The 55862-nt window shown below is 59.2% G+C and carries 57 protein-coding genes and 1 pseudogene (1 of these 58 running past the window's edge); 21 read left to right on the plus strand and 37 right to left on the minus strand.

Annotated elements, in window-relative coordinates:
• Nucleotides 1-339: 339 nt before the first annotated feature.
• The gene (locus NMG80_RS29195) at nucleotides 340-1089 is read right to left on the minus strand and encodes a methyltransferase domain-containing protein (RefSeq protein WP_254021313.1); all 750 of its coding nucleotides are present in this window, start codon (nucleotides 1087-1089) and stop codon (nucleotides 340-342) included.
• A 954-nt stretch (nucleotides 1090-2043) separates the two neighbouring features.
• Here NMG80_RS29195 and NMG80_RS29200 point away from each other — a divergent pair.
• The 5 genes and pseudogenes from NMG80_RS29200 to NMG80_RS29220 all read left to right on the plus strand — a co-directional run bounded on the left by NMG80_RS29200 (nucleotide 2044) and on the right by NMG80_RS29220 (nucleotide 8453).
• Nucleotides 2044-3564 carry a GMC oxidoreductase gene (locus NMG80_RS29200; protein WP_301943404.1) on the plus strand — a complete coding sequence of 507 codons (1521 nt, stop codon included), beginning with the start codon at nucleotides 2044-2046 and terminating at the stop codon, nucleotides 3562-3564.
• Nucleotides 3565-3725: 161 nt separating this feature from the next.
• Nucleotides 3726-4718 carry a glycosyltransferase gene (locus NMG80_RS29205; RefSeq protein ID WP_254021315.1) on the plus strand — a complete coding sequence of 331 codons (993 nt, stop codon included), beginning with the start codon at nucleotides 3726-3728 and terminating at the stop codon, nucleotides 4716-4718.
• A 236-nt stretch (nucleotides 4719-4954) separates the two neighbouring features.
• A pseudogene (locus tag NMG80_RS29210) lies at nucleotides 4955-6041 on the plus strand (IS630 family transposase).
• A 169-nt stretch (nucleotides 6042-6210) separates the two neighbouring features.
• Nucleotides 6211-7491 (plus strand): O-antigen ligase family protein, encoded by a 1281-nt coding sequence (locus tag NMG80_RS29215; RefSeq protein ID WP_254021316.1) that lies wholly within the window; start codon nucleotides 6211-6213, stop codon nucleotides 7489-7491.
• The gene (locus NMG80_RS29220; RefSeq protein ID WP_254021317.1) at nucleotides 7488-8453 is read left to right on the plus strand and encodes a glycosyltransferase family 2 protein; all 966 of its coding nucleotides are present in this window, start codon (nucleotides 7488-7490) and stop codon (nucleotides 8451-8453) included. The genes NMG80_RS29215 and NMG80_RS29220 overlap by 4 nt, the downstream gene beginning before the upstream one ends.
• 687 nt (nucleotides 8454-9140) lie before the next feature.
• Here the strand turns inward: NMG80_RS29220 and NMG80_RS29225 are convergent.
• The 3 genes from NMG80_RS29225 to NMG80_RS29235 all read right to left on the minus strand — a co-directional run bounded on the left by NMG80_RS29225 (nucleotide 9141) and on the right by NMG80_RS29235 (nucleotide 13031).
• Nucleotides 9141-10271 (minus strand): glycosyltransferase family 4 protein, encoded by a 1131-nt coding sequence (locus NMG80_RS29225; protein WP_254021318.1) that lies wholly within the window; start codon nucleotides 10269-10271, stop codon nucleotides 9141-9143.
• Between the two features lie 80 nt (nucleotides 10272-10351).
• On the minus strand, nucleotides 10352-12220 hold the full coding sequence (locus tag NMG80_RS29230; protein ID WP_254021319.1) for a Wzz/FepE/Etk N-terminal domain-containing protein: 1869 nt from the start codon (nucleotides 12218-12220) through the stop codon (nucleotides 10352-10354).
• A 568-nt stretch (nucleotides 12221-12788) separates the two neighbouring features.
• Complete coding sequence (locus NMG80_RS29235) at nucleotides 12789-13031, minus strand: exopolysaccharide production repressor protein (RefSeq protein ID WP_254021320.1); 243 nt, start codon at nucleotides 13029-13031, stop codon at nucleotides 12789-12791.
• Nucleotides 13032-13254: 223 nt separating this feature from the next.
• Between NMG80_RS29235 and NMG80_RS29240 the strand changes: the two genes are divergently transcribed.
• On the plus strand, nucleotides 13255-14553 hold the full coding sequence (locus NMG80_RS29240; RefSeq protein WP_436798715.1) for a polysaccharide biosynthesis/export family protein: 1299 nt from the start codon (nucleotides 13255-13257) through the stop codon (nucleotides 14551-14553).
• A 180-nt stretch (nucleotides 14554-14733) separates the two neighbouring features.
• Here NMG80_RS29240 and NMG80_RS29245 read toward each other — a convergent pair whose 3' ends face one another.
• The 3 genes from NMG80_RS29245 to NMG80_RS29255 all read right to left on the minus strand — a co-directional run bounded on the left by NMG80_RS29245 (nucleotide 14734) and on the right by NMG80_RS29255 (nucleotide 16665).
• Nucleotides 14734-15072: a hypothetical protein gene (locus NMG80_RS29245; protein WP_254021322.1), complete on the minus strand. Its 339-nt coding sequence runs from the start codon at nucleotides 15070-15072 to the stop codon at nucleotides 14734-14736.
• Between the two features lie 127 nt (nucleotides 15073-15199).
• Entirely contained in the window at nucleotides 15200-15685 is a 486-nt protein-coding gene (locus NMG80_RS29250; protein ID WP_254021323.1) for a glycosyltransferase family 2 protein, read from the minus strand.
• 611 nt (nucleotides 15686-16296) lie between these two features.
• Nucleotides 16297-16665 carry a hypothetical protein gene (locus NMG80_RS29255; protein ID WP_254021449.1) on the minus strand — a complete coding sequence of 123 codons (369 nt, stop codon included), beginning with the start codon at nucleotides 16663-16665 and terminating at the stop codon, nucleotides 16297-16299.
• On the opposite strand from NMG80_RS29255, the gene NMG80_RS29260 reads away from it, so the two are divergent.
• Entirely contained in the window at nucleotides 16561-17190 is a 630-nt protein-coding gene (locus NMG80_RS29260; RefSeq protein ID WP_254021435.1) for a protein-L-isoaspartate(D-aspartate) O-methyltransferase, read from the plus strand. The genes NMG80_RS29255 and NMG80_RS29260 overlap by 105 nt on opposite strands.
• A 7-nt stretch (nucleotides 17191-17197) precedes the next feature.
• Here NMG80_RS29260 and NMG80_RS29265 read toward each other — a convergent pair whose 3' ends face one another.
• Complete coding sequence (locus tag NMG80_RS29265; protein ID WP_254021324.1) at nucleotides 17198-17824, minus strand: CDP-alcohol phosphatidyltransferase family protein; 627 nt, start codon at nucleotides 17822-17824, stop codon at nucleotides 17198-17200.
• Nucleotides 17825-18157: 333 nt separating this feature from the next.
• Here NMG80_RS29265 and NMG80_RS29270 point away from each other — a divergent pair, with 333 nt between their 5' ends.
• Complete coding sequence (locus NMG80_RS29270; protein ID WP_254021325.1) at nucleotides 18158-18631, plus strand: phosphatidylglycerophosphatase A family protein; 474 nt, start codon at nucleotides 18158-18160, stop codon at nucleotides 18629-18631.
• A 197-nt stretch (nucleotides 18632-18828) separates the two neighbouring features.
• Here the strand turns inward: NMG80_RS29270 and NMG80_RS29275 are convergent, their stop codons facing one another.
• The 7 genes from NMG80_RS29275 to NMG80_RS29305 form a co-directional block, all read right to left on the minus strand.
• Nucleotides 18829-19521, minus strand: a complete 693-nt coding sequence (locus NMG80_RS29275; RefSeq protein WP_254021326.1) for a class II aldolase/adducin family protein — start codon at nucleotides 19519-19521, stop codon at nucleotides 18829-18831.
• Entirely contained in the window at nucleotides 19518-20993 is a 1476-nt protein-coding gene (locus NMG80_RS29280; protein WP_254021327.1) for an FGGY family carbohydrate kinase, read from the minus strand. Before NMG80_RS29280 ends, NMG80_RS29275 begins: the two co-directional genes overlap by 4 nt.
• 4 nt (nucleotides 20994-20997) lie before the next feature.
• Nucleotides 20998-21846, minus strand: coding sequence for a sugar phosphate isomerase/epimerase family protein (locus NMG80_RS29285; protein WP_254021328.1), 849 nt, complete (start codon nucleotides 21844-21846; stop codon nucleotides 20998-21000).
• Nucleotides 21847-21851: 5 nt separating this feature from the next.
• Entirely contained in the window at nucleotides 21852-22847 is a 996-nt protein-coding gene (locus NMG80_RS29290) for an ABC transporter permease (protein ID WP_254021329.1), read from the minus strand.
• Nucleotides 22844-23845: an ABC transporter permease gene (locus tag NMG80_RS29295; RefSeq protein ID WP_254021330.1), complete on the minus strand. Its 1002-nt coding sequence runs from the start codon at nucleotides 23843-23845 to the stop codon at nucleotides 22844-22846. Before NMG80_RS29295 ends, NMG80_RS29290 begins: the two co-directional genes overlap by 4 nt.
• A complete protein-coding gene (locus tag NMG80_RS29300; RefSeq protein WP_254021331.1) occupies nucleotides 23838-25352 on the minus strand; it encodes a sugar ABC transporter ATP-binding protein in 1515 nt (504 codons plus the stop codon). Before NMG80_RS29300 ends, NMG80_RS29295 begins: the two co-directional genes overlap by 8 nt.
• An 89-nt stretch (nucleotides 25353-25441) precedes the next feature.
• On the minus strand, nucleotides 25442-26431 hold the full coding sequence (locus NMG80_RS29305; protein ID WP_254021332.1) for an autoinducer 2 ABC transporter substrate-binding protein: 990 nt from the start codon (nucleotides 26429-26431) through the stop codon (nucleotides 25442-25444).
• A gap of 210 nt (nucleotides 26432-26641) precedes the next feature.
• Here NMG80_RS29305 and NMG80_RS29310 point away from each other — a divergent pair, with 210 nt between their 5' ends.
• On the plus strand, nucleotides 26642-27700 hold the full coding sequence (locus NMG80_RS29310) for a LacI family DNA-binding transcriptional regulator (protein WP_254021333.1): 1059 nt from the start codon (nucleotides 26642-26644) through the stop codon (nucleotides 27698-27700).
• 140 nt (nucleotides 27701-27840) lie between these two features.
• On the opposite strand, the gene NMG80_RS29315 is transcribed toward NMG80_RS29310, so the two are convergent.
• On the minus strand, nucleotides 27841-28485 hold the full coding sequence (locus NMG80_RS29315) for a hypothetical protein (protein WP_254021334.1): 645 nt from the start codon (nucleotides 28483-28485) through the stop codon (nucleotides 27841-27843).
• A 363-nt stretch (nucleotides 28486-28848) separates the two neighbouring features.
• On the opposite strand from NMG80_RS29315, the gene NMG80_RS29320 reads away from it, so the two are divergent.
• Nucleotides 28849-29016: a Thivi_2564 family membrane protein gene (locus tag NMG80_RS29320; protein ID WP_254021335.1), complete on the plus strand. Its 168-nt coding sequence runs from the start codon at nucleotides 28849-28851 to the stop codon at nucleotides 29014-29016.
• 182 nt (nucleotides 29017-29198) lie between these two features.
• Nucleotides 29199-30674 (plus strand): FAD-dependent oxidoreductase, encoded by a 1476-nt coding sequence (locus tag NMG80_RS29325; RefSeq protein ID WP_254021336.1) that lies wholly within the window; start codon nucleotides 29199-29201, stop codon nucleotides 30672-30674.
• Between the two features lie 26 nt (nucleotides 30675-30700).
• On the opposite strand, the gene NMG80_RS29330 is transcribed toward NMG80_RS29325, so the two are convergent.
• From NMG80_RS29330 to NMG80_RS29350, 5 genes are all read right to left on the minus strand, one after another.
• On the minus strand, nucleotides 30701-31165 hold the full coding sequence (locus tag NMG80_RS29330) for a YbhB/YbcL family Raf kinase inhibitor-like protein (protein ID WP_254021337.1): 465 nt from the start codon (nucleotides 31163-31165) through the stop codon (nucleotides 30701-30703).
• Nucleotides 31166-31221: 56 nt separating this feature from the next.
• Entirely contained in the window at nucleotides 31222-31659 is a 438-nt protein-coding gene (locus tag NMG80_RS29335; protein WP_254021338.1) for a DUF2267 domain-containing protein, read from the minus strand.
• 176 nt (nucleotides 31660-31835) lie between these two features.
• The gene (locus NMG80_RS29340) at nucleotides 31836-33242 is read right to left on the minus strand and encodes a Do family serine endopeptidase (RefSeq protein ID WP_254021339.1); all 1407 of its coding nucleotides are present in this window, start codon (nucleotides 33240-33242) and stop codon (nucleotides 31836-31838) included.
• A gap of 62 nt (nucleotides 33243-33304) precedes the next feature.
• Entirely contained in the window at nucleotides 33305-33511 is a 207-nt protein-coding gene (locus NMG80_RS29345) for a sugar phosphorylase (protein WP_254021340.1), read from the minus strand.
• 368 nt (nucleotides 33512-33879) lie between these two features.
• Nucleotides 33880-34311 (minus strand): hypothetical protein, encoded by a 432-nt coding sequence (locus NMG80_RS29350; RefSeq protein ID WP_254021341.1) that lies wholly within the window; start codon nucleotides 34309-34311, stop codon nucleotides 33880-33882.
• Nucleotides 34312-34481: 170 nt separating this feature from the next.
• Here NMG80_RS29350 and NMG80_RS29355 point away from each other — a divergent pair, with 170 nt between their 5' ends.
• From NMG80_RS29355 to NMG80_RS29370, 4 genes are all read left to right on the plus strand, one after another.
• Nucleotides 34482-34664: a hypothetical protein gene (locus NMG80_RS29355; RefSeq protein WP_091590065.1), complete on the plus strand. Its 183-nt coding sequence runs from the start codon at nucleotides 34482-34484 to the stop codon at nucleotides 34662-34664.
• An 8-nt stretch (nucleotides 34665-34672) separates the two neighbouring features.
• Complete coding sequence (locus NMG80_RS29360) at nucleotides 34673-34894, plus strand: hypothetical protein (protein WP_254021342.1); 222 nt, start codon at nucleotides 34673-34675, stop codon at nucleotides 34892-34894.
• A 380-nt stretch (nucleotides 34895-35274) separates the two neighbouring features.
• A complete protein-coding gene (locus NMG80_RS29365) occupies nucleotides 35275-35439 on the plus strand; it encodes a DUF3309 family protein (protein WP_023799553.1) in 165 nt (54 codons plus the stop codon).
• A gap of 162 nt (nucleotides 35440-35601) precedes the next feature.
• Nucleotides 35602-37020, plus strand: coding sequence for a PAS domain-containing HWE histidine kinase family protein (locus NMG80_RS29370; protein ID WP_254021343.1), 1419 nt, complete (start codon nucleotides 35602-35604; stop codon nucleotides 37018-37020).
• A gap of 85 nt (nucleotides 37021-37105) precedes the next feature.
• On the opposite strand, the gene NMG80_RS29375 is transcribed toward NMG80_RS29370, so the two are convergent.
• Nucleotides 37106-37447 carry a hypothetical protein gene (locus NMG80_RS29375; RefSeq protein WP_436798716.1) on the minus strand — a complete coding sequence of 114 codons (342 nt, stop codon included), beginning with the start codon at nucleotides 37445-37447 and terminating at the stop codon, nucleotides 37106-37108.
• A gap of 249 nt (nucleotides 37448-37696) precedes the next feature.
• Between NMG80_RS29375 and NMG80_RS29380 the strand changes: the two genes are divergently transcribed.
• Complete coding sequence (locus NMG80_RS29380; RefSeq protein ID WP_254021345.1) at nucleotides 37697-37933, plus strand: hypothetical protein; 237 nt, start codon at nucleotides 37697-37699, stop codon at nucleotides 37931-37933.
• A 174-nt stretch (nucleotides 37934-38107) separates the two neighbouring features.
• Nucleotides 38108-38524 (plus strand): HD domain-containing protein, encoded by a 417-nt coding sequence (locus tag NMG80_RS29385; protein WP_254021346.1) that lies wholly within the window; start codon nucleotides 38108-38110, stop codon nucleotides 38522-38524.
• Between the two features lie 51 nt (nucleotides 38525-38575).
• On the opposite strand, the gene NMG80_RS29390 is transcribed toward NMG80_RS29385, so the two are convergent.
• Nucleotides 38576-38986 carry a DUF427 domain-containing protein gene (locus tag NMG80_RS29390; RefSeq protein WP_254021347.1) on the minus strand — a complete coding sequence of 137 codons (411 nt, stop codon included), beginning with the start codon at nucleotides 38984-38986 and terminating at the stop codon, nucleotides 38576-38578.
• Nucleotides 38987-39207: 221 nt separating this feature from the next.
• On the opposite strand from NMG80_RS29390, the gene NMG80_RS29395 reads away from it, so the two are divergent.
• Together NMG80_RS29395 and NMG80_RS29400 are read left to right on the plus strand one after the other, a co-directional pair.
• The gene (locus tag NMG80_RS29395; protein ID WP_254021348.1) at nucleotides 39208-39645 is read left to right on the plus strand and encodes a CBS domain-containing protein; all 438 of its coding nucleotides are present in this window, start codon (nucleotides 39208-39210) and stop codon (nucleotides 39643-39645) included.
• Between the two features lie 322 nt (nucleotides 39646-39967).
• The gene (locus NMG80_RS29400) at nucleotides 39968-41098 is read left to right on the plus strand and encodes a site-2 protease family protein (RefSeq protein ID WP_254021349.1); all 1131 of its coding nucleotides are present in this window, start codon (nucleotides 39968-39970) and stop codon (nucleotides 41096-41098) included.
• 87 nt (nucleotides 41099-41185) lie between these two features.
• Here NMG80_RS29400 and NMG80_RS29405 read toward each other — a convergent pair whose 3' ends face one another.
• The 10 genes from NMG80_RS29405 to NMG80_RS29450 form a co-directional block, all read right to left on the minus strand.
• The gene (locus NMG80_RS29405; RefSeq protein WP_254021350.1) at nucleotides 41186-41842 is read right to left on the minus strand and encodes a TerC family protein; all 657 of its coding nucleotides are present in this window, start codon (nucleotides 41840-41842) and stop codon (nucleotides 41186-41188) included.
• Between the two features lie 990 nt (nucleotides 41843-42832).
• A complete protein-coding gene (gene rfbD, locus NMG80_RS29410; protein ID WP_254021351.1) occupies nucleotides 42833-43732 on the minus strand; it encodes a dTDP-4-dehydrorhamnose reductase in 900 nt (299 codons plus the stop codon).
• Nucleotides 43729-44799, minus strand: coding sequence for a dTDP-glucose 4,6-dehydratase (rfbB, locus tag NMG80_RS29415; protein WP_254021352.1), 1071 nt, complete (start codon nucleotides 44797-44799; stop codon nucleotides 43729-43731). Before rfbB ends, rfbD begins: the two co-directional genes overlap by 4 nt.
• Before the next feature lie 10 nt (nucleotides 44800-44809).
• Nucleotides 44810-45364, minus strand: a complete 555-nt coding sequence (gene rfbC, locus NMG80_RS29420; protein ID WP_254021353.1) for a dTDP-4-dehydrorhamnose 3,5-epimerase — start codon at nucleotides 45362-45364, stop codon at nucleotides 44810-44812.
• Nucleotides 45365-46246 (minus strand): glucose-1-phosphate thymidylyltransferase RfbA, encoded by an 882-nt coding sequence (gene rfbA / locus NMG80_RS29425; protein WP_254021354.1) that lies wholly within the window; start codon nucleotides 46244-46246, stop codon nucleotides 45365-45367.
• Nucleotides 46247-46558: 312 nt separating this feature from the next.
• Nucleotides 46559-47590, minus strand: a complete 1032-nt coding sequence (locus NMG80_RS29430) for a glycosyltransferase family 2 protein (protein ID WP_254021355.1) — start codon at nucleotides 47588-47590, stop codon at nucleotides 46559-46561.
• Between the two features lie 417 nt (nucleotides 47591-48007).
• Entirely contained in the window at nucleotides 48008-49210 is a 1203-nt protein-coding gene (locus tag NMG80_RS29435; protein ID WP_254021356.1) for a glycosyltransferase, read from the minus strand.
• A gap of 392 nt (nucleotides 49211-49602) precedes the next feature.
• Nucleotides 49603-50397, minus strand: a complete 795-nt coding sequence (gene phnE, locus NMG80_RS29440) for a phosphonate ABC transporter, permease protein PhnE (protein WP_301943401.1) — start codon at nucleotides 50395-50397, stop codon at nucleotides 49603-49605.
• Nucleotides 50390-51139, minus strand: coding sequence for a phosphonate ABC transporter ATP-binding protein (locus NMG80_RS29445; protein ID WP_254021357.1), 750 nt, complete (start codon nucleotides 51137-51139; stop codon nucleotides 50390-50392). Before NMG80_RS29445 ends, phnE begins: the two co-directional genes overlap by 8 nt.
• Before the next feature lie 73 nt (nucleotides 51140-51212).
• Nucleotides 51213-52070, minus strand: a complete 858-nt coding sequence (locus tag NMG80_RS29450) for a PhnD/SsuA/transferrin family substrate-binding protein (protein ID WP_254021358.1) — start codon at nucleotides 52068-52070, stop codon at nucleotides 51213-51215.
• Nucleotides 52071-52194: 124 nt separating this feature from the next.
• On the opposite strand from NMG80_RS29450, the gene NMG80_RS29455 reads away from it, so the two are divergent.
• Entirely contained in the window at nucleotides 52195-53388 is a 1194-nt protein-coding gene (locus tag NMG80_RS29455; protein WP_254021359.1) for an alpha-D-ribose 1-methylphosphonate 5-triphosphate diphosphatase, read from the plus strand.
• Nucleotides 53385-54170: a phosphonate metabolism transcriptional regulator PhnF gene (phnF, locus tag NMG80_RS29460; RefSeq protein WP_254021360.1), complete on the plus strand. Its 786-nt coding sequence runs from the start codon at nucleotides 53385-53387 to the stop codon at nucleotides 54168-54170. Before NMG80_RS29455 ends, phnF begins: the two co-directional genes overlap by 4 nt.
• 104 nt (nucleotides 54171-54274) lie before the next feature.
• Here the strand turns inward: phnF and NMG80_RS29465 are convergent, their stop codons facing one another.
• The 4 genes from NMG80_RS29465 to NMG80_RS29480 all read right to left on the minus strand — a co-directional run.
• Complete coding sequence (locus tag NMG80_RS29465) at nucleotides 54275-54688, minus strand: type II toxin-antitoxin system VapC family toxin (protein ID WP_254021361.1); 414 nt, start codon at nucleotides 54686-54688, stop codon at nucleotides 54275-54277.
• Complete coding sequence (locus tag NMG80_RS29470; RefSeq protein ID WP_254021362.1) at nucleotides 54685-54939, minus strand: FitA-like ribbon-helix-helix domain-containing protein; 255 nt, start codon at nucleotides 54937-54939, stop codon at nucleotides 54685-54687. The genes NMG80_RS29465 and NMG80_RS29470 overlap by 4 nt, the downstream gene beginning before the upstream one ends.
• 191 nt (nucleotides 54940-55130) lie before the next feature.
• Nucleotides 55131-55586 (minus strand): NUDIX hydrolase, encoded by a 456-nt coding sequence (locus NMG80_RS29475; RefSeq protein WP_254021363.1) that lies wholly within the window; start codon nucleotides 55584-55586, stop codon nucleotides 55131-55133.
• Nucleotides 55587-55680: 94 nt separating this feature from the next.
• Nucleotides 55681-55862, minus strand: the 3' end of a protein-coding gene (locus tag NMG80_RS29480) for a glycosyltransferase family 4 protein (protein ID WP_254021437.1). It continues 985 nt past the right edge of the window; the window shows 182 of its 1167 coding nt (coding positions 986-1167); the start codon falls outside the window, past its right edge; it ends in the stop codon at nucleotides 55681-55683.

Raw genomic sequence — 55862 nt, forward strand, 5'->3', positions numbered from 1 at the left:
AACGGCTTCAGCTACGCGCTTACAAAAGATCGGCGTCGGGGGACACTTCTCCACGAGCGTGCGCATCATGTCGTCAGTCATCGGTGGTTGGTGTCAGCAACCCGACCCTTACCGGAGAACATCGATGACCACCGCTCCGCCGCCCCGCTCACTACGGCGCTGTTGAGGGCGCTCGCGAGCGGCTTCGCTACCGCCGAACTACACCACCTGTGGGGAGTACGTCATGACAAGCTGATGATTGCCTGTGGGTGCAAGTCCCATCCGGCCAAAGCCGTAGCGGGCAAGCCAGGACCGAGTCTTGCGGGTCGCATATTGCGCACAAGTGATTGCCTAAGGAAGTCACTTCACCACCACCGCCTGCAGGTTTGACGGCAACATCGAGTCGATTCGACTTCGCTCATCCAGGAATTGACGCGTTTCGTACTGTCTCACCACAAAGACGTCCAAGAACCTGATGGTATGAAACAATAGCTCAATAAAAGGCCGGGCGAGCGGGAAAATATCACATTGCAAGTGAATGCGCTGGATCAGAATTCCGATCGTTTCAAAGGGCTGGCTCGCGCCGCGGAGCATATCGAACCGCGTCCAATCCTTAAACAGCAGCTTGAAGCCATAGGGGGTGAAATGGAAAAAGTTGTCCGGGCATTCATGGAATGAAAACACCGCGCTCGCGGAAATGATAAGACGACCGCCAGGCTTTAGAATGCGCCTCATATCCGCGATGATGCGTCCGGGATCGGGTATGTGTTCGAGAAGGCCCGTGCAGACGATGAGGGGATAGCTCTCCGAAGGGATCTTGCTCAAATCCCGGTAGTACAAATCGACATGCATGTCCGCCGGTTTATCGAGTCGCTTCGTGACCGTGAACGCGTTGGGGAAATAGGGCTTGTAGTCGACGTCTTCCGAGTGGATCACCAACGTCCGCTCTGGGGTCGCAAATTCGCGGCATAGTCGGTCGAGATTCTTGGTCGATAACTTCGTCTTGGTGAACGTGAAGCGGTAGAGACGTCTGCGGACCCGTTTCCACAAAGTCGGCGGCTGCACAGCAGGTTTCTGCACCCCGGCTGTATGCTGTACGTCGGACACCATCAGCCCTCCGTTACCGCATACACTATAAAATTTGCACGAAAAAGTGCCAATGTGAGCGGCTCGGAAAGGGCCGGCCCAGGTGCGGGCGCACACACGGCGCTCGTCAGGACGCGGCCTGGCGGCCGGTCCGTGCCGGCGCAGGCCCGCCCCTGCGCTAGCCGCACAGGCACATGCGGAGAACAAGGCGTTGCATTCCGGCTCGGATGAAAACAACATCGCACAGGAACTGGTTCGGACTGGGCAATCCGGAAATTTTCCACCGCCAGCGAGCGGCTGTCGCCTGCCAATCGCATCGAACTACATTGAGTGCCTATGTGACCCTGCCGCTGTTGGCGGCTTCTGCAACGGGCGTCAGTTTCTTTCTTGATCTGTCCGCCCGGGGCGCCTGGCGCATACTGTTGGGCCTCGTTCTCCGGTGGACATCGACCTTGATCAGGACGATCTCGTGGCTCCAGTCGACGCCTCAGTGGTGCATGCCGCATGGAGACGAACCCCAAATCCTGTTGTACCCCTTCTCCTTCTTGTGGGTCATGGCACACGCCGCTCCACAAGGAGGGGTTATCCCAACGGCAGTCGGTCAGATTTTGAATTTAAAGATTTCAGAGACATGTCGCTGTTACCGCGGGCACAGCGGAGTGACTATTTTGTGGTAGCCTTACGTGCCCAATCCTTCTGTCCCTAGAGCGTTTGAGCGAGATCGGACTGGAATCGGGCTCGTTCGAAGAGGCAGTCAAGGCAACGAGATGCACGTAGGCGAGCAGCTGACTCGTATGCCAAATTTTTGATGAGCACCTGACATATTTGGGGCGATCATGCTAGCATCCAAAGGAGGCGTGCCTGGGATTCAAACAGCGTTACAACCGACCATATGGTGCCGGTTCCCGTAATTCGAGTCACGCTTTGCAACTTGGCCGCGGAGAGCTGCCTCGCCATATGAATTCCCTTCTGGATGTTATGACAACCGAGTTGACGTGCCAAGTCTGCGTCATTGGTTCCGGACCCGCTGGAGCGCTCGTTGCCCTCCCCCTCGCCGAGCGAGGGATGGATGTGCTCCTGGTGGAGGCGGGAAACCTCGATCCGACACCACTTTCATCCGCGCCCCTAGCGCAACTCGACGTAGATGGCGCCGTGGATCTGTCTTACGCCCAAGCGTTGCAACTCGGTGGATCTTCAAACCTTTGGGCGGGTCGCGTCGCGAGAATGGAAGAGGCAGATTTCGTAGAAAGGCCGGACATTGGCGCACCAGCTTGGCCATTTCAGCTTTCCGAACTTTCTCCCTACTACGAGCGTGCGTTGGACATCTTGTGTATGCCCAGGACCGAACACGACAACGAATTGCCACCCATGCCTGGCAGTTGGAAGACATTCGCGGCGAGCGATCAGGTCGACATAAAATATCTGATGTGGTCGCGACCGGCCTTCAAAGTCGCCGAGTTCGTGACAAGGTCCGATGGAAATCTAGCCAATCTACGGGTTCTGACTGACGCTCCCGTGTTCGACGTCACACCCAATGGAGATCGGCGGACCATCGAAAGCATCACTGTCGGTCGCCGGCAAAACCACAAAACAATCAAAGCCCAGGTGTTTGTTCTCGCCGCCGGTGGGATCGAAACCACTCGGCTCTTGCTAGACTATGCGCGCCGTCACTGGAGGGATGAAGAAGGGGCAATCGGTCGATATTTCTCGACACATCCCAAGGCGGACTTGGCCGTCCTATGGCTTAAACAACCGGTCAGTGCGGAGCATCCGTTGTTTCGCGAAACTATGAGCAATGGGGTGCAGGTACGAGCGGGTGTCGGACTCTCCACAGCGACGCAAATCTCCATCGGCACATTGAATCATTGCGCCCGTCTCTACCCCCTCGCCGAATACAAGGCCGAAAAGGTCTTCGAGACGATGAAGAGCGCCGCATTCCGGGGCGCGCCGATCGTGAATCGAAGCGCCAGGTTACGACGTCTTCTGCTCGCCGCGGGCAAGGCAGCGTTTGACCGCCTAGGGCAGGCTGCACGATTGCAGGGCAGAGCACATGCCTTCGTGGTCCGTTTGAACTTGGATCAGCATTCGAACGCCGAGAACAGGCTGATTCTTTCCAAGGACTGCGATCACGAAGGGCGCCAGCTCCTCGACCTGAGATGGCGATATGATCAAGCGGATCGTAGGTCGGTTGTGACCTTTCTCGATATGTTGGATCGCTTCCTCCGTACGCACGATGTTGGTCACCTCGATCACTCTTACCTTCGCAATTCGGATTCCTGGCCCCTCACCGCTGTTCACTCGCATTTCCTTGGCACTACGAGGATGAGTACCGATCCCCGCCACGGAGTCGTCGACCAGAACTGCCGTGTTCACCGGTTGCACAATTTGTTTGTCGCCGGACCCTCCGTCTTTCCGCGATACGGCAATGCCAATCCGTTCCTGACGATCGCCGCTCTTTCGCTTCGATTGAGCGATCATTTGACCTCTGTGTTGGACTGAGAGTGAGATCCGTGCGGATAATGTACCTAACCGCAACGCCTATGCCGGGACCGCAGGCGCATACCGTCAATATCGCCAAGATGTGCAGCGCGTTCTCCGCTTCAGGTGCGGATGTGACCCTCATTGTCTCAGGCCGACCCCGTCGACGCATGCGAGACGAATTGGCAGAGCACTACGGGCTGGAGCACGGCTTCAGAGTGTGGACCATAGGGCTTCGGCAGCCCAACTGCAGTTGGGTTATTTTGTTTGGGATTATGTTGGCGCGGCTTCTTCGCATTGGCCTCGTCTATACAAGAGAGCCGCGCTTCGCGTTGTGGCTTGCACGTGCCGGATTCCCCACCGCGCTGGAATTGCATCACGACCATCTCTCGTTTGCGCCGAGGTCCAAGGCCGCGTTTGCGGCCCTGACGCAGAATCCACGCCTAAGAGGTTTGGTCACCATTTCTCAAGCAATCGCCGACGCGATCCTCAAGGATTTTCCCTCTCTCGAATCCAAGATCATTGTGGCTGCTGACGGCGCCGACGCGGAGATCTCTCCTTCCGAACCGATCGAGGCGCCGTCGCGTTCAAAGCTCTCGGTCGGATATGTCGGACACCTCTACCCCGGCAAAGGCATGGAGATTATCGCCGATTTGGCACCCCTATGTCCGTGGGCACATTTCGACATTGTGGGTGGGCGCCTGGAAGATGTTCAGCATTGGAAGGAGCGGACGGCGACACTCCCCAATCTGATTTTGCATGGACCCGTGCCTCACGCTGCTGTTCCTGCCAAGCTTGCTCACTTTGATGTCGTCCTGGCTCCATACAAGCGGTCCGTGATTGGGTCTAACGGTCGCTTGGATTTAGCGTCATGGATGTCTCCGCTGAAAATATTCGAGTACATGGCCTCGGAGAAAGCTATCATTGCTTCGGATCTACCTGTCTTGCGCGAAGTCCTGACCGACGGCGTTACCGCACTGCTCTGCGATCCTGATGATGTCCGATCCTGGGCAGCAGCGCTTGAGCGCCTTGCTCACGATCCCGCAGAACGACGACGCCTGGGGCGTTCCGCGCGCGAACTCCTGCTATCGGGCTATACGTGGAAAAAGCGTGCGGATAGGATCCTAGTCTCCCTGGGCATGGTAGCAACGCAAATGCCACCGAAAGGAAATTAGTTTTCCTGGGAAGTGGCATCTTTCCAATGGAATGTTCTAAGGGTAATATTGTCTCACCGGAGCGTTTAGTAATCCTGTAAAGAATTGTTCAAATAATATGCGATAGCCCTGCGGAGAGGGCGGTGTATAGGTCTCGTCGTATCCCGCAGGAAGAAGCATGATGCCAGGCTTCCCATCTAGTGTTGTGTCTCTGACAGTGGATTCTCAATTGTGGTGAAGTGTGCGAGTCTTGCCGCATGGGCAAGATCGAACGCATTGAGGTTCCCGACATCGACCGGGCGAGACTTGAGGGATTGGTTCGTGATCGCAACACGCCACAGAAGGTGGTGTGGCGCGCACGGATCGTGCTGTTGATAGGTGAGGGCCTTCGCGCGCTGCCGGTTGCTGAGACGGTGGGGCAAGAGCGTGCTGACCGTGCGGCGCTGGCGCCGGCGCTATCGTGACAAGGGCGTTGAGGGCCTGTTGAAGGTTGAAGGACGCCACGCGCCCGCCGCGTAGGAGGCCGCTGTCGGCCGAGACGGTGAAGAATGTGGTAGACATGACGCTCAACACCAAGCCGGCTGGTGCCATGCATTGGAGCGTGCGCACAATGGCAAAGGCGTCGGGCATCTCGCGGCGGCGGTGCAGCGGATCTGGAAGGCGCACGGCCTCAAGCCGCGTCTGACGCGCCGTTTTCAAACTCTCCCGCGATCCTAAATTCGCCGACAAGGTTGCCGACGTGGTTGGCCTCTACCTCAATCCGCCCGACAAGGCGTTGGTGCTGTGCGTCGACGAGAAGAGCCAGATCCAGGCGCTCGATCGCACGCACCCACGCTTGCCGATGAAGAAGGGACGCGCCGGAACCATGACGCACGACTACAAGCGCAATGGCACAACGACCCTGTTCGCCGCCTTGGAGGTCAAGACCGGCAAGGTGATCGGCGAGTGCCTGCCGCGGCATCGAGCGAAGGAGTTTCTGCGCTTCCTTAGGATCATTGAGCGCAACACATCCAAGCATTTCGATCTTCATCTGATCATGGACAATTACGCCACCCACAAGACCGAGGCCGTGCAGACCTGGTTGAAAAGCATCCGCGCGTTCATTTCCACTTTACGTCCACATCCGCCTCGTGGCTCAACCAGGTCGAGCGCTTCTTCGCCGAAATCACCGATAAGAGCATCCGCCGCGGCGTCTTCAGAAGCGTCTCCGAACTGCAGCAGGCCATCATGAACTACCTCGAAGCACTCAATGCCGAGCCCAAACCGTTCGTATAAACAGCCCCCGCCGGCAAAATCCTCGAAAAAGTCGCTCGTGCAAAACAAGCGTTAGAATCACAACACTAGGACAGCATCGCGGGTTCCGCTTACTTGTGAGACAGCGGGCGGAACGATGAGGCCGTCGGCTCGAGCACGGCGAAGTCTTTCACCGCCCGCTGGCATTGATACATCCAACAAGTTCTGTTTCCGGGAAAAAGAATATGCTAAAAGGATATCGCGCCGCGAGGGGGCTGTGATGCGTTATCTCCTCACATTCGCGATACTGAGCCTCTTCCTGCCAATCAGGCTCGAGACGGGTCTTGTATTGCTGCGTCCGTTCGAGCTGATCGCATTGCTGATGCTCTTTTTTGGCCTTGCGACGGGGCGTTGGCGAAATTTGGCTTTTTCAGCCGGTTTTCTACTGCTCCTGCCCTTCTTGGGCTGGCACATGGTCTCGGCCTTCAGCGTGGACGCAGAGAATGGCCTGCGCGAGCTGTTGCAGATGTCCGCTGTGGGCGCCTTTGCGTTCGCCTTGGCACAGGAGGCCAGCCGGGTCGACACGCACAAGGCCGTCAACATCTTGCTTTTCGGCATGGTGCTGATCCTCGCCTATACGATCATCTGGCATGTCGCCCATGGCTACTCGGTCGGATGGAAGCATCTGGCCGATCCGAGGCTCGCGTTCACCTTCCTTCCAATTGCGCTCGCGGGGCTCCTCCTCTTCGTCAACCGGGGCAAGCGGCGCACCCTTTGGTTTGTATGGGCGGGGATACTTCCCCTGCTCGTGCTATCTGGGGAACGCAAGGCGTTTTTGATCTATCTCTTTCTGACCGCTGCGCTTCTGATGCGCGGACGGCTCGCTGCGATGATACCAGCGATCGCCGCCGGCTTCGTGGCACTTTTCGTGCTGTCGACCACGATAGGCAACGCCTATGTCGAAAAGCAATTGCAAACCATCCTCAATCCGCTGAGCATGGGGCAACACGAATATTTGGCCGCGACGGGGAAATATGCCCCTGGTGACACGCCGAGCAATGTCCAGCGCGCGTTTGCCTTCACTCTGTCCAAACAGCTTATCTCCGAACGTCCATCAGTGGGCGTGGGCACGAACAAATTCAAGAATATTATCGATACGGAGTTCAGTGGACTTCCTGACGAGTTGCGGCTGGGGATACATGGCGAGTTTCAACGTATCCTCACCGAGAACGGCATCATTGGGCTCAGCCTCTATGTTCTCATATGGATTGCTGCATGGTTTCGCTTAAGCCGTACTCTAAGCTGGGCGCTTTCTCACGGATTGATCGGAGCGGCCCAGGCACGGCTTCTGCCCCTCGTGCTCCTTTTTCCTTGTGCCTTTTACGTTGGAACAGAAGCCTCGGGCACACGAGCTTTCGTCACGCTGAGTCTTGTCTCGCTCCTGCCTGAATTGACGCGGCACGGGCTTTGCCTACCATTGCAGAGGATGCGGAGGAGCCACCCCAGGGGCATGAGACGTCCTCGATTTCTAGCGAGCCCATTGCCAGGAAACACGAGATGAGTGTTTCGGTTATCATGACATGCCACAATGAAGAACGCTTCATCGTGCAGGCAGTGGAAAGTGTGATTAATCAGACCGCGTCGAGCCACATCAAAGAGATCATCATTGTCAATGATGGCTCGAAGGACGGCTCGTCGGAAGTGATTGCGTCGCTGGCCGATCGGGAGCCGCGTGTACATGTCCTGACGACGGCGGGTGTCGGGCCTTCATCGGCGAGGAATCTTGCCATCAGACATGCTACCGGTGATTTTATTGCATTTCTCGACGGCGATGACTTCTGGGCTGAGGACAAGCTTGAGCGCCAATTGGCCGTCTTTGGCAATGGCTGCAAGGCAGGTCTTGTCTATGGTGATTTTGTCGATTTTTCCGCTCCGGATCTGTCCGACGCTCTACACGTCGCCGTGCGCCGCTATGGCGCGGACCAATGCGATACGCTGCCGACATATTTTCTGCTTGATGGGCCGATTATTCCTTCCAGTATGGTTATGCGGCGGGAGATGGTCGAAGATATCGGGGTATTCAACGAGGCATTCAGGGCTGGAGAGGATACAGAGTTTTGTCTGCGCGCAGCCGAGCGTTGGACATTTCAACATGTGGCCGGAGCACTCGTCTATAAACGGCGCCATGGCTCGAACATAACCCGCAGACTCGACGCGCTTCTGCCGGTAGGCGAAGGCCTCACGCGAGAATGGGCTATGCGACGGCGGGAACTTGCGCACCTCGCGCGGCGGCGCAACGCGCGTTTGTACGCAAAGGCGGGCAATGATTGCGTGGCTCAAAGCGAAATGAAACGCGGAGCGCGCTTGCTCATTCGCGCGATGTGGCACGATCCATTGTCATGGCGGGTGTACGTTTACTTTTTTCTTTGCGCCCTGCCGAGGGGCATGGATCCGCAGGTGCGCCGTGCAGCCAAGCTATTGTTCTACCGCGCCTTGCGCAAAGACTTTGCTGACGGCTCTTAATGATACTGGCGGAATGGCGAGAGTTCGAGCATCTCATGCGGCAGCCCGGGAATCCTTCCGTAGCGATTATTCTGTACCGCGACGGCAGGACCATAACGGAGGCGAAATCAGAGCTCTCCGATGCGCAAACGACCGATTATCCGGTTGTGCATGGTCAGCCCGCACTGATCGATTTCTTTTGCAGTCTCGTGCGTCCCGATGTTCTGACGGCAAGTGGCATCTCACCCATAAAGAGGCGGGGCCGTTCGACAATTGCATTCGACATCTACCATCCGCACACACGCATTTCATCGCGGAGGCGGTCCTCGAGCATGTGATTAACCCGGAACAGGTCGTTTCAGAGATAAGACACCGTTCATGCAACAAGTGCATGAGGGGGCTTATGATTTCACGCGTTTCACTGAGCTAGGACATCGTTGGCTGTTCCGGAGATTCGAGACGATCAGTCGCGGAGCGCTCGTGGACCTGGCTTGTCACTCTACTGGGCGGCGAAATATTTTTCGTACGTGGCCTTACCAGGAGCCGGTGGCTTGGTGACGTCTTTGGTTTTCCCTTCGCGCTCTCCGGTTGATGACGATACCGGGCGGACTTCCGTGGTTGCTTCAACAATCCTTTCATCGTTTGTCGATATTCATTGGTTCCCGACTCCGGAAAAGCTGAGCAGCTACTTTGGCCTCGGGCTCAGCCCTATTTCAGCTCCGGAAACGTCGCGCCTGCACAGGTTGCCCAGTCGAAGGTGCGTGCCCGTGATTTGGCAAGAGCACCGTCGCGCTCACGCAGTTCTGCATTGGCCACATAGGTTGCTATCGCGCGGGCCATCGCGTTCACGTCCTCCGGGGGCACCAGCACACCAGTGGAGCCCATGACCTCGGGTATGCCGCCGACGGCCGTCGCTATCGAAGGACATCCTTGCGCACCGGCCTCAACCAACACTAGCCCGAAGCCCTCGATCTTTCCCTGTAGCTCTCGTGCGAACAATGTGTGGCACGCCGCACGGCGGTATAAGCGCTTTAAGTCGTCGTCGGACAGCCTACCGGTAGCGATCACTGGAACACGAGCTCGTGCCGCTTCATCCAATATCTTTGAGGCATAGGCCTGATCTTCGGCCCGTCCAGCCATCACAAAGATCGGATTGTCTAATCCGTATTCATCGCGAGCGCTCGCGATAGCCCGGACGATTTCCAACTGGCCCTTCCGAGGCTCGATACGTCCGACTGCGCAAATGACGCTTGCAGCTTGTGGTACAGCTGCAAGTTGCGGGTGTTCAAAATTCCCATGGATTGGCTGAAACCACATGGGATCCACGCCGAGATACGTGACGACACCCTTCCGGGGCATTCCAAAACTTTCGGAAAAGATCCGCAGCGTCGCATGTGAGTTGGCGAAAACGACCTCTGCTCCTTCGTAGGCGCGGCGTACAAACCGAAAAAGGATGGAATCGGTCCTGAATTTGCTGACTTCGCTGCCATGAATCATCGCTCGATACCCTCTGCGATGGAACGGTCGTAGCACAAATGTCACAAGTACACTGCGTATGTCGGCGGCCAAAAACAACCTGTCCTTAGGAACGTTGCGCAGAATAGAAAGCGCCCGCAGCGCCCCGAATGGAGAAATTTGATGATGCCGCAGAATGCGATGGGTATCCGGCTCCTGGGGAACGGCAGGAAGGTCAGGATAGGCAGGCGCTATGACGGTCGCAGCGTGGCCGCCAGCACGAACGATGTCGACCAACCGTCCGGCGTATGTTCCGATGCCACCAGGAAATGGATGATATTCGTACGTCATCAGGATGATGCCGTGCGGAGGCTGAGATATCATGGGTCAAGAACTCCCAACGCCGCCCGCCTCGCCTTTAGCCGATATGAGGGGATACTGTAGGCGGCCTGCCTGTTCCACAACTAGGCCTGGTAATACTGACCATAACGTTCATTGTAAAATTCGGCACTGCCAAACTTTTGATACCGCTTGATTCTTTTGATATCGACCTTGTTGAGCAGAACGCCGATGCATTTATCCGCCAGGATCGGGTTGTTGTCGAGGATTTCGCGCACGAATGTACGAGCGGTCACACCCCATTCAACAACCAGAAGAAGTCCGTCGAGGTGCTGGACAAAGGACCTCACGTCAGCGACTGGAGCCAACGGGGGCAAATCGACGACTACATAATTGAACATAGGGCCCACCTTGAGCAGAAAGTCGCCCATTTTCTCGATAGGCTGCACGGTGTTTGCGAGCTTTTGTTGGCTCTGGTTCACGCCGGGCATGAACCTCAATGGCAATGACTGATGGGCCAGCAAATCTCTCGGATTGAATTCTCCAGCCAACAAATTGGCCAGCCCTCGTTCCCAGCCGTTGGCTAACATAGGGGACAAGCCCGGATTGTGGATATCGGCATCGATCAACAACGTCTTACAACGCTGCATAGCAAGAACCATCGCTAAATTAGCAGCGACCAGAGACTTCCCTTCTCCCGGGAGGCAAGAAACGATCCCGAGCGCCTTGGTGCTCTTCCTTGGTAACTCGACGTCAACAGCGACTTTCACCGTTCGCATCGTTTCAGCGAATTCCGAGCGCGGATGTTGCTCTACCCAGTTGAAAGCGCTGTTCCCCACCTCGATGAATGACGGCTCTCCGGCAGCACGATCGTGCTTGTTTCGGCGAATTGGCTTCCCGTCCAGCAAAGGGATCATTCCGAGCGTCTGAAGTCCGAGCTCATCGCGCACTTGAGCCGTCGTGCGGAAAAAGCGCTCACGGTACTCCCGAATTCCGCCCACACCGGCGCCAACCATGCCAGCGAGCACGACGCAGAACGCCAACGTAAGACTGCGGTTCGGAGAACTCGGTCTGCTGGGGTATGGTGCCTCCGAGATAGTCCGCGCCTCCGTCAACGCCATCGAAAGGTTCTGCAGGCTTGCTTGGTACTGCTGCAGAACCTGTTCATATTGCGACTTGAGAGAGGACGCCTCAAGTTCGAGCTGGCGCAAGGTAACCAGCGTTTCCTTGGTCAGCGTATTGTCTGTTCGGAACCTGTGGATTGCGAGCTCGGCATCAACCGATCGCTTCCGCACCGTCTCGAGCTCTTCCGCCAGTGCGCTGCGAGCTCGGATAATCGACTCGTCTTTGGCTCCGACTTGGTCAGAGATATAGATTTCTGCATACTTACTGGCTATTTTTTGCGCCATTTCGGCGCTAGGCGACCGAAATTGGACTTGCAGAATGTAAGAAACCCCTACACGAGCTACCGTTATATTCTCAGCCAGAATGCCAAATGCCTGCCATCGAGGATCGGATCCTCGCGCGGCACTCGATTTCACGGGCGCTCCGCTTGCTTCGGAACTGCCGATGAATGGCCATCGAGCGACCGATCCTGTGAAACTGTTGAGCAATGAATATGGCGCTGACAAGAAAGAGCGATCGGTAGCAAGACCGAGGCTGTCAACGACCTTTAGCCCGATGCGGTCGGAAAGCAACAATTCGACCTGACTCAGCATCATCGGGTCAAGCTCTGCGGAGCTTCCGCTCTCTGTTAACTTCGTGACGACGGATGGCTGGTTCTTGTCGATCAGGATTCTGGCCGTCGACTCGTACAAGGGCACCTCGGCCCAAAGATACGCTAGCCCCAGCACAAGTCCTGCGAGCGCGCATGTAAGGACGAACCTCAACTGCCGTCGCGCTGCCGCCACGAGTGTTTCGAGATCAATCGTTCCCCACTGACGATCGCCGAATGTGAAGGCAGAATCCGGGTGCTTTTCAACTTCGCGGAGCATAAGCCTTCAAACCCGTGGAATGAGACTGGCAGCGCATTGGTAGTGACAGACACCATACCACATTATCTGGCTAAATGTCTGCAAATTCAGTAACGACGCCGCGGAGCCCAGCACGCCGCTCGGGGCAGGCATCAGCCCGCTCTTCGCCAAAGGCGCAACTCCTGACCTCGATGCAACAAACGAAACCTCACGCGGCCCAAGCTCCGACTGCCGCAATTCCGCTGCATGTCGTAAGCTCCAATTGAAGGAAGAAATTGAGTCGTATTGGCAAATGGCAAAACATCTGAGCAAGAGATTCCGGGCTCCGGTTGAGCCTGTCCTGCGGGAAACTGGAATGGCTCGTCGATCACAGACGCGCGATAACGATCACCGCAAGGGTCCTGCGCGCATCTGGCGCCTCGCGGAAAGCCTCTCCGCTGCCCGAATGAGACAGGTTGCAGTCACATTTTGTTTCGTGGTGTGGGGAGTCATCTTGCTGATCGTCCTGCTCTAGCAGCCAGAGCCCTATGAAGGCGGAGAGTGGCCCGCCTCACTTACTAAGTGGCTCGGCAGTTGCTCCCTTTCGGACTCATCGCGCGATGTGTGACTTCGGAGGCACCGATTCTTTGGAGACCGAGGGAGTCACCGATTGTTTGGAGACCGAGCGCCACACTAGCAGCATGACTGCAACAAAGTACCCAATCTGTATCAAGATCCCACAAATTAACGTTTGGACAAACGTGCCCCAGAGGGAGTCGGTGAGCAAATATATACTGATGGCGAATGCCAACAGTACTATGATAAGGCCTCGCAAAAAAAGCAAGAAGGACATCGCCTCCCACTCGCAGCCGCTGGTGTGACGCGCTTCTTGGCTATCCAGGCCTCAGCGCGTTAACCATCATATCATATCGGAACGGGTCAGAGCGACCAATATATTAGCAGGTGCGAATAAAGACGCCCCAACCTTTGCCCGGGCGTAAATTCGCCTCAAAGGAATGGCATTGTGAGAAAGGTCTGCGTCGATGTCATCCTCAAGCATTGCGGGGTGATCGCGAATGTTGAATAGATCGGTGCGCTGGATGCGGGCAGGCAGCTGCGCTGCGCTTGCATGCATGTTTCTGTTGTTCGCAAACACGAATCTGTCGAATGGCCTTGCCCTAGCAGAGGAGCACAATGTCGGCGAGTACCGTCTGCAGACTGGCGACGTGATCGGCTTCGCTGTCATAGGCTATCCCGAGATGCAAAAGCGAGCTGTGATCGACCAAAGCGGTGTAATTGTGTTGCCGGCCCTAGGCCCCCTAAAGGTTCTCGGGAAGACAATAGAGGATGTTCGCAAGGAGGTAATCGAGGTTTTAAAACCAAAATCCCTTCCGCAACGATCCGCCGACGGCACTGAGACTTGGACTGGTTTTTACCCGGATCAGATTATTGTTGATATTGAGGAATACCGACCCGTCTATATTGACGGGGACATTGCCTCTCCTGGGATTCAGCCCTTCAGACCAGGCATGACTGTCCGACAAGCTGTGGCGGCTGGCGGCGGTTACCAGCTCGGTCGCGGTGAGCTTCAAAACCCTGAAATGACAGCAGCGGACCTTGGCGGCCGCCTCCACATTCTGCGTATCAGGTACCAGGAAAGCGAAATCAAGGCTGCTCGCATAGAGGCGCAGCTGGGCGGCGCCAGAGCGATTGAGGTTCCGGACGCAGAACGTGACCCGAGCCTCGAACCTCGTCGCGACGAAGCTTTGCAGCAGGAGGGGAAGCATCTTGAAGCTGTCTATGCGGATCAGGAGAAGGAGCGCGCTTCGATTAAGTTGGCCACAACCAAGGCGGCGGAACGAATGGGCTACCTGAAGGAGCAGCAGAAGGCGGATCAAGCGGGCGCAGCCGCAGATGCCGTGGAACTTGATCGCCTCAAGAAGCTCTTCGAAAAAGGTCTGATCCAGATCACGAGGGTCAACGATGCTCAACGCGCAGTGCTCTTGTCAGCGACCCGCGCTTTGCAAACCAACGCTGAGATCGCTCGACTTGAACGCGACCAAGGGGATTTGCAGCGCAGTCTTGATAAGCTTATCGACCAGGGTCGAATCGATCTGTTGGCTAATTTGCAGACTGAACGCGCGGCGATGACGCAAATGCGCGCTGAGATGGATTCAGTGACCAAACAAATCGCCTACGTGATGCAGATGCGCAGCGACCTTGTAGGCGAAGGGGACCGAATTACGATCGGTGTAACCCGCTCCACTGACGGACGGGCAGCGACGACCGAGGCGACTGAAGATACTCTGCTTGCTCCGGGCGACACCATCACAATTACGCTGAAGGTCCCACCAGGAGCGGCGGTCGCGAATTAAACAATTAAATATTGTATAGAGGCGGCGCGTAGTTGCACGTGGTCCTATGGAAATGTGGTCCGGGCCAAGATCGTTCTGGTGGCCGCTCAGAGTCCTGATTGCCGCGTGCGCCGCCAAAGCCTTGGCATCAAGCATCTAGCTTCAACAGCTCCGGCTCGGTACGTCCGAACAGGGACGCGCTCACCTCTCTAGATAAATCTTTTCATAAAGAGGGCGAGACTCGGCGTTTCGCCTCCGTTTCACTCGAATCTTGATCCAGCGAGGAACCAGCCCCCGGCAGCAGACGTTGAGCGTGTGAGGCAGACGTGAAATGGCCGTGCGCGGCTCCAGGACAAAGAGCTTCTTCGACAGGTACCAGGCTGCGGAAGGCCGCCCTTGAATCAAAGCCCTCACGGCAAGCCCATTGATCGTGTCAAGCAGATGGGCATTGAGATCGCTCCCAAATAGCGGATATTTCTCGCGAAACTCGGCTAGGACAATTTCATACGAACGAAACATCTGCATGACATCGCTCGACATGTTGCCGATCGTCCTCCGGTAACCCACAAGATGTTGTGGCACGACACGAAACTCGTAATTCTCCGCTATTCTGAGGCACTTTAGAAGATCTTCGCAGCCTTGTGCGTTCCTCGCCCTCAGGGAAGGATCAAACTGTCCTGCCCGCTCGAATGCGGAGCGACGTACAAGCATCGACTTCCGTTACCGACAAAGTTGTTTCTGCACATGAGTTGCAGCACGCCATCCTCGGCATCGGGCTGTTTGAATGAAAATATCCGACCGTCCTCGTCGATCTCCGCAAACCAGCAATATGCCAGGCCAGCTGACGAGCCTCCTTCCTGCAGGACGCGCAGTTGCAGTGCGATTTGGATGGAGCCCAAAGATCATCCGCGTCCACGAACGCTAGAAACTCCGCATCGGTGGCAGCGGCGCCGCTGTTGCGTGCGTGCGCAACACCCGCGTTCGGCTGCCTGAAAAGGCGTATACGCCGATCTTGCTCGGCATAGGCGGCCACGATAATGTCCAGCGCCTGGTGGCTCTGCTGGCAGATGCTGGTCAGCGTCGGGAGAATGGTTCTCTCGGCATTGAACATGGGCACCACGACGCCTATCACAGTGGCATTGTGCTGGCTCATTTGCCTTCGTCTTCTCTCACGACGTGGTAAAATGGCACATCAGGGCCGGTAGTTCCATCAGATTTCACTACTTTAGCTGATGGGGATTCACCACGGCGGCCGAGCGGCAAGGCAGAGGTCAAACGCGTGGTTCCCGCACGAGGGCAGGGAGATGGTAGCGTGGAACCAGGCTCAAACCTCGGACATGATCTTCACCCAACCTGTGATCCACGAGTGGTGCCGACAACGCTGATCATCGGGGGGCAAGGAGGCAATCGTGCCAGCACCGAGGTCGCGAAAGCGCTCGGCCCTCTCCAAATCTCGGACGCGCCGCAGCCGCTGCCATTGCGAACGCGACGCTCGTTGAATTCCCAGAGCTTGGCCATTCACCACAGATAGAGGCCCCGGCGAGTTCCACTCAGCACTCCTGGAAGCGATAAAGTAGCTTAGCTGGATATTTAGGAACTCCGATTCTATAGGTGAGTGAGGAACTCTCCGAACCGCCCGTCGCGGCATTCCGCTGCCGAAGCCATGCAGCAGTCGCAGCATCGGTGAAACAGGCGTCCACTACTACAACGACGACGCCCCGGTCGAGATCGCCGGCTGCCCACGCGTGCACGCGATTCAGCCGTTCATCGTTCAATCACCGCGATCCAGGACGTTATGGCGACATGGCACCCGGATCTCCAGGGTGGATATCGGCGGCCGCCGCCGATATCGACCAGACGCAAGGCCAAAATTACCTCCGGTCGCATGGCCACCCGCAACTGGAAACGATGGCGGGCGTTGCTGTGACGAACAGGGTATAAGCCTATCTGGCGGCAAGCCTGGTTGAAGAAAGCCCGACGGTCATGAAGCCAATGAACGAAGAGCATCTCGCAGTGCTGCGCAGGCACATGGTCGAGATGATTGCGATCCATACCGACCTTGCAAGCGAAGAACTCGGCAAGGCGGCGCTCGATGAGCGGGTGATGGCAGCGATGCAGCGGGTGCCGCGCCATCTCTTCGTGCCAAGCTCGGTCGCGCCTTATGCCTACCAGGACATGCCGCTGCCGATCGGCTTCGACAAAACCGTCTCGCAGCCGTTCATCGTCGCGCTCATGACCGATCTCCTTGCTCTCCAACCGCACGAGGCGGTGCTCGAGATCGGCACCGGCCTGGGCTACCAAACCGCAATCCTCGCGGAACTCGCCGGGCACGTTTGGAGCGTCGAAATCATCGAGGAATTCGCAAGCCATGCCGAGGCTTTGCTGCAGAGCCTCGGTCTGTCCGATATCAGCATTCGTGTCGGGGACGGGTCTCGCGGCTGGCCCGAGCACGCCCCATTCGACAAGATCCTGGTCAGCGTCGCGGCGGGGCGGGCGCCGCCGGCTTTGCTTGAGCAGCTCAAGCCGGGGGGCCGCCTGGTTCTGCCTGTGGGCCCTGAACAAGGGCAGTTGCTGACGGTCATCGACAAGGATTCGGCAGGACAACTGAAGACCCGCAAAATCATCCCGGTTCGGTTCAGCCGGCTCGAAACGGTCTAACGCCGTCTTACGGCTGCTTCGCGTCCGCCCGCTTGAGCATCGCAAATGCGCGATCGATCCGTTGCAGCGCTGTGGCGTTTGCCAGCAATGCGTACAGGGCGAACCCGCCCGTCAGAATCCAGGGCGAAGCGGCGCCCATGGCGGTCGCCAATCCGTCAGCGACCAACAGCACGCAAATGAACACCAGGCGTTCCATCCGTTCGAAGAAATCCGGCCATGCCTGGTTTTCAATAGGGATTTCGATCGCCGTCCGCGCCTTGGCGTAGCTGGTGAGGAGTCCGCCGGCGAATGCAAGCATGGCGATCGCCCACAGATCGGCGACCCAGCCTATTGCCGCAAATACGGCGAATTCCTGATAACGATCGGCCATGGCGTCGAAATAGCCACCCGCCTTGGTGCTCATATGTCTGCGACGGGCAACCGCCCCGTCGAGCGCGTCGAAGGTGAAGGCAAACGCCAAGCAAAGGCCAAAGGCAAGGCTTGACTGGTGGTACACGTAGGTGGCGCACGACAGGGCGACGAGCACCAGCCCGCCAGATGTGACCTGGTTCGGGGTCATGCCGATCCCGATCAGCGGAGAGGCGGCGCGCTCCCATAGCGGGTCGATGCGACTTTTCATGAGACCGGCGATCATGATGACTGGCTCCTCTGATGATGTCGTTCCGCGAAGTTTAACCGGCAAATTGTGGGTTCGTTCCACCCCGTCGGCGCCATCAAGGTGGTCAGCGCAATGCCCGTTGTGTCGCTGTCGCAAATCGACCGGCAGTCCAAAGCGCGTCGCGGCTGAATGGATTCATGCGACGCGCTTTAAGTTCTTGTTTTTATGCAAGTCGTTATCGCAAAACCGCTGCGCACCCTCCGGTCAGGTGCGAGGGCATGCTTTTGCGCGACATGCATTTGGCGGAAGTAACCGGAAAGACTGATATAGCGCATATTCGCAATTCACGGGGAAGCCGTCTGAAACGCCATGCGTAGTTTTCTGCCCAGGTTTGCTTACCTGCTCGCGACCTCTGCCGGCGCAGGATTATCTCCGCTATGGCCGGGCACGGCCGGCGCGGGCGTCGGAGTGGCTATTGCCGCGGTGCTGATACCTGCATCGCCTTGGCTGATCGTGATCGCCTATATGGCCCTATTCGCCGTGGGCGTATGGGCGTCGTCGCATGTCGTCTCCCATACCAGGACGGAGGATCCGCAGATCGTCGTTATTGACGAGACCTTCGGCACCGCCGCAACGCTTTCCGTGCTGCCGCTCGACCCGGTCTGGTGGGCAGCAGGTTTCCTTGCTTTTCGGTTTTTCGACGTCGCCAAGCCTTGGCCCATCGGCGTCGTGCATGAGAAGGTAAGGGGCGGACTCGGCATCATGCTGGACGACGCGGCTGCGGCTGTGTTCGCCGGCGCGTCGCTGCTTTTGCTGAACGATTTGATTCACCGTTTGCCGTAAGGGAGGACATCTCAGCCTTCACCTGCCACTGTCGAGCTTGATGCGGCCCAGTGGGAAAAAGCCCTGTCTCCACTAAAATCTGCCGGAGCAGCGCTGGGAGCATTTTGCAGCCAAGTGGAATCACTTGGTGTCGCAGAAATGCGGCTAAGACAAATAGATAGAGCGGGATGCCCAGTTCAATTTGAACGCATCCCGCTCTAGACCGCAGCGTCGCGCGGCCGCGCCAAATCGTTCGTTCCCTCCGGATCCGGCGCTTGGCCATAACTCATCTTCTTCATCTGCTCGATCACCCGCGCCATCTCCTCGTCCGAAAGGACCGGCGGCTCGCCAAGGCTAAGCGCCTGGACATACACGCGCGACAGGGTTTCGACCTCATTCGCCAGCCACAACGCCGCTTCCATGGTCTTGCCGAGCGAAATCTGGCCGTGCTGGCCGAGCAGACAGGCGAGGCGATCCTTGAGTGCAACCAAGGCATTGTCGGACAAGGCCTGTGTGCCAAAGGTTGCGTAGTCCGCGCAGCGGATGGTGGTGCCGCCAGCCACTCCTGTCATATAGTGGAAGCTCGGGATCGTCTTGTGATGGCAGGCCAGCGTCGTGGCGTAGAGCGAGTGGCAATGCAGCACGACCTCGATCTCCTGCCGCTCCCTCAAAATGTCGCGGTGGAAGCGCCACTCCGAGGAGGGCCGTCGGCCGACATAGGTGCCGTCAAAGCCCATCTCGACGATGTCTTCGGCCGTCATTGTTTCGTAGGGCAGCGACGAGGGCGTGATCAGGAAACCGTCGCTGCAGCGCACCGACAGGTTGCCGGCATTGCCCTGGTTGATACCGCTTGAGTTCATGCGGCGGCAAACATCCACCATCTCGCGGCGCAGAGCGCTGTCATCAGTCATCGATCGTTCCTTTTGCTGGTCTTGCCCTGTTGCAAGTTGTTTCGCTTCGCCAGTTCGCGCCACCGCTGTGCATAGGCTGCGAGCGCCTCACGATCGCCGGCAAAGGCAGTCGGCAGGCTGACTGCGATGGGAGCCGGCGTGTCACGAGTTTCATGTTCGCCAAGTAACGCCGCACCCGAAGCGGTGCCATAGGCGTCGAGGTTGTAGACCGTTTCGGCGTGTGGCCGAAGCGCGGCAACCAGCGTGGCGTAGAGCGGATCCCTCAGGAAGGTGCCATCCAATGCAACCAGCCCGTATTCGTTCAGCACATCGATACATTCCACCGTCAGCAGCGCGGCATAAAGCACTGCGAGCGCCTTGCGCTCAGCAGGGGTTTCTGCAGGCGGCCCTTCAAACCGGCCGCGCCCAGCGCTGCCTGGAAACAGGCCGTCATCGTCGCCGAACGACGGCAATGCGAAGCTGCCGCGCTCAATCAGCAAGCTGACCAGCGCAGCGTCGGCCGCAGTTCCTTCTTGCCCTTGCCCTGCCACCCCCTGCCCTGCCACATGACTGAACTCTCGTCCGCCCATGGTCAAAACGCCGCCGACCGGGCGTCCTGTCACGTCGCTGTTCAGCACCATTCCGCGATTTTCATCGAGTTGGTCGAGAGGTGTCGCCGCGCACATTCCGACAATCCAGGTTCCGGTAGAGATCACGCAGGCGTCGCGCATGCCTGCCGCCTGGTAGCGGTAGAGGTTCAGGCTGCTGTCGTGGCCGCCGGTCAGGACAGACAGCCTTTCCGGTATGCCGTGCCGGTGCGCCAGATCGTGCCGGATTGGCCCCAGCGTCTCCCAGGCCGGATGGAATGGTGGCATGAGACGCTGCCACCCCTGCCCCGCCACAATGGGCGACCACTGCTTGCGCACATTGTTCCATAGATGGGACTGCGCCGAGAGGATCGTCGTTTCGGCCGATGGCACGCCCGACAGCCGCCAGGCCCAATATTGAGGCAAGCCCAGATACCACCGAGCCTGAGCGACGCGCTCCGGATCAACCTGCTGCATCCAGTACAGCTGGCGCGCCTGGTGGGCAGCCTTCAGCATGATTGAGCTGCCGCGATCGAAGAAATCGCCCGAAAGCGGCGCGTAGCCATCGCGAATTGCAGGCGGCAGATCCTGCTCATAATCAATCATCGGCAGGGCGCAAGTCTCGTCGGGATCTGCGTTCACCAGAACCCCTGCGGAGCCATGTCCTGTGCCGACCACCTTTTCCAGCGGATGGTGTCGGCACAAAGTGGCGAGCGAGCCGAACAGCCAGTCGCTGATGCCGTTGAGATCGTGCTGCCGCCAAGGTGGACCGGGCCGCACTTCGTTATGGACAGAGAGGCTCTCCACGAGCACGCCGTCGAGCGTCATCGCGGAGAGCTTTACATTGGTCTTGCCGACATCGAAGACGGCGATCCTTGCGCCGTCCGCCTTCTGCCCGTCACCCATCGTGTCAGATCAGACCGTATTGGCGAGCCTTGTTGCGCAGGAACGGCAAGCCATTGCCCATCACTTCGGCCTCATCCTTCGCAACCGGCCGCCAGACCGAGAGGCCGTAGGAGACTTCCGGCGGCATGTTGATGAAGCTTTCCATGGCAAGTCCGCCCTTGAAACCGATCGCCGCCAGCGTCGCGTAAATCTCGTCCCAGGGGCAGTTGCCGGTGCCAGGTGTGCCGCGATCGCTCTCGGACAAGTGGATGTACTTCAGGTGATCGCGGGCGGCCAGAATGCCGTTGGCGGCCCCCTTCTCCTCGATGTTCATGTGGTAGGTGTCAAGATGAACAAAGATGTTGTCGGCGCCGACCTTCTCGACCATCCAGACGGCCTGCGCGCCGGTATTGATCAAATGGTTCTCGTAGCGGTTCACGGCCTCGATTCCGAGCTCGATGCCGCGCTTCCTGGCGTGTCTGGCGGCGACGGTCAGCACATGGGCGATATTGTCGTATTCCTTTTCGGTCGGTGGCAGGCCGGTGCGTTCGCCGATACCGCCGAAAATCACGCCGGAAAGCGCCAGCGCGCCCATTTCCGCAGTCTTGTCGATCGCCACTTCGAGATGTTCGATGGCGGCATCCGGCCGCACCGAGGCCCAGGCGCGCTCCGGCAGGCCGAGCGAGCAAACGGCAGGAAGATTGTGCTTTTCGAGCAAGGCGCGTGTGTGCGCGGCATCGACCGCCGGCGCGTTCAGAAGCGCGATCTCGATAAAGTCCATCCCGTATTTGACGGAAGCCGCGATCGCCTTCTCCGCGCCGGCCCGGTCCCAGTTCATCGTCCACATCGAGGTGTGGACCCCAAAACCATGCATCTAACTCACCCTCTGTTTGTGTTTAGGAATTTGAGGCGCCCGGCAAGCCAGCGCAGGATCATCACCGTGATCATCAGGATGCCCCAGACTGCCGTCGCAAGATGCTGGCTTGCGCCCATCAGATTGAGTCCCGAGGACAGAAGCTGGAGCACGACCAGCGCAACGAAGACCGGGATCACCCGACCGAAGCCGCCGAACGGATTGACCCCGCCAAGGAAGCAGGCAAGCACGGTGATCAGCAGGTAAGACTCGCCGTGGCCGACACGCACCGAATTGAAGCGCGCCAGCATGATGATGCCGGCGACCGCGCACATCGCGCCGGACAATGTGTAGACGAGAACCTGCACCTTGCGCGTATTGATACCGGAATAGCGCGTGGCCTCGATATTGGAACCGATCATGTAGGTGTTGAAGCCTAGCTTCATGCGCGTCAGCAAGACGTGCCAGATCAGCACGCAAGCGATGAAGATGAGCAACGGCACCGGGATGCCAAAAATCGAACCGTAGCCGATCGGCGCCAGGAAGCTGGGAATGCCGGACACGTCGCCGCCGCGCGTCAGGAATTCGCCGAGACCGCGCAGGAAGATCATCATCGACAGCGAGACCAGGATCGGGTGAGCCTTGGTGTAGGCGATGACGAGCCCCATGATCAGCCCGCTCAGTGCTCCGACCGCGATGGCAAGGACCGAGCCAAGCACAAAAGCGCCGATGCCCGCGTCGACGCCTCCCTGGCTTTGCAGTACCCAAGCCAGCGTCAGGCCGGCCATGTTGGCCGTGAAGGTGATGGCCAGGTTCAGGCCGCCGGTCAGGATCGGCAGCAGCATGGCGAGTGTGAGGAGGCCGAGTTCAGGCAGCTGGAAGGCGACGGATCCAAAGGTAGCGCGGGAAAGAAAGTTCGGCGCGGCAAAACCAAACACGATCATGACAGCTACGAACGCGGCAAACGGACCGGCAAGCTCGGGGCCGAGCGCGTTGCGGACGCGTTCAATCAAAACCGTCATGAATGCACCCGTCGGCTTTTCAGGAACGGCAGCAGGCGTTCGATGCTGGTATTCGAAAGCGTGATTGCGGCAAGGATAATGGCGCCGACGATCATCTTGAACGCGAAAGGCGACACGCCCATCAAATTTAGTCCGTTCTGGGTGATCGAGACCAACAGAACGCCCAGAATGCAGCCGAGCACGCTGCCCTTGCCGCCGCCGAGCCGCGCACCGCCAAGGACCACGGCTGCCAGGACGTCGAGTTCGCGCCCATAGAGGGCATTCGGCACAACCTCCTGCGCGTAATGCGCTTGGACGAGACCGGCGATACCCGCCATCAGGCCAAGCCAGCCGAAGGCGATAAATTGCATGGCACCGATATTGATGCCGAAGCGGCGCGCGCCCTCCGGGTTGTCGCCAAATGCGTACAGTTGGCGGCCAGTGGTGGTGCGCGTGATCAACGCCCAGGTAGCGAACACGCATATGGCCATAATGAGCACAGGCAGGGTGATCTCCGCCCAGGTACCGTCAGCCATCTCTCGCTCGAACAGCACGACGCGAGTGGTGAGCCAGTCCGGCAGGTTGTAGATCGACACGCCGCCTGTGAAAAACATCAGCAAGCCGAAGAAAATATTGAAAGTCGAAATCGTGGCGACGATCGAGATGATCCTGAACCCGTGGATCAGGAAGGCGTTGATGCAGCCCAACGCGACGCCCAATGCGCCAGCGATGATGAAGCCGACAATCCAATTCCCGCCGCCGATCCAGCCGAGGACGGTCGCGGTCAGATACTGCACAACGGAGGCAGCAACCGCGAAGGAGATGTCAATGCCGCCGGCGATCAGCACGACCAGCAGGCCAACGGCGAAGATGATGTTGACCGAGCTGGTGTTTAGAAGGTCAAACGCGTTGCCGAGGGTGAAGAACCGGTCCGTCGCGAACGAAAGGAAGACGCAGATGGCGGCGATAACAGCGAGCAAAGCCAGTTCCGTTGCGTGGGAGCGGACAAACCTACGCATAGACCGCCTCCTCGATCGCCTGGAGGGTCGTAGCGCCCGGCGTAAATTCGCCGACAATGCGCCCCTGAGCCATGTGCAGCACACGGTCCGCGTTGAAATAGACTTCAGGCACCTCGTCCGAGATCAGGATAATGGCCAGGCCGCTGTCCGCCAGCTTGGAAACGATGTCGAAAATGCCGGCGCGCGCGCCGACATCGACGCCGACCGTCGGTGCGTCGAGGATAAGCAGCTTCGGGTCGGTCGCCAGCCATTTTGCAATGGCGACACGTTGCTGATTTCCCCCTGACAGGGTCGAGATCGCGTCGTCCTGCTTTCCGATCCTGACGCCGAGATCCCTTATCCAGCGATTGACCAGAGATCGCTTGCGATCGCTCGAAATGAAACCGCCTGAAAGGATCTTGTCCAGCGAGGCGATGACCATGTTGTCGGCGATGGCCTGCGGCTGAATGAGACCGAGCGACAGCCGGTCTTCCGAAAGATAGGCGACGCCAGCTGCGATCGCGTCACGGTTGGAACCGAAGCGAACGGGTTTGCCATCCAGGACGACAGAGCCCGATTTCGGCTTGCGCATGCCAAACAATGTCAGCGCCAGCTCGGTGCGCCCTGCCCCGAGCAACCCGGTGATGCCGAGCGTCTCGCCGCGCCGGACCGTCAAGGACACATCCTCGAATTCGCCGGGCCGCGACAGCCCCTTGACCTCAAGCATGACCGGGCTCGTGCTCAAATCCCGATGCAGGACGGAATAGTCGAAGGTCTTGCCCGTCATCAACTCGGTGATGCGCGACTGGGTCAGGCCTTTGGTTGGATAGACGCCAACCAGAGCGCCGTCGCGCAGCACGGTGACGCGGCTGGAGATTTCAAGAACCTCCGCCAGGCGATGACTGACGAACACTACGGCAACGCCCGACGCCGACAGATTGCGCACAATATCCAGCAGATAGTCGGTTTCGGATTGGGTCAGCGACGCCGTCGGCTCGTCCATAAAGACGAGCTTTGCCTCGCCGACGAGGGCGCGCGCGATTGCTACGATCTGCCGCTGTGCGATGGGAAAGTGGTGGAGTGCCAGATCGACATCGAAGGCAACACCAAGACGTTGCAAGGCGTTGATCGCGACACGGCGCATCTCGGCATAGTTCACCAGCCGCGGCCAGCGGCCGATGACGGTCTGGAACGCGATATTCTCGGCGACAGTCATCTCGGGAAACAAAGCGAGGTCCTGCCAGATGACCTGAATTCCGCTGGCCTGCGCCGTAACCGGCGACATATGGGAGTAGCTCTGGCCATCATAGTCGATCACGGCGCCCGCCTCGGGCTTGTACACACCTGTAATGACCTTGATCAGCGTGCTCTTGCCGGAGCCGTTCTCGCCGGCGAGGCAATGCACCTCGCCCGGCAGCACCTCAAAGCTGACATTCTTCAGCGCCTTCACGCCGCCGAACGTCATGTTGACGTTGCGGAGCGACAGCAGCGGCCGTGGTGCGGCGCCATCGAGTGCCTGATCAGCCATCGAGTCGAAACCTGGATCCAATCGCGTTTGCAATCCTGCAGCCGGGCCGGCTCGAGGCCGGGCCCGACTGCCATTAGCCTTGGGAGGCTTTACAGGCCCATCGCCGCGAGATCGTCGACAGTATCCTTGTTGATGGGGACCAGTTGATCGACGATGATGTTACGGTTTTCGAAGTCGGGCTTAACTGTCCCTAGCCCTTCGATCGTATCGCCATCCTTGATCTCGTTGCCCTTCATGAGATGGTCGGCCAGCGTGACGAAAACCTCGCCCGCCTGCTTCGGATTCCACATGAAGCCGCCGGAGATCGCGTCGCTCTTGATAAGCTTCTGGCCCTGGCCCGGCGAGAACGGGCCGAGCACAAATATTTCGCCCACCTTCCGGCGCTCTTCGATTGCGCGGCCAGCGCCGATCGGGCCTTGGCTGCCGAAGGCGAGGAAACCCTTCAAGCCTGGATTTGCGGAGATCAGGTCAAGCGCAGTGCTGCGGCTCTTGTCGACATCCTCGGCGACGCCATAACGTTCGCCGACAAGCTTCATCTCCGGGTTGTTCTTCTTCAGATATTCGATTGCCGCATCGGCCCAGGCATTGTGCAGCGGCACCGTCAGCGAGCCGACGAACACCGCGTACTCACCCTTGCCGCCCATCTTCTCCGCCAGGAGCTTGGCGTGAGCCTCGCCGAAGCCGGTCGCGGACGCGAGTTCGAAATCCCAGTCGGCGCCCTTTTGGCCAGGCGATTCATGCGTGATGACGATGATACCGGCGTCCTTGGCCTTCTGCAGCACTGGTTCAAGCACTTTCGCATCATTCGGCACGACGCCGATGACCTTGACGCCCTGCGCGATCAGATCCTCGATGGCGCGAACTTGCAGTGCCGGATCAGCGCTGGTCGGGCCGACCATGAATGCGTCGATCCCGAGCTTCTGGCCGCGCTCCTTGATACCCGCCTCCATTGCGTTGAACCACGGAATGCCGCCGATCTTGACGACGACGCCGACCTTGCCGGCCTGCTGTGCCATCGCAGCGAATGATCCGCCAATCATAAGGGTCGCGGCAAGTGCCGCGATCATGAGCTTTTTCATCTGTACTCCTCCCATAACGTTCCTAGTGGGAACACACTCGAGCCGTCGAACGACGGCGGCCGTTAGAACCTCCCCGAAAGAGACGGGGCACTACCCCATCGATCATCCACCGGTTTTCGCTTGCACAATCGATGGTGCAGAAACTATTATGCATCGAGAAGCTTTCGTCAAGCGGGATATTGCTCTAAGTAGACGCGCCGGAGGCGCCAGATGGATCAGCGGGTCAAGAAGAAGGCGACGATCTATGACCTGTCGTTGTTATCGGGCAGTTCGCCGTCGACCGTGAGTGCCGTCCTGAACGGCACTTGGCGCAAGCGCCGCATCAAGGAAAGTACGGCGCAAACAATTCTCGGCCTCGCCGAACTCCACCAATACACCACCAATCTGCAAGCGCGAGGCTTGCGACGCTCGCGATCGGGCCTAGTCGGCCTGATGCTGCCCGTCCACGACAATCGCTACTTCTCCTCCATGGCGCAGACGTTTGAGGGGCATGTGCGCAGCCGCGGCCAATGCCCGGTCGTGGTTAGCGCCAGCCGCGACCCGGAAGAGGAACGGCGGACCGCGGAGACGCTGATCTCCTATTCAATCGACCAGCTCTTTATCGTCGGCGCCACCGATCCCGATGGCGTGCACGAGGTCTGCGAACTGGCGGGGCTGAGGCATATCAACATCGACCTGCCGGGAGCGAAGGCGCATTCGGTGATCAGCGACAACTATCAGGGCGCGCGGATGCTGACGGAAGCAATCATCCGCCACTTCGGCAACGACGATCCTCTGCGGCCAGACGAGCTGTTTCTGTTTGGCGGCCGCAACGACCACGCCAGCCGCGAACGCATCGCCGCTTTCCATGCGACCAAAAAGGCGCTGCTGGGCGCCGACCCTGAGGACGGTGTGCAGTCCTCCGGGTATTCGCCTGATATAACTTTGCGTGCCTTCGAGGCGTTTTACCAATGCCGAGGCAAGCTGCCGCGCGCGCTGTTCATCAATTCGTCGATCAATATGGAAGGTCTGCTGCGTTTCATGGCGGGCCGGCCAGCGGAAATGTTCAGCGAGCTCGTCGTCGGTTGCTACGACTATGACCCCTTCGGCTCCTTCCTGCCCTTCCCCGTAATCATGGTGCGGCAGAATGTTGAGGCGATGATCACGAAGGCATTCGAGCTGATCGATGAACCGCCGACGGCACCGCAGACCTTCCTGATTGCGCCAGAGTTGATCCAGCCCCGGTCTGCATTGAAAGGGCCGCTGGATACGCTGAAGGATATAGAATGAGGGTGACTCGGGGCTATGGAGCGACCCCCCTTGAGATTTTCAATGGTTCATCGTGCCGACCCTCACGGGAGTGTCGCCGTCCTCAGCGCGAGCAGCTGGGTGGTGCGTAGGCGCCTGTAAAAAGGTCTCAGCACCGAGCGTTAGAAGCGATAACGGATGCCAAGAGCGTTCGCATTGGAACCCTCTCTCATATTTGCAAACGTGCCATCGGCGCCGGATCTATGGTGGAGTTGGTAGACGAGTTCGACGTTGGGAGCCTGCCTCACTCTGAAAGAAAGCTCGGCGCCAACGAAGCCGAGGAATGATGCATCGCCATCGTAGGCGATTTCGCGATCGCGCTCGATCTCGGTAGGGCCTGTAACGGCACTAAATCCAGCGGTCAGTGCGGGCGCAATCGCCAAATCACCAATGACAAGGCCGTGGTGGCGCAGTCGCGCTCCGGCCCAAAGTTCGCCAGTCGTATCATCGTCCTCGCCAAACCTTATCGCCGCGCCGGTGACGCCGCCAAGAACGAAGCCAGCGCATATATCGACGAAATCGCGACCGTATGCGGCTCCGATTATATAGTTGTCGGTGTAGTCGGCACCCAAAACATTGATCGTGTCCCCGAAGGCCCCGCGCGCAAAGACGCCACCAAAGACATAAACATCATTCTTGGTCGGCAGACCCTCTGCGAAAGGATCTTCGGTCGCAAAATAGACAAAGGGAGAATTGTCATCGGCGAGTCCAGAACTGACTGAAATGCTCAAGATCACCGCAGCCAAGGCCACTCGCAGTCCGCGCATAGACAAGCTCCGAATCAATCCATGCCATTGTTCGCAATTGCACATGGGAAAACAAGGTATGAATTGGATTGTCGCCAGAATACTGGATGCGGGTCATTCTATAGCTCGAACTCTTCTTGAGGCGCTGCCAAGCGGCTCGCAAAGAGTGTGGATGGCCCTACTCGGTATGGTCCGGCCCGCGTGCAAGTCATCATCCCTTCCAATCGTCTGAAAGAGGTCGACCAAATGTCGACAACGCCGGTTCATCGACACTAGCCAAGCTGTTCGAATCACTCACTCGGTGCTAGGGCTTGAGCATGCATGGGGAATCATAGACCACGCAACGTGGTGTTGCTGGTTTGTTTTTATGTGCAGTGAGGGACAATGGCCGGCACTCCTCTGATCAGTATTCTGATCACTTTCCTCGTAGTCATTCTGGTGCTGTATCTTGTTAACCGACTGCCGCTTGACGGTCGTACTCGTCAGATTGCCCAGATTATCGTGATCATTATCGGCATCATTTCGCTGCTGAAGTACCTCGCGGTGTTTTAAGCCACCACGTGCCGCGGCGCGCAACGACGAATACGATCGGGTGATGGCCTTCACCTCGCATCGTCCCGGTGCCTTTGTATCTCCCAGACGGCCAAAGAACGACTGAAGACGATATCCGGAACGTTTTCGCGCCGGCGCGGGTTGTCGATGGAGATGCCTCGAAACGCGTGGGAGGTGGTGAAATGGCCATTCTTTCGGGAAAACCGGGAAGCTGTTGGGTGGCGGCGGCCACCGCTACGAACTATCCACCGCTAGAGGGCTCGATCCATGCCGATGCCGTTGTCGTAGGCGCTGGGATCGTCGGGCTCACGACGGCGCTTCGCCTTCGCGAGGCCGGTCGATCGGTGATCGTCGTCGAAGGCCTGCGAACAGGCGGCCAGGTGACCGGCCGCTCGACGGCCAAGATCACGACGCAGCACGCGCTGATCTATCGCCATCTCATCGACACCTTCGGCCGGGACCTGGCGCAGACCTATGCCGATGCGAATGCCGCCGGCGCCGCACAGATCCGGGAATGGGTTCGCAACCTTGCCATACCCTGCGATCTCGAGGCCAAGAACGCCTATACCTACACCTGCGCTGCAAGCCGGCGCGCGGAGATCGTGGCCGAGTCGGAGGCCGCGCGCCAGGTTGGGCTGGACGCCGATGTTCTCGAGCGCGCGCCGCTGCCTTTCGAAACGGCCGCCGCTTTGCGTTTTTCCGACCAGGCGCAGTTCAATCCGGCGATGTATCTGGTTGGCCTGGCTCAAGCGGTGACGGCCCGTGGCGGACAGATTTTCGAAAACAGCCGCGCGATCTCGATTGGCGAGGCCAGCCGCTGGCGCGTCGTCACCGAGAGCGGCACCGTTCACGCCGAGCATGTGGTCGTCGCCACCAACATGACAGTGAAGAGCCCCATCGGCATGGCGAACCGCACCCAGCCGCGCTGCCACACTGCCATGGCGTTTCGGATCGATGACCCTCTTGCTGTCGACGGCATGTTCATCGGCATCGATGATCCGACGCATTCCATCCGCACCGGCCGCGATGCCGAAGGCCCGCTGCTGGTCGCGCTCGGCCCCAAGTTCGACACGGGCCAGGACGGCGATGTGGCGAAACGGTTTGTCGAGCTGGAACAATGGGCAAGAATGAGCCTTCCGGTGGGGGACGTCGCGTGGCGCTGGTGTAATGAGGACTATGATACCGCCGACAGGGTTGCGTATGCCGGCGAGCCCGATCCGGAAAAAGCCTCCGGTTTTCATATTGCCACGGGATTCAACGCCTGGGGCATCACCAATGGAACGGCCGCCGGCATGATGATCGCGGATTTGATCTGCGCGCATCCGAGCCCATGGCAAAAGCTCTATGATCCGACGCGGTCTCATCCCGAGGACTTTCACAAGAATGGCGGCAGTCAATCGATTGTCTCAAGCCTCGACGACATCAGGCCCGGCATGGGCGGAGTGATCGTCAGGGATGACGAAAAGATCGCGGCGTGGAGAGACGCTGAAGGGGTGCTCCACCCGGTTTCGGCGACATGCACCCACAAGGGCTGCACCGTGACCTGGAACAATGCCGACGACACCTGGGATTGTCCCTGCCATGGCTCGATCTTCGCCGCCGACGGTTCGGTGATCCACGGCCCGGCTCGAAAGCCGCTTGCCCCGGCCGCGCTATAAAAGGCAGGGACCAGCACGGGCCGGCGTTACCGTGCGTAGGTTCCGATCAGGTCAGTCTGCTCCAGCGCATGCTTCTGGGCTTCCTTCCAGACAGACTGCGCGCCCGCCTGTCCCGGCACGCTGAGGCTCGGCACGTCGAGCGCGGCCAGGCGGAAATGATAATGATGGACGCCATGTCCCACCGGCGGCTGCGGGCCATCGTAATAGGCATTGCCGAAATCGTTAGTGCCTTGCCTGAGTGCCGACGGGCCTGGCTTGCCGTCTTGCGCCTCGGCGAGCTCGCCGGCATCGGGCGGGATATTGAACACCGCCCAGTGCCCGAAAATCCCGCTCGGCGCGTCGGGATCCTGCACGACAAGAACAAGGCTCTTGGTACCGTCCGGAACACCGGACCATTTCAGCGGTGGTGAGACGTTCTGGCCGTCGCGGGTATATCTTTCAGGGATTTTCCCGCCCGCCGGGAACGCCGGGCTGATAAGGGTGAGTGGCATTTCCATCTCCCCAAGAAGAGGCGCTACAGCCGACACTAGCTGTATCCGGCGCTATTTCACGCCGCTTGCTGAGCGGCCGCCACGCGCCTGATTTCTGCTGGCAAGGATTCCAAAACCTTGATCATCTGCCCCTCTCCCACGTGGTGAGCGAGCACCTTGGATACGACCCTGAATGCATCCTTGGCATCGACCGGTCGGGTGAATTCCAGCTCCGCCTTGATTTTGGCCAGGAACTCGTCGAGCGACCGCAACTTCTCGGGGGTCTTGGAGGGCTGATATTGGTCGTAATAGGCACCGCGCACGAGGATCGGCAGCTGCGAGCCGAGGTGGGCGGCAAGATCCGGCTGCATGCGGTCTCGCAGGGCGTGGAGCACCGCTCCAAGCACATGCCATGCGACCTGCCGATCCGGTCCCAGCTCGGTCATGATCTCGTCGAGCCAGATGTTTGTTGTCTGCAGCGTCTTGTCGAATACGTCGAGTCCGGTGGCGCTCATCGAAGCCTCCTTTTCAACAGATCGAATGACTCATTGGACGAAACGGCCTTGGTCGGCTGTTGTTCCCGTCCCAACGCCAATGGCCGCCTGTCTCGAAAGCGTGATCTATTCGGCCAAGTTACGCTCGCCAAGCTTACGCGTTTCCGTCAAGAATTGGCCCGCCAAGATTTGGCCCGTCAAGATTTGGCCGTGGTCACGGCAACGTAAAGAGATTGCCCTTGCCTGCTGATGCGGAACAGTATCGGCTTGTTCTGCTGGCGGGATTTCGCCCACTCGTCCTGGATGTCCGACGGCTGCGTCACATCCCGGTTGTTGGCCGAGACGATGACATCGCCGGGCTGAAGGCCGTTTTCGGCGGCGAGGCTGTTGGGAGCGACTTCCTGGACGAACACGCCTGTGGTGTCCGGCTGGAGTCCGAGCTGCTGGCGCGCCTCATCCGGGATGGGGCTGAGCGACAATCCAAGACGCTGGTCGGCCGTATCCGACCTTGGAACGGCGCCGGTCTGTTGCTCCTCATCCTCGCGCTGTCCGATGGTCAGAGCTATTTCCTGTTGGCTGCCTCCGCGATTCCTTGTCAGCGTCGTTCTTGTTCCCGGCTTTTGGCTGGCAGCCGCGAGCGTCAGATCGTGGACGCTCTGGATGTCCTTGCCGTTAAAGCGTGTAATCACGTCTCCCGCCTGTATGCCTGCCTGGTCTGCCGGACTGCCGGGCTCGACCGACGCGACCAGCGCTCCCTTGCTGCCTTGTATTCCAAGCGCCTCGGCAATCGAAGGCGTGATCTCCTGGAGGCGCACACCGATGTAACCGCGCTCGATCCGGCCAGTGCGGATCAACTGGTCGACGACGTTCCGGGCGGTTCGAGATGGTACCGCAAAGCCAATCCCTATGCTGCCGCCAGTGGGAGATACGATCGCAGTATTGACCCCGATCACTTCGCCGCGCGCATTGAACAGGGGACCGCCGGAATTGCCGCGATTGATCGAGGCGTCGGTCTGGAGAAAGTCGTCGTAAGGACCGGCATTGATGTCGCGCGAACGAGCCGAAAGCACGCCGACGGTGACGGTCCCGCCGAGCCCGAACGGACTGCCGATAGCGATCGTCCATGCGCCGGGTTGGACTGCATCGGAGTCACCCCAGGTGGTCGTTGTCATATTGGGCTGTGGGTCGATCTTCAGCACCGCGAGGTCGGTTGCCGGATCGCGGCCGACGAGCTGCGCAGGCAACGTCTCCTTGTCGGAGAATACGACATGAATTTCGCTTGCATCGGCAACGACATGGTTGTTGGTGACGATGTGCCCATCGGGGTTGATGACAAAGCCTGAGCCAAGCGCCTCTCGCACCCGAGGTTGAGCCGGCCCGAGGCCGGGGCTGCCGAAAGGACTAAAAAAGTCACCCAGCGTCGCCTGGTCCTGGATAATCTGTCTGGTTGTTATTGCGACCACGGCCGGAATTTTCTCGCGCACGATTGCCGTGAAGTCGTTCGGGATTTCCTGGGCTGAGAGCGGAGCAAAGCCGCCGGCCGAGAGCATCAGAGTTCCGGCGATCAGGCCGGCGCAAAGTCTTTGGTTCAATACCGGAAACATGGTCTGCGACTCCTCCATCCTTCAGTGATCAAGCATCGACCGCTCCGGCACGAGCCAGCGGATCACCAGCGGATTACTACAACCCTGTCGTTCCCGTTGGCGAGTTCGACAGCTTCGGTGCCGTCCGGTTTGCGGCTTTCAACCCGGGCACCTTCTACCGTTTCTATGCCGGCAACGTTGGCCGCAAAGGCCTCGTCAATCTCGGCGGCACAGACCAGAGTATCCGGGGGCAGATCCTTCACTTGGTCCATCAACTCGCGAAGCTTCATGGCGAACCTCCTTGGCACAGGCCCGGATGCTTTCGGCCGCACATTCCAACCATGTCCGTCAAGAAAGGTTCCCCGACGAGATCTGCGGGCATGCCCCAGGGACGAGATTGCGCCAACGATGCATCTGTGGTGGCATGGATCACGGGCGGCGGCCGTGTTCACATGACTCGGGCTTTATCCTGGTCACCCTCTACGTGGATCCGTTCGGATTTGCGCCCCGCCGACAAGGAACCCGGCCGTGAACCTTCGCCCGGCCGCCCTGAATGGGGGGCGTCGGCTCGATCAATCCACTGCGGCGCCGGCGATGCCACCCCAGCCTTGCCACCAGTCGCATAACGAAGACTTGCCGTCACCGTTCCGCGCCGGCTTCAATGGACAAACTTGGCCCTCAGCCAAGCCAGAATTCTGTTCCCGGTAATCGTCCGGCGAACTCTGGCGGCAGCCCATCGCGCTTGCATCGTAGCACCAACGTGGCAGTGACAGACGATGTTGTGCAACTGCGAGTCACTTAACTCGAAGAAGCGCTTTGCCTCACCGTAAGTATCATCTTTGAGACCCATGGCGCGCAGCACCGGATCCTCGTAGGCAACGGTGATCGGCGACCCCGCGCCACGCGCTACGGCACGAGCTTCTGGGCTGAGATATTCGGTGCCTGAAAGCGCTCCGAGGCACCGCCGTGGATTTTGTTCGAGAAGCTCTGCCCAACGCTCGATGCGCTGCGCCCGAGTCATGACCGGGTATGTCGCCGAGGGCTCAACTTTCGCAACTGTCTGCAGTTGGTCCAGTGTTTGGTGTTTCATGGTCGGCTCCTTTCAATAGGTCGAAGTGCCCACGCCCTGACAAAAGATTATTGCGCTGCGACGCGCCGACAAGGCCGGAATTGCCAATGTTTAGGAGTTTGCCCCTCGCCCGGTTCGTATCAGGAACCTTCCCGGGGCCTGCTTGTTTTGGCTGGTGAAAGGAGTCGGTCATGAGCACAAAACCACCACCCGTGCCGACAGAGAACCAGAGCCCAAAGGGTCCGGGCGATAAGAAGTCGGTTCCTGTCGACCAAACGCAGCACAGCCATTCCGCCCCAAATCCCGACAAACAGGGCCAGCAGGGCAACACGAAGGTCAACACGACCCATCAAGGCCACCAGCAGGACCGTTAGGTGATTTCATGTCCACGTCGAAGAAGACCCGCGCCAGCATTCGCCATGGCGGTCCTGGCGCATCGCACGAAAACGCCAAGGAGCCGCTGGTGATAGAAAAGCCGCCAGCCGATTCCGATCTGCGCAGCCGCAGCAAGATCTCAGGCGGCGGAGGCGAACGCGACAGCCACCATACTCATGACCCCGAAAAGAAGGGCGGCGGCACCCGGCCGGCACACAAAGGAAGGTGAATTGTATTCACGTCCCCGGCGAAGCGGGCGGCGTTTTCTGCTGAAATGGCGAGGTGCCAAGCATTATCCGGCCGTCGACTGTGAGCACCGCCTCGGAGCGGCTGTGGCCTTTTTAGGCCGACCGCCGCAACTTCGGACTGAGTCAGGCATTTTTGCTGTGATCGCCGTTCCTCCAGGCGGTCGGAGGCTGAGAAAGCCTGTTGTCCGCTGGCTCCCGCCCGGCGGGCTTTCTCGTCAGTCTGTCGGCTTTTCCCGCTAAACGAGCCACAGATGCTACTTCCGGTGGAACAGGAAGCCCCTTCTGGGAGTTCCTACCGTCATCAACAGGGCATGGACGTGCCCTTTGATTGGCGCGGCAGCGCAAGAATGGGAGAACCAGCATGAGCCTCGGAACCATACTCATCATCATTTTGATCCTTATCTTGCTTGGCGGGTTCAGCGGTCTGGGTGGCGGGCCGTTCTACGGCACCGGCTATTATGGTGGTGGCGGCCTCGGTCTCGTGCTGCTGATCGTCATTATCCTGGTCCTTCTCGGACGCATTTAGTGCCCGCACGCGGACAAAAACTTCAGCGTTGATCCGGTGTCGCTCTAGGGGCCTCGTCCGGGAAATGTCGCCGCGGCTCAGGCCATAAGGGCCGCACGTGATTGTCTCGGCGGAACCGAAATCGCTCACGTGCATTATAGCCGCTGCGGAAATCCCAAGAGAATGGCGCCATACGTGAACTTCGTTGAACAAGCCGATATCGGCCTCGGAGTTCCGGGCGTCCCCTCTGCCGATCTGATGCAGGCACTGCCGGTCGCCGTATACACCGTGGACGAACGGGGGCGCATCACCTTTTTCAACGAAGCCGCAGCTGAGCTCTGGGGCCATCGTCCTGTAATCGGTCGGGACCTTTGGTGCGGCTCGTGGAAGCTTCGTCATCCAGACGGTCGGGATATGGCGCATGGCGAGTGTCCGATGGCCGTGGCGCTGCGCGAAGGCCGGGACGTCTCCTGGGACCAGGCGATTGCGGAGCGGCCGGACGGCGAACTCGTGCCGTTCAGGGCTCACCCACGCCTGCTTCGCGACGAAGCGGGCAATGTTGTCGGTGCCATCAACACGCTGCTCGACCTGCGCACGCAGACGCTGGGCGATGAAGCTCGCATGCGTCTTGCCGCCATTGTCGAGTCGTCGATGGACGCCATCGTCTCGAAGGACATGAACGGCATCATCACCAGTTGGAACGACGCTGCAGAACGCCTGTTCGGCTACACGCCTGCCGAGGCGATCGGCCGGCCGGTGACGATGCTCATTCCGCCCGACCGTCTCGACGAGGAAGTCTCGATCATCAGCCGCATCCGCGCCGGCGAACGCGTCCCCTCCTATGAGACGATGCGTCTACGTAAGGACGGCACGCTCGTTTCGGTCTCGCTCACCGTCTCGCCGATCCGCGACACCATCGGGCGCGTCGTCGGCGCCTCCAAGATCGCGCGCGACATCAGTTCCCACAAGGAGAACGAACGGCGCATCCGTCTGCTCATGCGCGAGGTCAATCACCGGGTGAAGAACCAGTTTTCGGTCATCATCTCGATGATCCGCGAGACAAGCAAGCTGACGAGCACACCTGAGGCTTTCCTCGGGCAGGTACGAGAGCGCATCATGGCGCTTTCGGAATCGCATGATCTCCTGGTCAATGCCGAATGGCGCGGCGCGACGGTCGGCGAGCTCATCCAGGCACAGCTCAAGGCCTTCGCAGCGCAGTCCCGCGTGTCGATGGCCGGGCCAATGGTGATACTGCAGCCGAACGCTGTCCAGTATCTCGGCATAGCCTTTCACGAACTCGCCACCAATTCGGCAAAACATGGAGCGCTGTCGTGCAGCGGCGGACGCGTCGAAATCGATTGGAATGTGATCCCTGCGGGCGACGGCGCCGCCACCTTTCGACTGGTCTGGCGTGAGTTGGACGGGCCGGTCCTCGACACTCTCAGGGGGCGCGGTTTCGGAGTGGTCGTCCTCGAGCGCGTGGCGCCGCAGGCTCTCAGCGGCAGCGGGCGGCTGGAGTTCCACGCGCAAGGCATCACCTGGACGCTCGAGGCGCCGCTGCATTTCGTCCAGACATCACTGGCCGAAATCGCAGCCGACTGAAGGAATTTTTGCTGCGCTCGTGAATCGCAAAACCGCTGCACACCCTCGGGTCAGGGCCCGTGGGCATGCTTTTGCGCGACATGCATTATTGCGTTTGGTCCGGCGGGCGAAGATAGAGCGAAACAGCCCTGTCCTCCAGAACATCGACGTCGCCTCTTCCAGGCAGGGCATCGCAGCCAACCGAGTGCCGATGGGCGTTACCTGGCTCAAACACGGTCAGGCTGTCGAATTCCATGGCCGCCCCGTAGAACTGGGCGGCTTGCAACACCAGGCATTCGACGTCTTCAAGGGCAACGTTTTCTGCGAGGTTTCGCAGCCGCACGGCCTCTGCCACCGCAGTGACATTAAGGACCCCCTTACCCCGGGCGGCTGCCCGAACTTCGAGGTTAACGTCTTGACACAAATGAGCCGAGTAACCGAATCGCATGGAAAACCCCCTTTTCAGGAGCGGTTTGTCCCTCGTGATCAGCATGAGCCCTATCGATCCGAATAGCAAGCACAATCAGTAAAATTTACTTATGAAATCAACGATTTAGCATATGACAAAGGCTGCATAATCGATGCCTTGCCGTAACTGTCAGCCTTTCACGCCAAGGGCTAATGAACCGGTCTTGACGACCGATCAGGCTTTTCCTAATTCTTAGACAAATACTAACTTTGAGCGGTGGAGGCACAAATGACCGAACTGGAAAGACCCGAACGACTGCAGATCATGCTAACCTCGGACGAATTGGCTGCGTTGGAAAACTGGCGCTTCGAAAGGCGCATGCCAAGCCGCTCGGCGGCCTTGAGGGAGTTGCTGCGGCGCGGCCTCCACGCGGACGGATTCTTGACGGCAGCACAAGGTGCCAAGTCGCAGGATTTTGGAATTCTGCCCAATTCCGGCATTGTCGATGGAGCGTCTCGCGACTAGGGCGGCGGCAAGCTATAAGGTTGTCTCGCGGCGCTGGAGATGCTTCGGCAACAGTGTGCCGGAGCCCTGGTCATCCTGTGGAACTTCAGGCAATCGTCGCGCGTTCGGTGAGGCAGGTCGGGCATCGGAGCAAGGCTGGTTGCGTCATTTAACAGGCCGGCAAGGATCAAAGCAGTGAGCTTCCTTTACCGAGCGGCAAAAATCGCCGAGCAAGCTCATGCGGGGCAGACGGACAAGACCGGACGGCCCTATATCGAGCATTGCCGCCGGGTTGTTGATGCCGTCGAAACGCTCGACCAGAAGGCTGTCGCCTACCTCCACGACGTTCTTGAGAAAAGCGACGATTGGGATCGCGAGCGGCTCGAGGCGGCTGGTTTCGGAACAGCCATCGTATCGGCAGTCGATGCCATGACACGCAGGCCGGACGAGGACGACCTCGCTTTCGTGCGCAGAGCAGCAGCCAACCCATTGGCGCTGCGGGTCAAGCGCGCCGATCTTACCGACAATCTATGGCAGGCACAGCAGATTGGCGCGTCGACATCGAAATATGAAGACGGACTGCGGATCCTCGACGAAGAATTCTCCGAATGACGGAGTGTCGCCTGTGGCGTGATCGGCCGATGTGGGAATTCAAGCGAGGCTCTATTCGGGGATGTGAGGCGTGTGTCGCTTGTCCTCGGCAGGATCGGCATCGATCCGCGCCTTGTTGGGATCGAAGGCGCCATGGCGGGCTATGGCCGATGCCGGCGTGTCGGGGGTCTCGTAGGCCCACATGAAGTCGTCAGCCGCTCCGCCGACCGCGTGGACCCGCCAATAACTGGCCGTGCCCTTCAGCGGGGAGTGCGTTGTAGTGTTGGTCTTCTCCAGAAGGTCGAAATAGATGTCCTCGAAGGGGATATAGAAGACCGGATCGTGCCCATCTTCATGGAGCACTTTTGCCCGCTCGGTTGAGGCAATGATCGCGTCGGAGAACCTTACCGTCACGGTTCCATTGAACGGGGTAATCGTCAGCGCGTCGGGACGGCTGGTGGGATTTGCGGTTAAGGGCTGCATTCGACTTCTCCGTTGGCTGCCTATCTCCTGGAACGTCATATCGCCCGTCAGGGTTCCAACCGCGAGAGGCTCATTGGAGCCGCGACATCGGAAGAGCCGGCGAAAGGTGAAAAACCTCCCGCGGGGCATTCAGATTCCAGGGAACGTTACCGCCGAAGAGTTCGTTTCGTAGGTTAACACCGAAACAGGCGGCGGGGCTTCGCAAGTTAAGGGAGATTGCCATGAAAGTCGGCAACTGCATGACGAGGAATGTCCAGGTCGCTAGCCCCGAACAGTCCATCCGCGAAGTAGCAGAGATCATGGGCAGGCTTGACGCCGGAGTGATGCCCGTGGGCGACCACGACCGGCTGGTCGGGATGATCACCGATCGAGATATCGCGATCCGCGGCGTAGCATTGGGTAAGGGACCTGACACGAAGGTGCGTGATGTCATGAGCTCGGAGGTCAAATATTGCTTTGATGATGAAGATGTCGAGCATGTGCTTGAGAACATGGGCGACCTGCAGGTACGTCGGCTCCCGGTTCTGAACCGCGACAAGAGGCTCGTCGGCATCATCTCTCTCGGCGATCTCGCGACGAATGGCGAATCGGCAGAAGCGGGAGAGGCTTTAAGCGACATCTCGAAGCCGGGCGGCGAGCATTCGCAGACTGCCCACTGACTGACGCCGCGACATGTTAGGGCAAGGTCACTTGTTTCGCGGTGCGCCGGCTAACGCCGGCGCACCGCCGGAGCATCTTCAGCGCCAAAAAGCGCGGCAGGGCGAAATAATCGCACAGGCGCGGACGCGCCGAGACGTTCACCGGGATGTCGTGTCGTGATAAGCTCTTCTTGCGACGGGTTCGCCCGACACCGAGGCGGCATCTCGCGGCCGGGCAGCCCTTAGTCGCAGACGATGAGCTTGAGCAGCTGATGGTCTCGAACGATTGCAAGCGTCCTGCCAAAGCCTCTTGCGAAGGCGGGGTTTCTTGGAGTGGACGGATTTGGGTTGGTCGCTGAACCTCGGGACGATCGCCGGCACTACCGTGCGCGTTCACTTTACCTTCCTGCTGCTGCTCGTCTGGATCTGGCTGACGCACTATCAGATCGGCGGCACGCCAGCGGCCTGGCAAGGCGTTGCCTTCATCATTGCGGTTTTTGCCTGCGTGGTCCTGCATGAGTTCGGCCACATCGCCGCCGCACGGTATTTCGGCATCAGCACGCCGGACATTACGCTTTTCCCGATCGGCGGCGTCGCCAGGCTCGAACGCATGCCCGAAGAGCCGGGGCAGGAGTTCGTGATCGCCGTCGCGGGGCCGCTGGTCAATGTCGCGATCGCCGCCCTGATCTTCGCCCTGCTCGGCGGGTCGGCGGGCGTCGAACAGATGGCCGGGATCGAGGATCCGCGTATGAGTTTTCTCGCCAGGCTTGCCGGAGTCAATGTCTTCCTGGTCATCTTCAATATGATCCCCGCCTTCCCGATGGATGGCGGCCGTATCCTGCGCGCCGCCCTCGCCGCCCGCCTTTCCTGGTCGCGTGCGACCCAGATCGCCGCCACGATCGGTCAAGGATTGGCCTTCGTTTTCGGTTTCGTCGGGCTGTTCTACAATCCGCTGCTGATCTTCATCGGCATCTTCGTCTATCTCGCCGCGGCAGCGGAAGCGCAAAACGCACAGATCCGGGAGGTAGCCACAAGCGTCCTCGTCGCGGATGTGATGATCACCGAGTTCGCCCGGCTGGAACGGTCGGCGACGCTCGACGAGGCAATCGAGATGCTGCTCGCGACCACGCAGCACGAATTCCCTGTCATCGACTCCGCTGGCCATCTTGAAGGATTGGTGACACGCAACGACATGATCCGGACTTTGAAGGAAAAGGGCCCCGCCGCACCGGTCGCCAGCGCAATGCGGCGCGATATCCCGAAAATACATTACCGCAAAAGCCTCGAGGAAAGCCTGCGGCTGATGCAGCAGGCAGATGTGCCTGCTGTGGCCGTCGTGGACAATTCCGACCGTCTGGTCGGGCTCATGACACACGAAACCATAGGCGAGATGCTTATGATCCGCTCAGCCGTGTCGGATGCCTTCCGATTTGGTCGTTTGCGTGGGGCCAAGCCGCGATTCACACGGATCTGAGCACGAGGATTGTTTGCACCGCGCTACCGCATTAGGGGCAGACATCGGCCGGAACGACGTCGTTCCGGCCGATCCATCTTTTGCGTCTCACGCGCCCGGGACGTGGGGCAGAAGTTCAACCGCACCTCGATAGATCATGTCGCCAGCCACGTAGAGGATGACCACCAGCCCGACATAGGCGATCCAGCGATGCTTCTGAAGCAGATTGGCGATGAAGTTTGCAGCGATGCCCATCAGCGCGACGGAGAGGACAAGGCCGAAGATCAGCACGTTCGGATGTTCGCGTGCAGCACCCGCTACCGCCAGAACATTGTCGAGTGACATGGAGACGTCGGCGATGATGATCTGCCAGGTTGCCTGGGCCAGTGTCTTGCGCGGAGCCTTGCCAGCTACGATGCCATCGTAGTCGACGTCACTTTCCGAAAGCGCTTCGATCGCCTGTTTTTCCTGCGCATGGTTTTGCCGAAGTTCGCGCCACATCTTCCAGCATACCCACAACAGCAATAGACCGCCGGCGAACAGCAATCCGACGATCTGCAGGAGCTGGGTTGTCGCGGCCGCAAAGCCGATGCGCAGAACGGCCGCTGCGATGATGCCAACGACGATCGCGTTTCTGCGCTGCTCTTTGGGTAGTCCGGCCGCGGCAAGGCCGATAACGATGGCGTTGTCGCCGGCCAGCACCAGGTCGATCATGATGACCTGCAGGAGAGCGGTCATTGCTTCGGGACTGAAAAATTCTGTCATACGGCACCCTTGCGTTCAGCTAGGGGTGACACGGGCTTGCGAGCACAACCGTAGAGCAACGCGGATACCGCGTATGACAAGAGAAATGCCGCTACAGCTGAAGAAAACTCAAAGCCAGGCCACCCGGATTGGAATTCCAGTCCGACATCGCAGTCCTGATGGGACTGCCAGAGGGGCCCGGCCTGGTAGCACCTAGCTATTGCCGTCAGCGCAAAAACTCAAGGCTTAATTGTAATCCGCAAATGCAGCATCGAGCTCGGGCAAGTTTTGGGTAAGCCAAGTCGATCGGCCACGAGTTGACGGGTTTGATTTGACATCCGTTCCAACGACATTGCGTACCGCAAACGTCGCGCGCCGAAGCATGAAGTCAGCAACACGGAGGAAAGGCATACTTCCGCGACGATACCATTGCCGAGAGATAGCCAAATGTGGCTAAGCAAAGGCCTTCAGCGCATCGGCGACAGCCTCTATCTGGCTTCATGTCATTTCCGGAAAAATCGGCAGATACAGGATGCGAGACTGCATGCGATGGACTACCGGGTAATCATCCGGTTTGCTATCCATATGGGCGTAGCACCAGAAACGGCAAACCGCGCGGATAGTTGATTACCGTTTGAATGCCGCGTGACTTGAGGAAAACCGCCAGTTCGTCGCGCCGTCGTGCTGCTGGTCGGACTGAGCGTGGCGCGGCTGGTGGCGCGAAGTCTGAGGGAATAAAGGGCAGTCTGCGGCTGCAGAAAGACCTGCGGCGCTGTCACATAAATCGATCAAGCGCCACGCAATCTGCTCGCGGCTCTGAAGGACCAGCGTGAGCGGTGTTTCGGGCTGCGCACCAAAGCTCGGCGTCTCGCTTGCCTGGCGATGCAACTATGACAAGCGACCCGCGGCTTGCAATGCAGCGCAGTTCAATTTTAGACCTCAATTTGGGGCCATCGGTTCGCCTTGAATGCTGTCCAGCACTGCTTCATCGGCCGCCTGCAACGCATACGGTCAACGCCCGCGGCGTTTTTCGGTCAAGAGACGACGTACCACCTCCTTCATCGACATCCGCCAGTCCGGCGCTGTCCGTCCGAACACGGACGTGAATTTCGCCGTCGAAAGGCGAGAATTGGCCGGACGCTGCGCCTTTGTCGGATAGTCGCTGGTGGATATGTCCTTAACCGCAGTGTAGGGGCCACCAAGCGCCTGGCTTGTGACCAGGATATGACGGGCAAACCCGCTCCAGTTGGTCTCACCGGTGCCCGCCAGATGATAAACCCCGAAGGAAGCAAATCCCATGTTGCCATGTAGCGTCGCCGCCGAATGTAAGATCGCATCGGCGACATCAAAGGCCGAAGTGGGATTTCCCCACTGGTCGGCCACCACCGCTATCTCGTCGCGATCCACTGCCAGCTTCAGCATCGTCTTCACGAAGTTCCTGCCAAACGGGCTGTAGACCCAAGCAGTGCGCAGGATGAGGTGGCGCGGATTGGCCTTAGCGACAGCATGCTCGCCGGCGAGCTTCGAGGCCCCATAGACGCTGCGCGGAGCAGGCTCGTCATCTTCCGTGTAAGCGCCCTCGCCGCTCCCGTTGAAGACATAATCGGTCGACAGATGTATCACCGGTGCACCGATCCGTGCTGCAGCCGCGGCGACATGACCGGCACCGGTGCTATTGACGGAGAAGGCAAGGTCCGGCTCGTCCTCGGCCTGGTCGACGGCGGTATAAGCGGCGGCGGACACGACCAGATCGGGCCGGGCGGCCGTGAGCGCCGGCGCGATCGTCTCCGGCTTCGCCAGGTCGAGCTCAGGCCTGCCGAGCGCGACGACATCGAAGTCTCGGCGCGTATACGCACGCTCCATAAGGCTTCTCACGACCTGGCCCTCGCGTCCGGTGACGACAAGCCTCACGCGGCACCTTTCCGCGCTTCGCCCAGCCGCTCGCCTGCGTAGCGCTCGCGGCGAATCGGACCCCACCACCACTCGTTCTGAAGATACCAGTCGACCGTCCTGGCAAGGCCACTGTCGAACGTCTCACGCGGCGTCCAGCCGAGATCGCGCTCGATCTTGGAAGCGTCAATTGCGTAGCGCCGGTCATGGCCTGGGCGGTCGGCAACGAAGGTGATGAGATCGCGATAGCTCTGGCCGGCGGAACGCGGCCGCCTGTTGTCGAGGATGTCGCAGATCGCCTCGACCACCGCCAGATTGGTGCGTTCCGAGCCTCCCCCGACATTGTAGCTCTCGCCGATCACACCTCGGGTCGCAACCATGGCCAAGGCGCGCGCATGGTCCTCGACGAAAAGCCAATCGCGCACGTTTATGCCAGCGCCGTAGACCTGCAACGGTTTTTCGTCCAGCGCGTTCAAAATAGCGAGCGGGATCAGCTTTTCGGGGAAATGGAAGGGACCGTAATTGTTCGAACAGTTCGATAAGACGACCGGCAGGCCGTAGGTGTCGTGCCACGCGCGAACCAAATGATCGGACGCGGCCTTCGACGCCGAATAGGGGGACGATGGCGCGTAGGGTGTCTGTTCGGTGAAGACGCCGCTGTCGAAGGGCAGATCGCCAAACACCTCGTCAGTTGAAACATGATGGAACCGAAACCGGCCTTTTTTCTCGTCGGGAAGTCTGCGCCAATATTCAAGGGCCGAATTGAGCATTCGGTAGGTTCCGACGATATTGGTCTCGATGAACGCTCCTGGGCCGTCGATCGACCGGTCAACATGGCTTTCGGCAGCAAGATGCATGACAATGTCGATGTCATAGCGATGCAGCACTTCCAGAATCGTCCTGTCATCACAGATGTCGGCGCGCTCGAATCTGTAGTTATGTGCATTCTCGATCGGCCGCAACGAGGCAAGGTTTCCTGCATAGGTGAGCTTGTCGATGTTGGTCACCCGGTAGGCCGGGCTGCTGCACAAATGCCGGCAAACCGCCGACCCGATGAAGCCGGCACCTCCAGTCACCAGAAAATTCATGCCCGTCTCCTCATGCGAATACCTCGGCGGCAGCGAGCGTCGGCGCCTTGAGATCCTTATCCGAAAGTTGAAACTCGCCAGCCGTCAGTGGCCATTCGATCCCGATGGCGGGATCATCGAAACGGATCGCTCGGTCATGCTCCGGCGAATAGGAGTCGGTGACCTTATACAGCACCTCGGTGTCAGCCACGAGCGTGACGAAACCGTGCGCAAAGCCTTTCGGCACCAGGATTTGATTGCCCTTTTCGGCGGAAATCTCGAGTGCGGCCCATTTTCCGAATGTCTTCGAGCTGCGCCGAATATCGACTGCGACGTCAAAGATCCTGCCTCGGACAACGCGCAGCAGCTTGTCCTGGGCGCGTGGGGGAAGTTGATAATGAAGCCCCCTCAAAACACCGCTGGCGGCGGAATAGGAGTGATTGTCCTGGACGAAACGCAATTCTAAGCCGGCGGCCGAGAACCGCTCTTCACTGTAGGTTTCGGCAAAGAACCCGCGCGCGTCGCCGAAGCGCTTCGGGACGATTTCCAGCACGCCGTCGAGGCCAAGTGACCTGATCTCCAGCACCTAATTCTCCGTCAAGTCGATGACGCGCTTGCGCAAGTAGGCGGCATACTCATTTTTTCCCAAGCGTGCGGCGCGCTGCAGAACCTCGTCCGCCGTCAGCCAGCCCTGCTCGAAAGCGATTTCTTCCGGGCAGGCGACCTTGATACCTTGACGGTGCTCAATCGTGCGAACGAAGGACGAGGCATCATGCAGGCTGTCATGGGTGCCGGTGTCGAGCCAGGCATAGCCGCGGCCGAGCTGATGAACCTGCAACTGCCCGCGTTCGAGGTAAACGTTGTTTACCGCTGTAATCTCAAGCTCGCCGCGCTCCGAAGGTCGGATGGTCGGGGCTATGTTCACGACATCGTTGTCGTAGAAATAGAGGCCGGTGATGGCCCAATTCGACTTCGGCACTTGCGGCTTTTCCTCGATCGTCAAAGCGGTGCCACTGACCTTGTCGAATGAAACCACGCCGTAGCGCTGCGGATCCTCGACGTGGTAGGCGAACACCGATGCACCGCTTTTGCGCGAAGCTGCCGCGCGGCAGAGTTGCGACAGTCCTTCGCCGAAATAGATGTTGTCGCCCAGGATCATCGATACACTGTCAGCGCCGATGAAGTCGCGGCCGATGATGAAGGCTTCCGCGAGACCGTTGGGATGCGCTTGCACCGCATAAGACAGGTCGAGCCCGAATTCCGATCCGTCGCCGAGCAAATCATGAAAAACCGGCAGGTCGCGCGGGGTCGAAATGACCAAAATCTCGCGGATTCCTGCCAGCATCAGGACGCTCAGCGGATAGTAGATCATCGGTTTGTCGTGTATTGGCAAGATTTGCTTGGAGACCGCCAGCGTCAGAGGATAGAGCCGGGTTCCGCTGCCCCCGGCAAGGATTATGCCTTTCAACAAACTCTCCTAAAAACGCCTTCGCTCACCCGCCGGCGCGATCCGCTTAGCCCCGGTGCACACACATTCTCGAACCCGCGACTCTCGTCTTTGAACCGCTGGACAAAGATTGAACGGCCGCCAAGCGTTGAACGAAACCAATCCTTGTCGTGCTCAATGCTGGTCATCAATCCAACGAGTTGCCAGATCTTGCCAATTTCGGCCTGTTCCCGCCGGAAGCCGTCCTGGCTCCTCATAGCCTGGGACCAAGGAGTCCGAGGTTGCCCTATAACCTCTCCCGCATGCATTTTCTCCCCCGCCCGAAACATTCTACTATTGCCGCGAACCGTCGGTCTGATGTGCCAGCCGACGCGCGCGGGCTGTGCCTGAAAAGCGTGAGAACCGTTTGTAAAGTGTTCGGGCCTGACGGATTGACCACTTGGGAGCGATTAATATGGGAACCGCTCTCGTCCAGAATCGAGGCTTTGAGCCATAGGCCTTCATTAGCATGCCAATTGCCCGCGCGATCTCTGGAGTATGACCAGCGGCTGTTCTTGCATTGACGATTCGAGCCATGACATGTGTTTCAAACACGCGGTCGCGCATCGCTGCATGAGCGGTCGGATCGTCAGCGAAGAGGGTGTCGGCTAGTTCGTCATAGGCTCGGATGTCGACCTTCAGGCGATTGAGCCATCCAAGCTTCATGTTGAATTGATCGTTGTCTGTACGAAAGCCGACACACGGCTCTCTCAAAACGCCCCATTGGCCGCTGTCGGCAATCACGCGGCCCAGTATCAAGACTTGGACGTAATAATTGTCGATCGCCTGCACAGCGGGATCGCGAGCTTGCCCCTCCCACAAATCGCGTTTCACGACGAGTGCAGACATGAACCCCAGCAAATCCGCGATGCGGCTAAAGACCTCGCTGGCTCCGATCATGACCTGTGTTGGAGGCATTTCGCGAATCCCGACAGGGTGTTCCATCCTCACGTCATAGTCGATCACGCCGAGCGTCAAACCGACAATCTGAGGCCAGTGCTTCAATGCATCGAGCACACGCCGAGCTCCTCCTGGCTCCAGTCGATCATCGTCTCCCATCAACCAGATGTAGTCGCCGGTCGCGGCTGCGGTCACGGCGAGAAAGTTGCGGTCCAGACCCAGATTGCTCGGCTGAGCGATCAATTTGAAATGTTTGATTTTCTTCCGGTAGCTCTCGGCGACTGCTACCGTGTCGTCGGGTGAGGCGTCATCGCTAATCACTACTTCGATATCATCCTGGAGCCTTTGCGCGACTATGCTGTCGAGCAGCTCCGCGAGCATACGCGAACGATTATAGGTAGGAATGCAGATAGATATGACTGTCACTGGCAATCAGCCCTCGCGCTGGGACGGTCCGGCTGGCAAGTCCGAGCATGGCGGCAGATTCCGGTTGCCGTTCGCCGCGAATGAACAAATAACATGCACGAAACGCCTCGTCATCGAGTCTGAAAGACTTGTTGCGTTAAGTCGTTCGACGTAAGCGTTGCTAAGATAGGGATTGTCGAAGGCCGCCAGCGACAGTTTGTGTCATCCCCGGATCGTGAGCGCAATCGCTCGGCCGGTACCGCGCCAACGCGATGGGCGAAGCATCGTCGACAGCAACATCGACAAACTCCCTTCCGACCCCCGGCGTTTGCCTCAATTATGCGGCCAGCCAGAGGGCTTATTGGTGGTTGACGATCGAGTGCTGTCGCGCCATAGGCGCGGCGATCAACCGATCAACTGGCTATCTCTGTGTTTTGCTCAGCTCGACGACGCTGATCCGCCACCGGCAGGAGTATTCGCAAGAAGCTCCATGACATGATCCCTGTCGCCGCGCAGCCACGGTCCACACGAGTAGCTGAGAGCCGCTTGCTCCAGGTCATGTCTCCAGGCCTGATCGGCAACGACACGGCGAATAAGCCTCTCATCGATGGGGAGGACGCAATGGTCACATCCTGCCGGCAATGAGTCGCGCGCATGCGCCGATGCGAACACCGGCTTGCCATGCTCAAGCGCCTCGACAACCTTAATATTGAGGCCGGAACCATCGACAGGAGCTATGACGGCCTTGGCACGGGCATACACCGATGTGAGGTCGTCGACCCATCCAAGCAGGCGTGCCCCACGGCAACACCCGGCAATCGCAACGAGTTCGTCATCTTCACAGACCGATCCGGCGATATCCAGTGTCACATCTTCGAGCAGCGCCGCATGATCGCGAAGGAATGCCTTTAGGCCATTACGATTATACGGGTTGTTGGATCCGACAAATAGGAGATCAACATCCTTTTTGATGTCTCGCGTCGCGACCTTGGGCGCATCGCTGTAGACGGGAACCAGCAGCACCGTCCGGTCGCTGAGGACGGCCCGAAAGAACCCAGCCTCGACGGCGGAGATGGCTATGATCGCCTTTACACGGTCGAGCACACCGATCTCGCTGCGCAATCGCGCGAGGCTCTTACATGCGAACAACTTCAGGCCGCGATATTTCGCGTAGCGGATGAACTTGCAGTCGTGTGTGTCAACCAGGACGTCGGCGACATCTACCCCGTTCAGTTCCGTAAGGCCATCGATGAAGTTCACCAGCAGGGCCGCTTGAGGGGCAGAAGCTATGGCCTTGTCGTAGCCGGGTGTCTGCCCTGGCAATCGCCAACCGAGAATCGACTTGGCGCGGCCCGGTGCCAGCATCAACGCGAAATTCTTGATTCTTACAAGGAGCTTGAGTGCCGGGGTCTGATCCTCCAAAACCAGTTTCGCTGCCGGAAAGCGGAGACGAAACCGGTATTCTCCTTCCTTGGTCCACGGGTCCTGCGCGTTCGATCTATAACTGTACACGATCACGTTGTGGAAACGCGTGATCGCCAGCTCTATCATCTGACCAAAGCGGATATGTGATCCGCTCTTACCGCGTGTGAAGTCGCCCGTTACATAAATCAGGAGATTGGGCAAAACTTCCTCACACATTTCCTTCGCGCCACGTAGCATCTTTGTACGATGCACTAGATTTCTGATGTCGGATCCATCGCAACGGACACGGTGATTGCCCTTCTGAGATCATATTTGCGAAACAGTGCTATTGGTGTCGAACGTATTGCCTTGCAACATACAGAGTATGGCAGCTATCCATCGGCGACTATTAAGTCTTTCGGATGTACTTTGACGCCATGACGGCTCGGCGAACACAGCCCGGCAGTGTGATCCTACATGGAAAGAGGGGGCGGACTCAATCTTGCTGGATGCGAAGGATCGGCCACGCGGCCATTGAACGGGCCGGCAGCCGCAAGTAGACTGATACAGTGGGCTTCGGTCAATTTCTCTAATACCCGATCTGCGACCGTCGATGGCGATGAAGGGAATTACTGGACCTTCGAGCGCAAGCGATCGGTCACGAACTCCATCAACACCACGATGGCGAAGATCACGAGAATGATGGTCGAGGCATTCTTGTATTGGAAAAGATCGAAAGCGACCTTCAGCTCCTGGCCGATGCCACCGGCTCCAACGAGGCCGAGAACAACGGATGAGCGCACTGCCTTTTCAAGCGCGAAGAGCGTAGTGTTTATCAGGGACGGCATGGCGTCAGGCAGAACTGCCCCGCATAGAACAGAGAACCGCCCGGCGCCGATTGCAAACAGCGCTTCCTGAGGTCTTTCGTCGGCATCCTCCATTGCCTCGGCGAAGAAGCGCCCGCAAAAACCGATCGTATCGACGATGATGGTCATGGTTCCAGCAACCGCCCCGAGACCAACGGCTGAAACGAAAAGAAGTGCCCAGACCAAATCTGGAACGGTCCTGAACAACGAGACCAGGATCCTGGAGATATGCCGGAACGGGCCGAGCGGGGTTATGTCCTTTGCCGAGAGCCAGGCAAATGGCAAGCTGAGGACGACACCTATTGCTGTCCCCACGAGCGCTATCTGAAACGTTTCGACCATGCGCCAGAAAACCCGCAGGAGGAACCCTGGCTCGACATTTGGGGGTATCATGCGGCCGACGAGATGGGCCATTTTGGGCACTCCGCCTGCCAGTTGTTCCGGCGAAGGTGCGACCTGCCCGGCGGAAACGATCACGAGAGCGGCCAAAGCGACGGCAAAGCTGAAAGTGAGGGGCGAGATCGATGGAATCCGGCTCGGCGAAAGGCGGTCAGGCATCGAAGACGTCTTTCAGATCAGCGCGGGTCACCTGCGCCGTCGGCCGGTCGAAGAAGACCTTGCCCGCCTTGAGCGCGATCAAGCGATCGGAGTAGCCGAGAGCATGCTCCATGTCGTGCGTGGTGTAGACCAAGGTTATCGCCTGTTCCTGGGTGAGCTCGGAGAAAACCCGCATCACATCATGTCCAGCCGCCGGGTCGAGACTTGCCGCCGGTTCGTCTGCTATCAAAAGCTTCGGACGCCGGATCAACGCCCGGGCGATCGCCACCCGCTGCGCCTGCCCTCCAGAAAGCGCGTCGGCGCGGGCGCCCGCCTTGCCGAGAAGCCGCACGTCGGCGAGCGCCTGCATTGCCTCCTCGCGCCAGTGTTGCCTTGCGATGGAATGGTGCCAGCCGCGCCAGCCGCCGGGCAGCCCGAGCTTGCCCTGCAAAACGTTTGTAAGAACCGATTGGCGGCTGACCAGTCCGTGGTGCTGGAAGACAAATCCGATCTGCCTGCGTATGCGCCGCAGCTGGGCGACGGACGGCGCCGAGCGGAAGCTCTCGCCGAGCGTGACGACCTCACCACCGCTCGACGGTAGAAGACCGATGAGGCATTTGAGCAGGGTGGATTTTCCAGCGCCGTTCGAGCCAATCAGGGCAACCCGTTCGCGCGATGCTATGTTAAGGCCGATACCGGAGAAAATGACCTTTCCGTTCGCATAGCTCTTCGCCAGATCGTGCGCGCGAATGATGGCTGTCATAGTGATTACTGGCCCGGACTACGAAATAGACCGGCGGTTAACCGCCGGCCTTGCCGATGAAAAGCAGCAAGCCTCAGTTTACGAAGTCGGTCAGGGTCTCGATTCCGATCGTGCGGTACATCGAGCGGACATAGTCGTAGTCCGAGTCCCTGACATCGGTCAGGAAGTAGCCGCCCTTGAATTTCTGGTTGTCCTCGCCTGTCAGGATCGCTTTCATCAGCTCGTTGCCATTCTTCGCAAAGGCATCGCGGATCTTGACGAACACGTCGTCTGAAATGTCCTTGCGGGCGACAAGAATGTCGTTCGGCAGATCACGGCCCCGTGCGATGACCGAGAAGGCAACGCCGGGGAACGCTTCCCGGACCGAGTTCAGATAACCGAAATTCAAGCCGATAGCGGCGATGTCGCCGCGGATGAGAGCTTCAGCTGCGATGTTGCGCGATATGATCACCGGTTCGTAATCGGTGGCATATTTCAGGTTGAAATCGGCCAGCGCCTGGGCAGGGCCGAGGTGCTGCGAGGTCGAGCCGACCGAGCCGAATGCGACCTTCTTGCCCTTCAGGTCCTCAACCGAACGGATCGGGCCATTCGCCAGCACGGCGATCTGAGCGAAATAGTCGGGGCGCTGCCAGGCGACGACAATCTTCGGCTGGCTTAACTCCTTCATGACCACGTATTCTGCAGGTCCGGTCAGGACAAGATCGACCTGCCCGGAATTCATCGCTTCGACGGCGGTGGTCCGCGAACTGACCGGAAACAGCTCGACATCCAGGCCGGTCGCCTTTTCAAGAGCGGTCTGGAAAGCGCCGAATTCCTGCTGAAGAGACTCCAGCCCCTCCATGTCGGTTACCGCGAATTTCACCGGCTCCGCAAAGACTGGAAGAGCGGAGGCAAGCGTCAGGGCGAGTGCGGTTGCGATGGTGCGGATCATCGTTTTTTCCTTTGCTGTATAGACAGGAAACTGTTACCCGCTAACCGGTATACGCAGCAGATGACGTGCGCGTGACATCTTGTCGGCGCTACCGGCAGCCTTTGCTTTTTGAGGGATACGCTTTTTGAGGGATACTGTGGACTGGCACATCCAGGGTGGTCGCATCCTTACCGAACGGGGACTTGAAACCGCGGACCTGAGCATTACCGGCGGGATACTGTCAGAGCTGCGGGCGGCGCATGCGTCCATAATCGATGCCGGTGGTCTGCTCGTGCTTCCGGGGATCGTCGATATTCACGGCGACGGCTTCGAGCGCCAGATCATGCCGCGGCCGGGTGTCCGCTTCGACACCGCGCTGGCGCTCAGAGATACGGACCGCCAGCTTGTCGCCAATGGCGTAACCACGGCCTTTCACGGCGTCACAGTGTCATGGGAGCCTGGACTTCGCTCGCTCGACGCTGCCAAACAGTTGATCGACGCGGTCTGCGATCTCCGCGACACTCTTGGCTGCGATACGCGTCTGCATCTGCGCTGGGAGAGCTTCGCGCTTGATCAGATGGCGCAGGTCGTACGATGGCTCTCGCTTTCGCCACGACCGATCATCGCCGTCAACGATCATACGACGGGGTCGGTGCTGAACGGCACGATCGCCCGCAAGATCGGCCAGATGGCGGAGCGGTCCGGCTTGAGCCGCGAGCAATATATGACGTTGCTTGGCCAGATTTGGTCTCGCCGGGCCGAGGTTGAGATCGCGATCGGGAAGCTGGCCGCGACTGCGCGGGCCAATGGCAATGTGCTTCTTGCCCATGACGAAGCGTCTCCCGAGGAACGCATGTATTTTCGCGCCCTCGGCGCAAAGGCCTCGGAATTTCCGCTGACGCTCGAAACAGCCAGGGCGGCGCGGCAAATGGGGGAGGACGTGATCCTCGGCGCGCCCAACGTCGTGCGCGGCGGCAGCCATAATGGAGCGCTAAATGCCACCGAGGCCGTCAGAGCCGGGCTTTGCACGGTGTTGACCAGCGATTACCACTACCCTTCGCCTCTGCATGCAGCCTTCAGGCTGTCTTCGCCAGGTGCCGGCGACTTCCCCTTGATCTGGAATCTGGTCTCGGCAAACCCTGCCCGGGTAGCCGGCCTCGACGATCGCGGCTCGCTTGTTGCCGGCCGCCGGGCGGATCTGATCCTGGTCGATGCAAGCGATCCAGAGCATCCGCGTGTGGTGGCCACCATGGTCCATGGACAAATTGTCTATTGCTCCGGGCTCTCCCGCACAGACCGACGGTCTGCACAGCGGTCGCCGGTGGACAAGGTTTCATGAACTTGGACACGAAAATTTCAACACCACACGAGCACAGCAGCAATCGCCTTCTGGCTTTTGACGGACTGGTCTTTCGGCCACGCAGCGATACGCCGATCTGGCAGCAGATCTACGATCACATCTTCGCTCTGATCGAGAGCGGCAGTCTTGCGCCGGGCAGCCAACTTCCCGGAGAAACGCATCTGGCAGAGAAACTCGCCGTCACCCGCATTACGCTTCGCCGGGCGCTGCAGCAGTTACAGCATGAGGGCCACCTCACCGCCCGCAAGGGCGTCGGTATCTTCGTGCGAAACCTGCCCTCGACTTTCACTGTTCGCGATGGACAGCGCTTTCTCGACAATTTCGAAGCCCACGGCCAGGAAATCGGCACCCGGACGCTGCTTATTGTCCGGGAACCGGCCGAACCGGCCGTGGCCGAGCGGTTGCGTCTCGCTCCTGACACCACCATTATCCGGCTGTGCCGGATCAGAACGTCGGACAAGCAGCCGGTTTACGTCAATACAAAATTCTTTCCGGCCGATCTCTTTCCCGACTTCGAGCAGAAATACGATGTGCGTCAGTCGGTGACCGATGTTTTCCGCGCGCATGGCATCGAGAATTACCGGCGGGCCGAGACGCGCATCAGTGGCGGCTTTGCATCCGCCGATGAAGCGGAAATCCTGCGGCTGACGCCCGGAACGCCAGTATTTCGCATCAATGCCGTCAACGAGGACCGCAACGGCGTAGCAATCGAATGGACCCGCGGCTGCTGGCCGCTGACGTCTGTCGAATTCGTCTTCTGATTCTGGCGCATATCTGATTCTGGCGCATGTCGTCTTCACGTGGTCCGGCATGCGGTCGAGAAGCAACGCTGCGCCAGCCAAGCCGCCGATTGAAGCTGTCGATCTCAGTCATGGCCAACCCAGGGGTTGACGATATTCAGCCCCGCAGCCTCGAAAGGGCTGGTGTCGCGTGTCGCGATCATGAAGCCGCGTGCGGCGGCTGTGGCGGCGATGTAGCCATCGGCCTTGCCGACCGCTTTGGCGTTCGCCGCCAGTTCGGCATAGGCTTGCGAAGCATCAAGGTCGAAGGGCAACACGCGCCCCGTGAAAAGCGGCAACACCTCCCGTTCCAGGCGTTCGTTCAGGGTCTCGCGGCGCTTGCCGGTAGGCAGCGCTGCGATACCGAAACGCAACTCGGCCACAGTAATGGCCGATAGATCGAGCGTTTCGATAGCCTGCGCGTCGATCCACGCCACGACACGCGGGTCGGGCGCGAGCTTCCACGGCTCGGAAATCACGTTGGTGTCGACGAGGATCATTCAAACCTCATCGGCTCGGCTGGGGTCTTGTCGCGGAGCTGTTGTATTGCGTCCACGTCTTCATCCGCAACTCCAGCCTCGCGGCCGATAGCAGCCAGGAGCGAGCCGAGCTTGACACGGCCTTCGGGCCTCGCCGTCTTCTCCAGGATGTCGCGGATTTCGGCTTCTGCGCTACGCCCGTGCATGGCTGCGCGCACCCGCAAGGCGCGGTGCACTTCGTCGGGCACGTTGCGGACTGTGATGGATGGCATTGCTTGCGAATCCTCAGGTTGATTTACGTGCTTGCATTGTACGCACGTGCAATAATGGGCGCGACCCTTCATCGGGGCGCGGACCTCGCGCGGCGGACCAGCGATGGACATCTGCTGCCGCCAAGCCGGAGCGCGCCGGTTACGTCTGCCGCTGCTGTCAACACGAGCAGGGCGCAGATGTCGGTCGGCGTTCAGACAGACACCACAAGCCGGTCGAGAAAAGGCCGCTGGCCGACAAGCAATTTTTCCCGGGCCATATCGAGGCCGAACCACCCTGCGCGATCGATCTCTGGAAAGGATTGCATGCGGCCGCTGCGCGGCGGCCATTCCATCTCGAACATGTTGCTGCGCAAGCTGCCGGCGTCGAAATCGCCTTCGACGCCGAAGGCCGTAATAAGCTTGCCGCCGCGCTGGCGCAGTTCCCCCAACGGAAGCAGCGCTCCCAAGAGCTCCCAGCCGGTTTCCTCCACAAATTCGCGACGCGCCGCAGCTTCCGGCTGTTCGTCGTCACCATACTCGCCCTTTGCAATCGACCAGGCGCCGAGATCGCGGCTTTGCCAGAATGGCCCGCCCGGATGGACAAGCAGCACCTGCAGTTCGTTTGGTGATCTTCGGTAAGGCAGGATGCCCGCACTTCTCTTCGCCATCGCCTCATGCCTCCGCCATCCAACCTGTTATCGCGGGCAGGCTGAACGGGACTGATGCGCCTCAATGGCAGATGCCGTTAGGCTCGAGATGACCTCAATTGATACTGGCCGCCGCCGCAAGTCGCTCATTCGGATTGCATTCGACTTCCCCAAGCGGTGGTTGTGACACTTCTGGAAGTCCATCCACGCTGGCCATTAGCTCCAGATACCGCTGAGCCGACGCGGCCCATTGAAATCGCGCCGCCCTTGCGCGACCGCGTGCGATCAAGTTGGTTC

This window comes from Mesorhizobium escarrei (assembly GCF_935825525.1).
Taxonomy (GTDB): domain Bacteria; phylum Pseudomonadota; class Alphaproteobacteria; order Rhizobiales; family Rhizobiaceae; genus Mesorhizobium; species Mesorhizobium escarrei.

Bases quoted from the DNA above. Each gene is read 5' to 3' on its own strand.
- rfbB (WP_254021352.1), bottom strand. From the start codon at position 44,799: ATGAATTTTCTGGTGACTGGAGGTGCCGGCTTCATCGGGTCGGCGGTT.
- NMG80_RS29305 (WP_254021332.1), bottom strand. From the start codon at position 26,431: ATGAAAAAGCTCATGATCGCGGCACTTGCCGCGACCCTTATGATTGGC.
- phnF (WP_254021360.1), top strand. From the start codon at position 53,385: ATGAACTTGGACACGAAAATTTCAACACCACACGAGCACAGCAGCAAT.
- NMG80_RS29280 (WP_254021327.1), bottom strand. From the start codon at position 20,993: ATGGGTGACGGGCAGAAGGCGGACGGCGCAAGGATCGCCGTCTTCGAT.
- NMG80_RS29265 (WP_254021324.1), bottom strand. From the start codon at position 17,824: ATGATCGCCGGTCTCATGAAAAGTCGCATCGACCCGCTATGGGAGCGC.
- NMG80_RS29215 (WP_254021316.1), top strand. From the start codon at position 6,211: ATGCGTTATCTCCTCACATTCGCGATACTGAGCCTCTTCCTGCCAATC.
- NMG80_RS29445 (WP_254021357.1), bottom strand. From the start codon at position 51,139: ATGACAGCCATCATTCGCGCGCACGATCTGGCGAAGAGCTATGCGAAC.
- NMG80_RS29295 (WP_254021330.1), bottom strand. From the start codon at position 23,845: ATGCGTAGGTTTGTCCGCTCCCACGCAACGGAACTGGCTTTGCTCGCT.
- NMG80_RS29390 (WP_254021347.1), bottom strand. From the start codon at position 38,986: ATGCAGCCCTTAACCGCAAATCCCACCAGCCGTCCCGACGCGCTGACG.
- NMG80_RS29255 (WP_254021449.1), bottom strand. From the start codon at position 16,665: ATGGCGCGGCACCCGCTGCATCGCTGCCATCACCCGCTCATCGAGCGC.
- NMG80_RS29195 (WP_254021313.1), bottom strand. From the start codon at position 1,089: ATGGTGTCCGACGTACAGCATACAGCCGGGGTGCAGAAACCTGCTGTG.
- NMG80_RS29345 (WP_254021340.1), bottom strand. From the start codon at position 33,511: ATGAAGCTTCGCGAGTTGATGGACCAAGTGAAGGATCTGCCCCCGGAT.
- NMG80_RS29235 (WP_254021320.1), bottom strand. From the start codon at position 13,031: ATGTCCTTCTTGCTTTTTTTGCGAGGCCTTATCATAGTACTGTTGGCA.
- NMG80_RS29325 (WP_254021336.1), top strand. From the start codon at position 29,199: ATGGCCATTCTTTCGGGAAAACCGGGAAGCTGTTGGGTGGCGGCGGCC.
- NMG80_RS29375 (WP_436798716.1), bottom strand. From the start codon at position 37,447: ATGCGATTCGGTTACTCGGCTCATTTGTGTCAAGACGTTAACCTCGAA.
- NMG80_RS29245 (WP_254021322.1), bottom strand. From the start codon at position 15,072: ATGTCGAGCGATGTCATGCAGATGTTTCGTTCGTATGAAATTGTCCTA.
- NMG80_RS29335 (WP_254021338.1), bottom strand. From the start codon at position 31,659: ATGAGCGCCACCGGACTCGACGTATTCGACAAGACGCTGCAGACAACA.
- NMG80_RS29450 (WP_254021358.1), bottom strand. From the start codon at position 52,070: ATGATCCGCACCATCGCAACCGCACTCGCCCTGACGCTTGCCTCCGCT.
- NMG80_RS29360 (WP_254021342.1), top strand. From the start codon at position 34,673: ATGTCCACGTCGAAGAAGACCCGCGCCAGCATTCGCCATGGCGGTCCT.
- NMG80_RS29315 (WP_254021334.1), bottom strand. From the start codon at position 28,485: ATGCGCGGACTGCGAGTGGCCTTGGCTGCGGTGATCTTGAGCATTTCA.
- NMG80_RS29435 (WP_254021356.1), bottom strand. From the start codon at position 49,210: ATGTGTGAGGAAGTTTTGCCCAATCTCCTGATTTATGTAACGGGCGAC.
- NMG80_RS29365 (WP_023799553.1), top strand. From the start codon at position 35,275: ATGAGCCTCGGAACCATACTCATCATCATTTTGATCCTTATCTTGCTT.
- NMG80_RS29350 (WP_254021341.1), bottom strand. From the start codon at position 34,311: ATGAAACACCAAACACTGGACCAACTGCAGACAGTTGCGAAAGTTGAG.
- NMG80_RS29270 (WP_254021325.1), top strand. From the start codon at position 18,158: ATGCGTAGTTTTCTGCCCAGGTTTGCTTACCTGCTCGCGACCTCTGCC.
- NMG80_RS29220 (WP_254021317.1), top strand. From the start codon at position 7,488: ATGAGTGTTTCGGTTATCATGACATGCCACAATGAAGAACGCTTCATC.
- NMG80_RS29200 (WP_301943404.1), top strand. From the start codon at position 2,044: ATGACAACCGAGTTGACGTGCCAAGTCTGCGTCATTGGTTCCGGACCC.
- NMG80_RS29230 (WP_254021319.1), bottom strand. From the start codon at position 12,220: ATGCTCCGCGAAGTTGAAAAGCACCCGGATTCTGCCTTCACATTCGGC.
- NMG80_RS29320 (WP_254021335.1), top strand. From the start codon at position 28,849: ATGGCCGGCACTCCTCTGATCAGTATTCTGATCACTTTCCTCGTAGTC.
- NMG80_RS29470 (WP_254021362.1), bottom strand. From the start codon at position 54,939: ATGCCATCCATCACAGTCCGCAACGTGCCCGACGAAGTGCACCGCGCC.
- NMG80_RS29225 (WP_254021318.1), bottom strand. From the start codon at position 10,271: ATGATATCTCAGCCTCCGCACGGCATCATCCTGATGACGTACGAATAT.
- NMG80_RS29395 (WP_254021348.1), top strand. From the start codon at position 39,208: ATGAAAGTCGGCAACTGCATGACGAGGAATGTCCAGGTCGCTAGCCCC.
- NMG80_RS29300 (WP_254021331.1), bottom strand. From the start codon at position 25,352: ATGGCTGATCAGGCACTCGATGGCGCCGCACCACGGCCGCTGCTGTCG.
- NMG80_RS29310 (WP_254021333.1), top strand. From the start codon at position 26,642: ATGGATCAGCGGGTCAAGAAGAAGGCGACGATCTATGACCTGTCGTTG.
- NMG80_RS29250 (WP_254021323.1), bottom strand. From the start codon at position 15,685: ATGAGCCAGCACAATGCCACTGTGATAGGCGTCGTGGTGCCCATGTTC.
- NMG80_RS29405 (WP_254021350.1), bottom strand. From the start codon at position 41,842: ATGACAGAATTTTTCAGTCCCGAAGCAATGACCGCTCTCCTGCAGGTC.
- NMG80_RS29380 (WP_254021345.1), top strand. From the start codon at position 37,697: ATGACCGAACTGGAAAGACCCGAACGACTGCAGATCATGCTAACCTCG.
- phnE (WP_301943401.1), bottom strand. From the start codon at position 50,397: ATGCCTGACCGCCTTTCGCCGAGCCGGATTCCATCGATCTCGCCCCTC.
- NMG80_RS29275 (WP_254021326.1), bottom strand. From the start codon at position 19,521: ATGACTGATGACAGCGCTCTGCGCCGCGAGATGGTGGATGTTTGCCGC.
- NMG80_RS29355 (WP_091590065.1), top strand. From the start codon at position 34,482: ATGAGCACAAAACCACCACCCGTGCCGACAGAGAACCAGAGCCCAAAG.
- NMG80_RS29340 (WP_254021339.1), bottom strand. From the start codon at position 33,242: ATGTTTCCGGTATTGAACCAAAGACTTTGCGCCGGCCTGATCGCCGGA.
- NMG80_RS29330 (WP_254021337.1), bottom strand. From the start codon at position 31,165: ATGCCACTCACCCTTATCAGCCCGGCGTTCCCGGCGGGCGGGAAAATC.
- NMG80_RS29370 (WP_254021343.1), top strand. From the start codon at position 35,602: ATGGCGCCATACGTGAACTTCGTTGAACAAGCCGATATCGGCCTCGGA.
- NMG80_RS29285 (WP_254021328.1), bottom strand. From the start codon at position 21,846: ATGCATGGTTTTGGGGTCCACACCTCGATGTGGACGATGAACTGGGAC.
- NMG80_RS29240 (WP_436798715.1), top strand. From the start codon at position 13,255: ATGTTGAATAGATCGGTGCGCTGGATGCGGGCAGGCAGCTGCGCTGCG.
- NMG80_RS29475 (WP_254021363.1), bottom strand. From the start codon at position 55,586: ATGGCGAAGAGAAGTGCGGGCATCCTGCCTTACCGAAGATCACCAAAC.
- NMG80_RS29465 (WP_254021361.1), bottom strand. From the start codon at position 54,688: ATGATCCTCGTCGACACCAACGTGATTTCCGAGCCGTGGAAGCTCGCG.
- NMG80_RS29290 (WP_254021329.1), bottom strand. From the start codon at position 22,847: ATGACGGTTTTGATTGAACGCGTCCGCAACGCGCTCGGCCCCGAGCTT.
- NMG80_RS29260 (WP_254021435.1), top strand. From the start codon at position 16,561: ATGGTCGAGATGATTGCGATCCATACCGACCTTGCAAGCGAAGAACTC.